The following is a 57,671-nucleotide window of genomic DNA, read 5'->3' on the forward strand; positions in this document are numbered from 1 at the left end:
ACGTGCGGACGGCGGGGCTAGGCGGGGCTAGGCGGCCCCTCGCGCGCGAACACTACCGCTGCAGTCCGGTTTTGCCCAACTGCAGCAGCCATGAGTGGCCCGCCGAGCGCCGCAGTCCGATTTCACCCACTTGCAGCGAGCTTTATGCGGCTACCCGAGTGAAACAACCGCTGCAAGTGGGTTTTTCCGGACTACGGCTGCCCTCATCGCCAAATCCGCTGCTGCAAGCCGGCAAAATCGGACTAGCGCAAAAAGTCCGCCTCGGACACGTGCGGACGGCGGGGCTAGGCGGGGCTAGGCGGCCCCTCGCGCGCGAACACTACCGCTGCAGTCCGGTTTTGCCCAACTGCAGCAGCCATGAGCGGCCCGCCGAGCGCCGCAGTCCGATTCCACCCACTTGCAGCGAGCTTTATGCGGCTACCCGAGCGAAACAACTGCTGCAAGTGGGTTTTTCCGGACTACGGCTGCCCTCATCGCCAAATCCGCCGCTGCAAGCCGGCAAATCGGACTAAAGCCCAACAGGCTGCCCCGTGACATCCGACGATGTCCCCAGGGCGGCCTGTTGGGCGTCAGATCGTGATGGCTGCGGTCACACTGGATATATCAACCTAGCAAGCTGCCCTTCAAAATCACTAGGCTGTTTCCGAATGATATAGGTAGACCGAATTGGATTCCCGTACCCTGAATATCGAAGGAGACACAAGCATGATTTCACGACAACTCATCAAGTCCAGCGCCGCCCTGCTGCTTGCGGCGTCGATGATGACCGGCGGCACACCGGCTTCGGCAGCATACTCCCCGTCCGTGAGCGCTGCAACCAAGCTGGTTTATGCGCAAGGCAAAAACTTCAATGTCAACGTTGTCACGGTTGATCTCACGGATCCCACGCTGGAGCTCGCCCCTGCTGTTGCAGACGGCGGCATCGGCCATGACGCGCCACTTCCGTCAATCATCGATCGCGAACACGCTGTTGCCGCCATTAACGGCACTTTTTTTAATGCATACGAGTCCGATCCTTACAGCCGTTATCCGAACGGGGCCTTGCTGAGCTCAGGGGAAGCCATGTACTCGGGGGAAAATCAGACCTTTTTCCTGAACAAGGACAAGGTGCCGGACATTCAGTCCGTGACCCTCAACATCGCGCTTCAAGTGAGTGAAGGCGGCGGTACGTATCCGATTCAACCGTGGGGCATCAATAAATATTACGGGGAAAGCAGCACCGACCAAATCGTCTGGTACACGCCGGCTTTTGGCCGCTGGATCGGCTTCCCGAACGGGACGAAAGTCGTTATCGAAGATGACCGAATTACCCGCATCACGGAAGATTCCGTGCAGGTGCCTGCGGACGGCTATGTGCTGTTCGTCGGCAACAGCGCCAACAACCGGCAGCATGTCCTGCCGAATCTCGACGTAGGCGATCGCGTTACGAAAGCGCTGCAAGCGCAAGGCGAAGGGGGCAGCCAGCTGGATGCCCCAACCTGGCTCGCCGCAATCGGCGTCGGGCCAAAGCTGGTGACTGGCGGCGCAGTCGATCTCGATACGGCGCGCGACGGCTTCTCCGACCCGAAAGTGACGCAAGCGTCCGCTGCCCGAAGCTTCATCGGCATCGATAGCGCAGATCGGCTTGTGATGGGTACCGTACCGAACGCTACCCTGTCCCAGCTGGCGGCAATCGCCGCAACGCTGCAATTGAAGGAAGCGATGAATATGGATGGCGGCTCAAGCTCGGGGCTATACGCCAACGGCACGATGATGACTGCGCCAGGACGTGAGCTGAGCAACGCGCTCGTGGTGCGGAAGCTGGAGAAGCCTAAAGTACAGCTCGCGATTAATGGAAACTATGTGAAGGATTACACAGGTACGATTGTTCAAGATACGACCGTGGTCCCCATCCGCCCGTTCATTGCCGCGCTGAACGCAGGCTTCCAATGGGATGCGGGTACGCGGACGGCGACGATTACGAGCGCCGGCGTCACGCTGAAGCTGCAGGATGGAAGCTCCGTCGCAACGGTTAACGGCAAATCCGTTACGGTCCCCGTTCCGCTGCAAATTATGGCGGACAGCCGGATGTACGTACCGCTGCGCTTCGTAGCGGAAGCGCTCCACAGCAAAGTCGACTGGGACAGTCGCTTATACCGCGCTTCTGTGCAGCTCCCCTAACACAAAGACCTGAGGCAAGTTACATCGCCTCAGGTCTTTGTTCACTTAGGGCCGCTCCCCTGCCCCGTTTTTGCAGCAAAAATGCCGCCATGCCCATAAAACCGCACAATGCCGCCGCCAGCAGCAGCATGTTAATCGGCACATAGCTCGTTAAGCCCGTGCTGATTAACGGGGCGAACGAACCGCGAATGCCGAACAGCATCAGATGCAAGCCGAAAACGACCGCCTCCCGGCCGGGCACCACCTTGAACACATAAGCCAGAATGCCGATATCCCAAATGGCATCGCCAATCCCTTGAACGCCGCTGCCGATCAGCACCGCCGGATAATTACCGAATACACCGTACAGCAGCGGCACCACGGAGTACGCGCCTAAGCCGTAAATCAGCGTCTGCTTCGCCGAGAACCGGTCGATCGCCCAGCCGACGATGAAATACGCTGTTAATAAACATACGTAATAGCATATGCGGGCAACGCCAATTTCCATATTGTTTAATTGCAGTTCTTTGACCTGAATAATCTGATATAACGGTATGGCCAAAATGTTGCCGAACCCCGTCAATGTCGTCGCCGTAAAAAAGACAATCAGCTCCCGGTGGTGTCTGACCAGGCCCAGCTGCTCCCTGAAAGACGACTTCCGCGAAGCTGTCGTCCGTGCAGAAGCGATTTCCTTGACTTTAGCTAGAGCAAGGATGGATAATACGCCGGTCACGGCAGCTGCAATCAGCGGACCCGCCGCCCCGGCATAATCCGTCCATAATCCGATGGCATAAGCCAGCGGGATCATCAGCACGCCCATGCCGACCCGTACGTAGCCCATCAGCCTGCCTCGCAGCTCAGGCTGGTACATCCGGGTCACCAGAGCCGCATAGGCCGGGGCCTGAATGCCCATCAGCAATTGAAAGACCAGGGCCGTCGCCACATATACGGCAGGCGTACCGAACCATGCCGGAAAGAGCAGCAGGATTCGGCCAATCAGATTCGGCAAGATGACAAAAGGTTTCGGGCCTGAGCGTGATTGTTCAATCCAACCCGCCCAGATCGGCGAAAACAATAGCCCAATCGCGGGCGCAGCCGCTAATAGGCCGACTTCCAAATTCGTCGCCCCCTGCTGAATCGCCAGGACAACATAGAACTGATTGAACACGACATTAAATACACTGAATAAGAGTGCGGCAGCCAAGTCGCAATTAACGTTGTGTTCGGTTTCTGGACTCATCTGCAAGCCTAATTTGTGAAGCCATCGTTTCGCCGCCATGGCTCTACTTCCCTTCGCTGCCTGCTCTCATGGCATTATCCAGCATTTGGAAGGCTGCGCGAAGCTGATCTTGCGGAATGTTCGCGTACAAATCTCCGATGCTGATTTCATAGTAGCAGCTTGAATCGCTTTCCCTAGCAGGACGCAAATAATGGGTAAATCCGATTCCCGTTTGCTGCGAGATCTGGATGAGCACGGGCTCAACCTGCTCTTTGGGCCAAGCGAAGTGAACATGGAACATGTTGCTGACAGGCACCTGCGGCTTCGTTTCCACCGCGTGGCAGCCGTTGAAATAGCCCGCCAGCTCTACCGCATCTGTGTAATACTGCTCCATTTTATGCGCTCGCTGTTCAAAGTAGTAATCCGCGCTAACGATGTACGGGTATAAGCTGATCAAGTCCCCGCCATGACGTCTTTTCCACACTTTCGAGACTTTCGTGAAAGCTTCGCTGCCGGCAAGAATAGCGCCTGCGACGCCGCCGATTCCTTTGTAGAACGACATATATACGCTGTCAAAAAGGCTGCAAAGCTCTGCGGCCGTTTTTTGATAATAAGGTAAAATTTCCAAAAGTCTGGCACCGTCCAAGTGCAGCTTGATCCCTTGCTTGCGGCAGTGAGCGGAGATCGCCTCCAGATCCTCATAAGGCGGCAACACGCCGCCAATCTCGCGCTGCGGCAGCTCCAACAGCAGGCAAGCGACTTGCTCCTTCATGCCGAGCACATCGTCCAGAACGATCGTCCGGTTCGTATCGGCCAGCAGCACGGATTCGATCTGATGCAGCTCCTTGAGGCCATTTTCCTCGTGGATTTCGAGGTGGCTCAGCGGGTGATAGGCGACTTTCTTGATGCCCGCTTCATCGCACCAGATGCGCAAGGCGATTTGCTGCGCCATCGTGCCGCTTGGGAAAAACACAGCGCTTTCTTTGCCGAGAAACGCCGCCATCTTCTGCTGGAACTCTTCAATCAGCTTGCCTGTTCCATATTGATCGCTCGCCAGATTCCCATCCAGTGGGTCCAGAGCGTCCTTCAGCACTTGCAGGTTCCTTTTGCGGTTGCCGGACAATTGATAGGCGGTTTGGCCAAATGCTTCTAAAAGCAAGTTTTTCTCACTCACGTGTGTTAGCTCCTCTCGGTGGTCCATGATCGATGAATGTCATCCCCAGTCTTTCGGCTTGGATAAGGGAATCTCCTGCATCGGCGGATTGAAATTTATGCCAGATGCGTGCGAAAAAATGTTTGGCATCTACTTACATTCCAATTCTTTCATGTTACTATTTTCATATTACAAAATTTAGGAGGAAGATCTGGGTTGATGAATATTGCGACAGTACCTGAAACGAATGTCATTTGTCCTGCTTGCAGCCATGAGATCTCGGTAGTCAAAGGCTATGTGACTTGGTGTGAAAAGTGTAATTGGAATCTGCAAGCGCCCGAACCTTATCAGCCTGTAAATATATTTGAGAGAATCTATTTAAAAGCCGGCGAAAAATCAAACAAGCAGATTTTGGATTCCCTCCTTCAAAAGGAAGGCTCGCAAACTGTCAAATTTTCTTACTTGAAGCTTTTTACCCTGCTTGCCGCCTCCTTGGTTCATATCGCCAGCTTGGTTTTTTTCATTTTCGGCTGCTTTTTAATCCAAAACGACTTTCCCAACATTCTGTTTATCATTCTCGGCATTTCACTTGTCGTGTTGGCCTGGTTCACGTTCCCTAGACTGGAAAGATTGCGGCAAAAACCGCTTCCCCGGGAATCCTTTCCCCATTTGTATAAACTCGCCGATGAGCTCTCTGACGTCCTTCACGCCGACAAGATCCATGGCATTTTTATTGATGAAAAATACAATGCTTCTTTCTCGCAAGTGGGCTGGAAACAACGCAAAATCCTTTACTTAGGACTGCCATTATTGACGGTTATCAATAAAGAAGAAACGGTCGCGCTCTTCTCCCACGAAATTGCCCATGGCGTCAATGGCGATCTGAATAGAAACCTTTGGTTTGGTTCTGCTGTTAGAACGCTGTCTTGGTGGTACGACATCACGCAGCCTGACAGATCGGGCAAAAGTTCGATTTTCACGATCATCGTCGATCTGCTGTTATATGTCCTATCTAAAATCATTTATTTGTTCCTGTACATCTTGGGCCATTTGAATTGGCGCGACGCTCAGCGTGCCGAGTATTTAGCCGACCAGCTCGCCGCCACCGCCGCAGGGAAACATGCCGTGCAATCGCTTCTGGACAAATTGCATCTCTATAAGACGTTTGAATTTACCATCCTCAAGGCGATGAATACACAACGGGAGGGCCAGCTCTTCGCGGATTTGGCGGAGCAATTTACCAGCATACCGGCCAAAGAGCTTGAACGAATCCAAAGAATCGCACGATTGGAGCATGCAAGACTGGACGGCACCCATCCGCCTACGAGCTTTCGGATCAACTACATCGATGCATTAGCCGATGAGGCCCCTGCGTACACAATGAGTGACGATACCTATGCTTCGGTTAAAAGTGAACTCTCCGTGCTGCATAGAGGCGTGGAGAAACGAATTATGGATCGCTATAAACGTGCTTACAAGCAATAACCGCGTTTGGCGATTTTCATAAGCATTCTTCACCATTGAGTTTTTCATCACTTAACGCTTATAATAAAGCGAGAAAAAGTATAAAAGAAAAGGTGTCATTCAATGAGCATATTAAATGTAGAACGACTGAGCCACGGCTTCGGAGATCGGGCGATCTTCAATGACGTGTCTTTCCGCCTGCTTAAGGGCGAGCACATCGGACTCATCGGCGCCAATGGCGAAGGCAAGTCCACTTTCATGAACATCATTACAGGCAAGCTGCAGCCAGACGACGGGAAAGTCGAATGGTCCAAGCGCATGCGCGTCGGTTATCTCGACCAACACGCTGTGCTGTCCAAAGGCATGACGATCCGTGACGTCCTGAAGGGCGCCTTCCAATACTTGTTCGATATGGAACAAGAGATGAACGACATGTACGGCAAAATGGGCGAAGTGACTCCGGAAGAGCTGGAGCGCCTGCTGGAAGATGTCGGCACGATTCAAGATACGCTGACAAGTCAGGACTTTTACATGATCGATGCCAAAGTCGAAGAGACCGCCCGCGGTCTGGGACTTACTGACATCGGTCTGGAGAAAGACGTCAATGAGCTTAGCGGCGGACAGCGGACCAAAGTGCTGCTGGCCAAGCTGCTGCTCGAAAAACCGGACGTCCTGCTCCTCGACGAGCCGACGAACTATCTCGACGAACAGCATATTGAATGGCTGAAGCGTTACTTGCAAGAGTACGAGAATGCCTTCATTCTGATCTCGCACGACATTCCGTTCCTGAACAGCGTCATCAACTTGATCTACCACATGGAGAATCAAGAGCTGAACCGCTATGTCGGCGATTACGAACATTTCCAGCAAGTATATGAAATGAAGAAACAGCAGCTCGAATCCGCCTATAAGCGCCAGCAGCAGGAAATCGCGGATTTGAAAGACTTCGTCGCCCGCAACAAAGCGAGCGTAGCGACGCGGAATATGGCGATGTCCAGACAGAAGAAGCTCGACAAGATGGAAGTCATCGAGCTGGCCAAAGAGAAGCCGAAGCCGCAATTCAACTTCAAAGAAGGCCGCACGAGCGGCAAGCTGATTTTTGAAACGAAAGATCTGGTCATCGGTTACGATGAGCCGTTATCCAGACCGCTGAGCCTGCGCATGGAGCGCGGTCAGAAGATTGCCCTGGTCGGCGCCAACGGGATCGGTAAAACGACGCTGCTGCGCAGCATTTTGGGCGAGATCAAAGCGCTCTCCGGCTCCGTGCAGCTTGGGGATTTGCTGCAAATCGGCTACTTTGAGCAGGAAGCTAAAGATGCCAACTACAACACATGTATCGAGGAAATTTGGAAGGAATTCCCATCTTTTACGCAATTCGAAGTGCGCGCGGCGCTGGCCAAATGCGGTCTGACGACGAAGCACATCGAAAGTAAGATTCAAGTGCTCAGCGGTGGCGAGAAGGCGAAAGTCCGCCTGTGCAAGCTGATTAACCGCGAGTCGAACTTGCTCGTCTTCGACGAGCCGACCAACCACTTGGATGTCGATGCGAAGGATGAGCTGAAGCGCGCGCTAAAAGCGTACAAAGGCAGCATCCTGCTGATCTCCCACGAACCGGAATTTTACCGTGACGTCGTGACAGAGACATGGAACTGTGAGTCCTGGACGACGAAAGTATTTTAATTACAAAAAGAGGCTGTCCTACAAGTCATCTAAGATGACAGGGGAACAGCCTCTTTGCTTATCCTGCGATTGTGGCGTGATTTTTGCCGAGGGAGTCCCACAAGCCAAAATATTGGCAGAGGGACACCCTCATTTTTTTGTGGCAGGGGCTTTTGTTGCTTCAATTCGAGCCACAAGTTTACTCTAGTTGGATTATGCCCACTTACAGCGGTCATCTCGACAGCCTAGGCTTCTCTAGTCCGAAATTGCCCACTTAAAAACACATTTTCTCCTCGACACTACCTTTCCCTCCGCTCTAATTGGGTAAAATCGAACTGCAGCACGCTCACTACAAGTCAGTCACTCTCCAATTGGGCAAAATCGAACTGCAGCACGCTCACTACAAGTCAGTCACTCTCCAATTGGGCAAAATCGAACTGCAGCACGCTCACTACAAGTCAGTCATTCTCCAATTGGGTAAAATCGAACTGCAGCACGCTCACTACAAGTCAGTCACTCTCCAATTGGGCAAAATCGAACTGCAGCACGCTCACTACAAGTCAGTCACTCTCCAATTGGGCAAAATCGGACTGCAACACGCTCACTACAAGTCAGTCACTCTCCAATTGGGCAAAATCGGACTGCAGCACGCTCACTACAAGTCAGTCACTCTCCAATTGGGCAAATGCGGACTGCAGCACCTTACACGCGCACTACAAGTCAGTCACTCTCCAATTGGGCAAAATCGAACTGCAACACGCTCACTACAAGTCAGTCACTCTCCAATTGGGTAAAATCGAACTGCAGCACGCTCACTACAAGTCAGTCACTCTCCAATTGGGCAAAATCGGACTGCAACACGCTCACTACAACTCAGTCACTCTCCAATTGGGCAAATGCGGACTGCAGCACCTTACACGCGCACTAGCCCATCAAAACTCCCGCAGCGGTCCCGCCCCATTAAACAAGCCGTCCCCCATAAGAGAGGACGGCTTCTGTCATACGTTGTCGCGGTTCGTTCCGAATCGCTGGGCATTGCGCAGACGGGCACGTTCCTGCTCGACTTCGCGGTTACGCGGCTCGGCATTCGTGACGAGCGAGTCCAGCAGCTGCCGGGCCGCGGCAGCCACTTCATCGACGGCAAGCTGGAATGCGGCTTCGTTCGCTTTGGACGGGGCGTTGAAGCCGGAGAGCTTGCGCACGAATTGGAGCGCAGCCGCCCGCACTTCATCGTTCGTAGCCGGGGGCTCGAAGTTATGGAGCGTTTTAATATTTCGGCACATAAGGATCTCCTTGGTTAGGGGTCAATTTCCATGCAATATCCCTATTTTACTATACTTTAGGCGCTTTCCAAATGGATGTCTCTACCTGCCCCAACTAACACTTGCAAACCATCAACACGTTGCCGTCAGGATCTTTAAAATTGATCCAATGATTGTGTTCAATCCCCGTTACCAGCTCCACCTGCTTCTCTTGCAGCCATTGATATGCCGCCTCTATATCAGCTGTATTAAAATGGAAGGCCGGCGCTTTAAATAAATGATCCGGCGCAAAAATTTTGCTGTCCAGGACAACGCTCGTTCCGTTCATCGGCAGCACATACAGATGTCCGAAAAAAATCTCCCCGTCGTTCGGTAAGCCCAGCAGGTTGCAATACCAGTCTCTCGCCTTCTCCACATCGCGCACCGGAATGAACACAGTGCCAATTTGATTCGTAATCGGATTCATGGATGATCCTCCTAAATCGATAATGAGGTTTTGGCCAAAATATGATGAATGATTTCTTCCGTCGTCATAGCATCTGTCACTATTTTTTCTTCGAACCGGCTGCTTTCAAACGCTCGCACGCACGTCTCTACCCGCTGAAAGGACCACCCGCCAATCGCATCGCCGCGTTGTGTTAATCGTTTGTATAGCGTTTCTGCTGAGGCTGTTAGACAAAAGTGGTAACAATCTGGATCAATCGCTTTAAAGCCATAACAAATATAATCAAAATTAAGCTGCTTATAGATCGTCATCGGAACGATCAGATGTTTATTGTAATGCTGCTTCAGCTCAGCTGCGATTTGGACAGTGACAATGCGCCATAAAGCCAAATCTTGGAAATCGTCCGTTCGTTCTTCCACTGCCCTGACTTCCTCAGGGATCAACTTACGAAGCATGCAGCCTATTTCCTCTGGGTCGAAGATCATACTGTCAGGGAGGGATCGATGCAGCCGCTCTGCGGTCGTTGTCTTCCCTGCGCCAAAAGCGCCATTAAGCATAATAATCATGACGTCCACTCCTGCCTATATCACTCTCTCATTCATTCTACCATAATCAGGAAGATTATCCATCACCGCCGTTAACGCTCCCCCCGTACTAGGCATATGATGATATAACCGATTAGCGAAAGGAATCGTTATATGAACCCTAATGAGCAAGAAGCTAAACCCGCTTTGGCCCCCTCTGCCTCCTGGCCTTACTTCTATCCCGCCACAATGGGCATGCGCTGGGACTACTACAGCTACCCACCGTATGCACAGCAAGCGGGTTACTTTCCTGGTGCGGCGCCTTGGTCTGCCGCTTTCGCCAACGACCCGCGCGCGAAGCAGCCGCCGCTTACCTTCGTGCTCGTTCACGGGTCCTGGGCCGATACATCCTTCTGGGACGGCGTGGCGGCTGAATTACGCAAAAAGGGGCATACGGTCTATGTCCCCGAATACCCCGGGCATGGCCCTGATCCGAACAAGGCCGTTACGCACGCCATGATTAGCAAGTCCGTCGCGGACTACATCACTTCGCACAACCTGCACGGCATCATACTCGTTGGCCACAGCTTCGGTGGAAGCGTCGTGCAGAAGGTTGCCGAGCTGGTACCGGAACGCATCAAGCGGCTCGTCTTCTGGGACGCCTTCGTGCTGCCGGACGGTCAGAGCCTCGCCGATCAATTCCCGCCTGCCATGCGCCAAGGGTTTGAGCAATTACGTGCCGCCTCGAAGGATGACACAATCATGCTGCCGTTCCCTGCGTTCCGCGACACCTTTGTTAATTTGGCTCCTTTGGACTTGGCGCAGCGCTTATACAACCAAGTATCGCCGGAACCGGCGAAGCCCTTATTCGAGAAGCTCGATCTCAAACGATTTTACAATCTGGAGCTGCCCAAAAGTTATGTTTACTTCACGGATGACAACGCCGTACCGCAGGCTGAGGGCTATGGCTGGCATCCCCATATGTCCAGCCGCTTAGGCACGTACCGCCTCATCACCGGGCATGGCGATCACTTTTCCACGGCGAAGACGAATCCGGCCATGCTGGCGCAAAAAATATACGAAGCCGCCAGAGATTAAGGCGTCGGATAGGTGCAGCTCCCGCCCGCGCAAAAAAGCTGAGCGTCCCCCATGCGGCGGGCTGCGCTCAGCTTTTGCATTACTTTGGAGCCAGGATCAGGTATAGTAGAACCAACTGCATTACAAAGGAAGTGGATAAGCCGTGTCGTACATGAATATTCCATACGAGATCAAGGAACAGCCGACTGTTTCGCCTTGCCGGTTCGGATCCATCTGGAAAGTACAGGCTAATGACGCTTATCAGGTCAACAAAGCCGAGGGTTTTCAAGCCCCGGGCCTGTTTCTGACTTATGAAGGCCAAGGCGCGCTAACGCTGGCAGGCAAACGGTACGAGCTGTCTGCAGGCACATTTATTATCGTGTCCGATGCGGTGCCCAGCACCTACCACTGCTTGGAAAATAATTGGAAGTTTTACTTCCTCGATTTCAGCAGCCTGGCGATGATCCAGCACTTGCAGCTGCCGGTTGGTACGGTCGCGGCCTCCGGTAAAATGACGGAAGCGATCCAACTTTGCGAGCGCTTGATCGACAACTTGATCGTGCAGCCCGCAGGGTATGCCTATTCCGCCGACATTTTGTTGCAAGAGCTGCTGCTTGTCTTCGCCCGTGAGCAATCAACTGCGGCGCTCACCCGCTATCCGGAGCTGGACGTTGTTCTATTTTACATGCACAAAAACATTGGAAAGCCCATCAGAGTCGAAGATATGCTGCAGATGTGCGGGTTGTCGCGGACGGCCTTTTTTGCGCGATTTCGCGCCATGACAGGGCTCTCCCCGAGCGCTTACATGCTCCGCTTAAAGCTGGAGTCGGCCAAGGCGTCGCTGGAGATGACCCGCTTATCCGTGAAGGAAATTGCGGCTGCCCTGCATTTTTATGATGAATTTCATTTCTCCCGATTGTTCAAAAAGCATAGCAGTCTATCCCCGAAGGAATACCGCCGCTCCAGGAGCAGCGCCCCGTCGACCGACTAGGAGAACCGACCGCTCTATCGAAAATGGCCCCGCGGCTTCTTCCCGCTCCATCTCTCATCCACCTGCTCATTGGCCGATTGATACCTCGCATCCACGCTGAGCCGGTACTGATTCGTCGTATTTTCCAGCGAGCAATGCATCAGGAACATGCCAAAAATCAGCACATCCCCGGCTTCAAACGTTGTCGTTGCCCACTGCCCGCCGAATTTCTCGGTGATGACCAGCGGGTCATCCGTATAGTGACCGATGCCGTCGCGGTCCGAATCTTTGGAGCCGTAGGAGCGTTTCAGCTCTTCAAAACGGTGCGACCCAAGGCAGATCGCCAACCCGCCCATTTCATAAGATATATCTCCGAGCGGCGACCACACCGTATAGACATGATGCGTCCCCCTGCCCATATAAACGATGTCATAGTGGGCCCCGGTAAAATCCCCTTTGCCGACCGCACGCAGCCATTTGTAATGATACGTCAAGGACGGTTCGTCCAGCAGCTCATCGAATAAGCCCATAATATGCCCGCCGTTCAATACATTCAGCAGCGCAGGCAGATCCTCATTGGTGCCGCCCATGAAAATGCTTTTGCTGCCGTCAGCCATGACGCCTTCCTCCAGCAAAGTATCCCGGTCCAGCTTGCCCATCCGGTCCATCTTCTCAAGAATGCTCCTGCGCGCCTCCAGCACCTGCGCCCGGTCATGGAATCCGCGAAGGAGCAGATATCCGTCCTCCTGCAACCTTTCGCGCAGCGCCTGCACATCATGCTTGATATCGTTCGAGCTTCTCAGCTCCGTCAGGTGTTCTCCGCCCAGCTCCAATTCACGGCTTCCCACTTTGATCATCATGTTCCTGCACGCCCCCATTCTCATTGTCCATTCGGAAAATCCTTACTGCATCTAAGTCCAGTGTAGGCTAAAAATATCGAATGCGACATAGATGGTCGTGCGCAATCCATGTATTTTCGTACAAATGAATAAAAAAAACAGCCGCAACCCAGACTTGGTACGTCCGGAGCTGGCAGCTGCTTTGTCAGTAAGATAGGCTTAATCTTTATAAGGATCAATCGTTTGAATAGTACCGTCTTCATTGTAGAAAAGTTCCGCGTATTTAACAGAGCGCTTGTGATTTACGCCATTGGACAGCGAACAGTCATGATAGAATAAATACCATTTATTCTCAAACTCAACGATGGAATGGTGCGTCGTCCAGCCGATCACCGGTGTCAAAATCGTTCCTTGGAAAACGAACGGGCCTTGCGGATTTTTGCTAGTGGCGTAAACCAGGCAATGTGTCGTACCCGTGGAGTAGGACAGGTAGTAGGTATCCTTGTATTTATGTACCCAAGGACCTTCAAAATATCTGCGGTCCTCATCGCCGGCCAGAATCGGATTCCCCTCTTTATCGATGATCGAAATTTCTTGAGGCGTATCTTTGAATGTCAGCATATCGTCCGACAATTCGGCAACACGCGGTCCAAGCGCTGGCGCTGTTAATGCCGGCCCCTCTGCATCCGGGACGAAAGAGCCCGTCTGCCATTTCTCTAATTGACCGCCCCACAGGCCGCCGAAATACATGTAGGACTTGCCGTCCTCATCGACGAATACCGCAGGGTCAATGCTGAAACTGCCGGGAATATAGCTCTCTTCCGGTGTGAAAGGACCGGATGGCGAAGAGCTTGTCGCTACGCCAATGCGGAAAATAAGATCTTTATCCCGCGCTGGGAAGAACAGATAGTATTTGTTATTTTTATAGGCTGCGTCCGGAGCCCACAATTGCTGACTAGCCCAAGGGATATTTCGCAGATGCAGTGCTTCGCCGTGATCCACGCAAGGAGAATTAAAGTTGTCGAGAGACAGGACATGATAATCTTCCATGGCGTATTGGTCGCCGTTATCATTGGAAGGTGCATCATGATCAAGGTCGTGCGACGGATAAATGTAGATTTTTCCTTCAAAAACATGTGCGGATGGGTCTGCGGTATAGATGTGCGTGACTAATGGCTGTTTAGGCTGAATCGGTTTATCCATATCATATTCTCCTTCGAAATGAGCTAGTTAGTTTATTTATTAAACTTACAAACTTGATTATAGCAATGCTTCCCCCTTACAATCAAGTAGGTGATGATAAAAAAGGCTGCCGAAACGAGTTCGGCAGCCTGATTTTTTTGGTGAAACGTGCTCATCTATGGCAGCACGTTGCCCGCAGCACGGTAGATTTCATACCATTCTTGGCGAGTCAGGTAGATGTCGCCGGCTTTGATGCAATCTTGCAAACGCTCGATATTCATCGTGCCTGTTACCGGTTGCATGCGCGCAGGGTGGCGAAGCAGCCAGGCAATCGCGATCGTCGTATTGCTGACTTCGTATTTGGCCGCAATTTCATTGATCTTCTCATTCAATACCGGGAACTTGTCGTTATCTAGGAAAACGCCTTCAAAGAAGCCGTATTGGAAAGGCGACCAAGGCTGAACGGTAATATCATGCAGTCTGCAGAAATCCAAAATGCTGCCATCACGGTTAACGGCCGATTCATTTTCCATGTTAACGTTGATGCCATTGGAAATCATGTTCGCATTTGTGATGCTAAGCTGCAGCTGGTTGGCCACAATCGGCTGCTTCACGTATTTCTTCAACAGCTGAATCTGCATCGGATTCTGGTTGGAAACGCCGAAATGCCGAACTTTGCCGGTGCTCTCCAACAGATCGAACGCCTCAGCCACCTCTTCAGGCTCGACCAGCGCATCCGGACGATGCAGCAATAGAATGTCCAAATAATCGGTTTTTAACCGTTTTAAAATATTGTCAACTGACTCCAAAATATGCTCTTTGGAAAAATCGAACATGCCTTTGCGGATGCCGCATTTGGATTGCAGAATGATTTTCTCGCGAATGTCATCGTTCATATGGATGGCGTCAGCGAAAATTTCCTCACATTTCCCCCCGCCGTAAATATCTGCGTGGTCAAAAAAATTAGCTCCCAGCTCCAGCGACGTTTGCACGAATTGCTCCGCCTGTTTGCTGTCGAGCGAGTTGATGCGCATGCAGCCTACTGCAATGACAGGGACCTCTAATGAGCTGGTGCCCAGCTTAATCGTTTTCATCTTCGTTTCCATCCTCCCTCATCAACTTCCACATATGCTATGGAAAATTGTGCTTCTGTCCCATTGTCCCATACAAACCCGGTTCTTTTCAAGGATTGTCTGAAAATTAAGGTACTTATAAAGAATGATTATAGTAAAAAATTATCTAGCTTCCAGAGCCATCGCCTGATTACTGTTGAATCATGATGATGTAGGATGGGAGAAACGCTCAATGGATAGAAATGATTTGCAGGCGGATTGCAGCAGCTGCTTTGGGTTATGCTGCGTCGCACTGCCTTTTGCGGCCTCGTCCGATTTTGCCGCCGATAAGGAGGCCGGTAAGCCCTGCCACCATCTGCAAGCGGATTTCCGCTGCGGCATTCACACGGGGCTCCGGCAACAAGGATACCGTGGATGCACGGTTTACGATTGTTTTGGGGCAGGGCAAAAAGTCTCGCAGCTTACGTTCGGGGGACGCAATTGGGCGGAAGCGCCGGAGACGGCCCGGCTGATGTACGAGGTCTTCCCCATCATGCGGCAGCTGCAGGAGCTGCTGTGGTATATTCGTGAAGCGCTGACGCTGCAGCCAGCGCGTCCGATTCATGAGGCGCTTCGCACCAAGCTGGAGGAGACGGAACGTCTGACCCAGCTCGACGCGGAAGCGCTCAGGGAACTGGACGCAGCCGAGCAGCGGGCGCAAGTGAATGAACTGCTGCTGCGGGCCAGTGAGTTGGTCCGCAAGGATGCCCGCCGCCGGGGCGAGGGCGCTCGTGGGCGGCAGCAGCGGGCGCTGCGCCGGGGCGCCGACCTCATCGGAGCGAAGCTGGCGGGCGCCGACCTGCGCTGCGCTAACTTGCGCGGCGCTTATTTGATTGCGGCGGACCTGCGGGGCGCCGACTTGCGGGCCGCCGATCTGATCGGCGCCGACCTGCGGGATGCCGACCTGCGCGGGGCCGATCTGCGCGGGAGCTTGTTTCTCACGCCGTTCGCGCTCAATGCGGCGAAGGGCGATGCGCAGACGAAGCTGCCGCAGGCGCTCACTCGCCCTGCACACTGGGCGGGGGCGTAGGGGGGCGCCTGGCGGGGCTGCCTGCGCGGGAGCGCTTTTGCAGGTTAACTGCGCAACAGGCTCATTATCGCTGCATCTCCGGCGCAAATTGCAGGATGGAGGCGTGCTGCTATGTGTCGCTATGCGTCCCCTGCAAAACCTGTATCCTCAGCGACGGATAATTCGCAATCAACTGGGCTGCATGTTGCTTCACGATATGCGGATCAAAGCCGGAGCGGAAAATTTCCGGATCCAGCAACAACGTAATGCTCGTTCCCGTCTCCTCCGTTGTCCCGATGACAAGCAGCTCGGTTTGCGGGATGCCATGCTTATAGTCTTGGCGGAACATTTTGCCATTACGGCGAATTTCAACGGAGAGCTGCTGCGAGAGTGCGTTGACGACAGGCATGTTGATGCCTTTCAAGCCAGCTGAAGCCGTAACTGAAGCGCTCGGGTTCCGCGGCAGCGCAGTGAGGACGGCTTGAACCGGCGTTTTGTCCGAACCTGGAAGCGCTGATGTCGGAATCCCCCGGCCGTTATCGGACACGGTAATTCTACGCTCGCTATGCAGGATGAGATTGATCTCCGAGCAAAATCCAGCCTGGTGCTCCATGATCGAGTACTCAATAACCGACCAGAGGAGCTGATGAGCATCATATTCGCCATTTTTTTCCGCCAAATAAGCCCCTGCCTCATTTCTGGCATCCGCCAGTTCCATATAATCGCTGGCATCCAACAGGTCCGAACCTGCGGCGAGCAGCAGCAAAAAGGGCAGCGAACGATGCGGAGGCAAGGAATACTTGCCGCCACGCTCTTCCTGGACGAGTAAATCAGCGCTGACCAGCGCTTTCGTATGATGATAGAGCTGCCCGGTCGTCCCCATGTTTAACCGCTCCACGATTTCAGCTCCCGTCAAAGGCTCCCGCATGACCGCCATTAAAATATCCAACCGCTGCTTATGAGCCAGCGCTGCCAGTACTTTGGCAACTTTGTCGCTGTCAAGATTCAACAATTGTTCCACGCTGCGCTGCTGCGGGTCCCATCTAAAACGATTTTGCCCGTGATAGTGACCGGAGTAAAAAAGGCTGCCCAGCGCACCGTTCTCTCTCTCCAGCTCGTCGCTACGCACTTGCGCTCCATTCGGTATTTCCATTTTCCCTGAAGCGGGTGCGCCCACAAGTTGAGTAACAAGTCGTCTAAGCTCGTTCATTTGGGAAGTTAACGCGTCCAGCTCTGCACCGTAATCCCTCGGCTGTGAAGTTGTCATTGCTGTTCTCGCACCTCTTTTTATCAATTTACGTAACTACATAATTACGTATTAAAATTATAGTACCGCAAGCTTTCCTCTATGTAAATAAAATTCAGTAAAAAAACGACAATTGCCGGTCTCTTGATGCAAATGGGCATTTCCATACTGCAGCACGCTTCGCTAAAGGCCTATCTGCAACAAAAAAGCCCGAGCCGCCTATCAGGCACACTCGGACTTTTCACATCCACCCCCTACTGTGGATTCGTGTTCACCTCAAAAATCCACACATTGCCCTGCCGGTCAATGCCAAAATCATAACCGAGCAGCCCGATCCCCGGATACCGGGCTTCAAGCAGCATCGTCGAGGTACGGGCCACGCCCACCATCGTGTCAATTTTGGATTTGACCAGCGATGCCGGAAACGTACGCCGCAGTGCTTGTCTGCCTCCCAGCAGCGTGCCGCCTTGATGCAGGTTGGTCACGAATAGCCCTGGGCGCGCCAGCCGGCCGACGACGGCCCGGATGACCCAGGATTTCCCGACTCGCTCCAACTTCACGCGATAGTCCACAGGTCTTCCACTTATGGTCGTCAGATGGATCCCTTGCTGGAGCATAAAAGGGCGCCCCTGGCGGATCCGGTTCATATGGCCAAGCAGCTCACGCCAACTGCCAAGCGTTCGTCTCGTTCCGGATTCATGCAGCAAGTATCCGTTTTTTTGCTTTTGAATTTTGACTACACGATGGCCGCCTGTTCCGATAATTGGTTTCGCAACGACAAAAGAAAACTGGTTCAGCATTGCTTGCAGATTGGCCTCACTGAACCTGCGCATGGCAGGGATATGCTTCGCGACGCCGGAATGTTTTAACAGGACTTCGAATTTGGTCCATTTACTCGCTATCTTCCGCATCATAAGTTCCTCCTCCGTACACGCCTTCCTCCCTGCTACTGTATTCGGCGAGGTGCTGCAGAGCCACGGACAATCTCCTACAGCTGAGTACATTTTCGTCTGCGGCTGATCTGGCGTATACTTGGAGTTGTTGTATAAAACCGTGCCCGGAAGGAGGTCCATCTATGAAAGAGATCATACTCGGCGAGGTGAAACAATTCGCCCAATTCCCGGCCGAGATCCTCGTCGATAACAAACCCTATTTCCTGATGAAAGAGGATGACAGCTACACACTGATGTCACGCAGATGTCCGCACGCTGGCGACACGGTTGAGCTCGAAGATGGGGAACTGGTGTGCCCGATGCACGGCTGGACGTTCGAAGTCCATACCGGACGCTGCCATAACGTCCCGAGTGCAAGGCTGGCGTGCCTGGATGTCAGCATGAAGGATGGGAATCTTGTCGTTGTCATGCCCTAAAAGACGCCGAGTGAGCCTGGGAGCAATCCCCGGCTCTTTCCACATGCACGTCTAATCATCAACATATGTGTTATACTAGTTTAAGAGAAACGCCGCAAGGAGATGATGGACATGAAGCTGGTTTCCTGGAATGTCAACGGGCTCAGAGCCTGTGTGAATAAAGGATTCAACGACTATTTTGCGCAAATGGATGCCGATATGTTTTGCCTTCAAGAGACGAAGCTGCAAGATGGGCAAATTACGATGGAGATTGACAGCACCTATGAGCAGTACTGGAATTATGCCGAGAAAAAGGGGTACTCCGGTACCGCTGTTTTTACGAGAATAAAACCACTGACAGTACGTTACGGCTTGGAGGAAGATCACGAGCCTGAAGGCCGGATCATTACGCTGGAGTTTGACAAGTTCTATCTGGTCACAGTCTACACGCCGAACGCCAAGCGCGATCTGTCGAGGCTCGATTACCGATTGGATTGGGAGGAGCGCTTTCGCAGCTATTTGCAGCAACTGGATGCGCTTAAGCCTGTCGTCGTCTGCGGAGATCTGAACGTAGCTCACCAGGAGATCGATCTCAAGAATGCCAAAGGGAACAAAACCAACTCCGGCTTCACGCCGGAAGAACGCGACAAGATGACCCGGCTGCTGGATGCCGGATTCCTGGACACATTCCGTCACTTCTATCCTGACCAGACCGATGCGTATACGTGGTGGTCGAACATGCCCAAAGTGCGGGAACGGAACGTCGGATGGCGCATCGACTACTTCCTTGCGTCGGCCCGCCTCGCCCCGTCCCTTGTAGACGCCCGGATCGACGCGGCCATTCTCGGCAGCGACCACTGCCCGATTGTGTTGGAGCTGGACGAGAAGAAGCTTGCTGAGTCTTCCGATTCAGGCTTAATTAACCAATGATCAAATCACCCAGTCACAAAATCAATCACAAAATAAGTGCCTAAGATACAGGGCAAATCCAACCAAAGCTCCTAGCCAAAAACCAGCAATTTTATTTGCTGGTTTTTTTAGCCGTTTTTGTATCTCCCTACTAGTCGAGACGCTTGGTCTATTGTATGATGTTGGTGGTTGGAAGTTTTTACAAATCGTTTACAAGTTAGATTGAGAGGAGATCGTTCATGAAAAAGAAATGGCTGAACACCATCACGACCGTTACCATTGCGGTAACCGCCTTATCTACACCGTTTATTCCTCTTAACGCAGCACCTGTACTCGCAGCGGCTGACCCTGCTGCAGCGAAGCCGAACTACACCTCTAGAGCCGACATCCCTGCCCAGTATAAATGGAAAACCGAAGACATTTACGCCACGAAAGAGGCTTGGGATGCCGATTTAAAAAAAGTCCGTGACCTGACGGCCACTTTCACCGCCAAGCATCAAGGCAAGCTCGGCACGTCGGCTTCGGAACTGAAAACAGCGCTGGAAGATTTCTCCGAGTTAAATCGGATTTTGGATAAAACATACGTGTACGCTCACCTCAATCTGGACGCCAACAACGGTAACGCCGATATGCAAACGCTCGCTGATGGCGCCGACGCCCTTAACGCCGACATCGGCTCCAAACTGGCCTGGTTCGTCGTCGAATTGAACGCCATTCCTGACGATCAGCTGAAGACACTGCTCCGTGCGCCGGAGTTAGCACCCTACAAAAACTTCGTCGAAGACAAAGTCCGCACGAAATCTCATACGCTTTCCAAGGAGATGGAGGAAGCGCTTGCCAAAACATCGCCTCTGTCCAGCAATCCGGAAGAAACGTTCAATATGCTGACCAAAGATATTAAATTTCCCATGATCAAGGATGAGGAAGGTAAAGAGGTCCAACTGACCCGCTCGAACTTCATCACCTACATGGAAAGCAAAAATCGCGATGTGCGCAAAGCGGCATTCGAAGCCTATTACGGCACGTTAGCCAAATTCCAGGATACCTTCTCCAAGACACTTGGCGGCGAAGTACAAGCCAATAACATTAATGCCGATTTGCATAAATACAGCTCCGCTCTGGAAGGGGCTTTAACCCCGAACAACGTACCTACTAAAGTGTACGACGAGCTGGTCGATACAGTGGATAAAAACCTCCCGCTTCTGCATCGCTACATGGATGTGAAGAAGAAGCTGCTCGGTGTGGATGAACTGCATATGTATGACATCTATACGCCGGTTGTGAATTACCAAGAGCGCTACATCCCTTATGAAGAAGGAAAGCAGCTCGTGCTGAACGGCCTCAAACCGATGGGCGAAGCTTACGTCAACGTATTGAAAGGCGCGTTCGACAAGGGCTGGATCGATGTCTATCCGACGGATGACAAAACAGGCGGCGGCTACCAATGGGGAACTTTTGATACCCATCCGTACATCCTGTTGAACTATGAGGGGACGTTTGATTCTGTAAGCACGATCGGCCATGAGTTAGGACATGCGATGCAATCCTACTATACGAACAACAAGCAAGATTATCTTAACTCGAATTATCCGATTTTCACAGCGGAAGTCGCCTCCACGATGAATGAGACTTTGATGTTCAAGTCGTTTTATGCCAATGCAAAAACAAAACAAGAAAAGCTGTACTTGCTGAACCAGTACCTGGAAAATTTCCGCACGACCATGTTCCGTCAGACGCAATTTGCCGAATTTGAGCGCGCGATTCATGAAGCAGCGCAGAAAGGCGAGTCGCTAAATGCCGAAACGCTGAAGAAGCTGTACCTCGAAATCAATAAAAAATACTACGGCCCGACGATGGTATCCGATGATCAAATCGCGATGGAGTGGGCGCGCATTCCGCATTTCTACTATGGCTATTATGTTTACCAGTACGCCACTTCCTTTGCAGCTTCCACGGCACTGGCTGATCAAGTGCTGACAGAGGGGCAACCGGCCGTCGACCGGATCCGGGACAACTTCCTGGCGGCAGGCAACTCTGCAGCGCCAATCGATGTGTTGAAAGCAGCAGGCGTGGACATGTCGACAGCCAAACCGATCGAAGAAGCGATGAAAGTTTTTGAAGATACATTAAACGAATTCGAGAAATTGGTAGCTGAAGTTCAAAATGAAAGCACGGCCTCGATCCATGTTGCCATTGACGGTAAAGTTCAAGATTTCGAGCAGCCGCCGGTTAATATCAACGGCAGCGTGCTGGTGCCGGCACGAAGCATTTTTGAAACGCTTGGCGCTAAGGTGACTTGGAACGAAGGCGACCAATCCCAATCCGTCACTGTGACCAAAGGCGATACGACGATCGTTCTTACTTTGGGCTCGGATCAAGCGACTGTGAACGGGAAGTCTGTCACTTTAGAGCAAGCCGCACAACGGGTGAAAGATTTCACTATGATCCCTGCCCGTTTCATCGCCGAAGCGCTCGGCGCGAAAGTGAGCTGGGACGGGGATAGCGATACTGTGGTCATTGCCCAATAAATGAAAAAGGTTGAGGACATGTGCCTCAACCTTTTTTAGGTTAGCGCAAATATAGCATCAATGGCTTCAGCTTTAGCTCTTTGAGCCCTTCATAAACGAGTCTGGCCACCTCAATCCCTCCCTGCTGCTGAAAATGCGTATTGTCCTCCGTGCCATCGGGAAAATTCATAAACTCTCCTGGCGCCAGCCACATGAAGAGCGCCTTCGTCCCCTCCGGTCCCCACTGCTCGAACAGCGTCTTGCTTGTTGCAGCCAGATCGATCAGGGGCACGCCGGTCTCCTCCGCCAGCTCGCGCACAGCCGTCAAATAATCGCCGTGTGTATCGCGCAGCGTCCCGTCCGCTTCAAAGAACCGGCGCTGTACGGACGTCACAAGAATCGGAACAGCCTTCCGCTCCCGGGCCCCGTCAATATAAACCTTCAACGTTTCCTTATATGTAGTGAAAGGCTCTGTATACCGATCTTCGCCGTATTTTTGGTCATTGTGGCCGAATTGGATAAGCAAGTAATCGTACGGCTTGATTTTGCTCCAAATAGTATCAAGAACGCCTTCGCGTATGAAGCTTAGCGAACTGCGCCCGGAGAGCGCATAGTTGGCGACAGCAGCGTCCGCTTTGACGAACATCGGCAGCATCTGCCCCCAACCGGCATAAGGATAGCCATCCGCAGGCTGATCCGTCACTGTGGAGTCGCCAGCGAGGAAAATGGTGCATGCTTGCGGGACCGGATCGATTTCCAGCGCATTGATGCGTGGCGCCATCCCGCTGAACGTCAGCTTCAAACGGCTGTCCGTGACCCACACGGAGAAGCTCGTGCGCACAAAATGCCCTGGCTGTGTCCGCTGTTTGTGCACCATTAGCCGACCTTCTCCGGCTTTGATGGTCGTGTCGGTGTCGGCAATTTCGTCCCCGAGCAGTACGGACACTTTGTAGGTGCCGTCAGGCACATCGACCTGGAACGCGGTATCAAGCGGAATACAAAAATCCCGGCGCAGCGCGCCCGGTTCCACCCGATCCTTCGCGTTGACGCGTTCCGTACGCGTGAAGCCGCAGCCGGTCGAGGCCTCGTATGCGTGTTTGGGCGTTATTTTGGTATATCCTTCCACAGGCGGGCATGTTTCCGTTCCAAAATCAAATCGATAGTGCTGCAACATTGCGTATCCCTCTCTTTTGTGTAGACTTTTTTGTTGCGGGCAGTCGCCTGCGCCGCCTCGGGCGCGATGGATCTGTAGAGCAAATTTTCCGCTCTACAGCCGCCGCCTAGACGCGCCGGGCCTGCTACAGTGTGACCTCGCCGCCAGGGTACAGCGTGGAGCTGGACAGCCGTTTCGGCTGTGGCAGCGGGATGCCCGATGGCTTCAGGTCATGCGGCTTACTGCTGTAGATGGCCGCTTGCTCCTGATTAAAGACGATAACCTGCTCGCTCCCGCTGCCGAACAAGTCCGCATGCACGGCATAGCCTTCCAGCGGAAACGTCACGACCGCGTTCATCTCGCCGTCATAGAGCGCAGGCAAGACACCGCCACCCCGGCGGTAAGCCAAAATATAATCCGCAGCGCCTTGTTCCCAACCGCGCAAAGGCTCAATGATCGTCAGCCAGCCTGCCGTTTGGCGGTCTTCTTTCCAAATCTCCCGCCCTTCACTGTCCAATAGAAACAGCGCGTCCTTTCCTTTCAAGCCTTTGCCGTTATCCTCACGCACAAGGCGGTCCAAACCGGCGATCTGCAGCCCCGGCAGGTCGCTGCGAAACCGACCAAGCGCGATATGCTGCGACTCTATCGAGCCTTCGTAGCGCCAGAGCTCCCGGCCATGGCGGTCATACATGACCGTGACACTACCGCCGATCACCAGCTCCGGCTCGCCGTCGCCATTCACGTCGCCGACCCAGATGCAGTCCGCATGATCGTCCAAATCCCGGCAGCTCCACAACAGACTGCCGTCATGGTCGAGCATGTCGTAACCGGCCATCACCTCATCCAACCCATCGCCGTCAACATCATACACCCAAGGAAAATGACCGGGGTTACCCTTATGCTGCCATAAAAGATTAAATTCACAATCAAGCGCCCACATATTGTGGTAGCGATCTTTCAAAATAATATCTCCCGCCGATGCCCCGCCGGTCAAATTAGCAACAATGATGCAATCATGCGCGTGCTCGCCAGGCAGATCATATGCGGCTTTGACACTGCCAGTTTGACCGTCCAGGATCCAGAAACGATCCTCCATGACGCACAGCACTTCCAAACGGCCGTCGCCGTCAATATCGGCGATTTGCGCCGGGTAATCCGAACCTTGGCCGCCTGCGCCCGGGTCCGTCTTGCCCGTTTGCCAAAGCAAGTTCCCCTCCAAATCAAAAGCAGTCAGACACTGCACTTGATGGGGAATGTACCGCACGTCCTGACGGTTATCCGGGTGCACCATCACGATTTCCATCCGACCGTCGCCGTTCAGATCGCCGAGCAGCATTTTGCAGCGGGGGCCCGCAGCTTGAATATCGATGGTACCAATCAGATAAGGTTCTTTTTGCGTCGTCTGTTGCATGCATCATCCCTCCATTCAGCTTTGCATGTTGTTGCAGCCCTGTAACTTTCTTGCTGTCCACATTACGTAAGAAAACCCGATGCCAAGGCTCGGGTCCTTTCCTGTATGTAATCTACAATGGCTTTTGCTCTCCGCTCTTCACTTCCACCGCCTGGCCATCAACTGCTAGCCAGACGCTGAGCGCAGTGGGGTTATACACAAAATCCAAAGCCGCCGAAAACTTCAGCTGCTCAAAAGCTTTTGTATAGTCAACGATCTCGATGTTCGTTGCATACCAAATGTCCGGCCTGCCGCCGGCATAAGCGCAAAACCGCTCGATAACCTCCCAGTTGTTATCCTGGTCAAATTCGTAGCTGTGCCCCCATACGTACATCAGGTACAAATACTGCGTTTTATGCAGGCTGATAAACGTCTCCGCTTTGTTCATCAGGTCATGATTATGGTGGCATGTCGCCTGCCATTCGTGCCAATCTTCAGGCATACCAAAATGGCCGTGGCTGGGCACGACGCGCGCATATTCAATGCCAAGCTGGGGAAGCAGCGCTTTGATCCGGCGATTGTAGGAGCCGTTCGGATACGACATCCCCCGCACGGTATATCCGACCGTTCGTTCCAGATTTTTGCGGTCTTCCATGATCTCATGCACGAGGAGCTCTTGCGGACATCTGGCAATCGTCGGATGGGTCAGCGTATGCGCCGAAACTTCATGCCCGGCATAAAGCGAGCGCACCTCTTCCTCTGTCACCCGATCCGGTGTGCCGAATAGTCCGGAATTGATATGAAAGCTACCCTTGATGCCATTGCGGTTAAAAATATCCACCAGCCGCTTGTCCGCATTCCGACCGTCATCGTAGCTCATGGTCAGCGCTTTGTGGCGCCCTTCGGGAAAGCACATGACGACTCTTTTCATAAATGTTACCTCCTCATGGTTGCAAATCCTGACGGCGCATATATGTGCAAGTTGGCGTATTCGGCGATTAATGGCGCCATTTGGCGGAACCCGATTTTGCCTTCCTTGAGCAGTGGACCGTATGTAGAACCGTCGTCCTCCCAGCGGAACAAGGTCAAGCCATTGACGGCAAAAGATACGGAAGAGCCCATTTTCACGATTAGCATCCGGTAAGGGCCCGCAGCATCGGTAACGCCTGGAATCGGGTCTGCGCCTTGGGCGACCAGATGGAAGCCGTAGCTTTTGCGCAGATTGCACGTATGAAGCTGTCGTTCTTCCATGTAGCGCCGGCGAAAGTACGAGATATGAAATGCGTTCATATCCCCGTGATGATATTGATCATAAATGCCGCAGCGCGAAGCCAGCGCAGGATCGAACAAATCCTCGCCCCCCGTGCCCTGCGCGTTGAAAAACAGGATGGCCAGCCCCGGCTCCCGCACCGGCCAAAAATCCCACGCGATCGCCAAATCGGCGGGAAAATCGTCCGGACACCAGTAGACGAGGTTCGCCAGTTGGCCTTCCGCCGGGTCGCGTGTGCTCTCCAGCCGCATCCGCCCCTGAGGAAAGGAGACGGCGCCGTCCCCTTCCATGCGAAAAGCTTGCGTATCCGCAGGCGATTCCAGCGGATTGTAGTAGATGCTTTTCCACCCGGCCGGAATGAGCGAACGGTTCATCTCCTCCATCATCACTGTGCCTCCGGAAGTGCATCGGGAATGAATTCCAGCGCGAGGATCGTATTCAAAGACCATTGCGACGCCTCATTCGTATTTATCCAGTCAATCTCATCCAGCTCAGCGATGTGCAGGACTTTGACGGCATCATTTTGCAGATCGACTTGGGCAAACGGATTACCCAGAAGAATCGACCAGCACTTGCGCGCTGTCTCTGCGTCTTGCTTGTAATAAGCGCCAAAAGCAACAATCGCACAGCTCAGCACAGGATGCTCAAAACGCTTCGTGCTGATATTGCCATGGGTGATCAGGTCTTTTTCTTCCTGCGACTTATTATAGTAAACGCCGAAATCGGCAAGCATTTCTTCCCACTTCGGATCCTTCAGCATGCCTGCCAGCTCGAACCATATTTGCGGACCGCCCATGCAAATCGCCAGATGGCGTCCCCAGTTATCATCGCCAAGCGGCGTCAGCACGCCGGTCTTCGGATCATAACCGTACGTCGGGCCGGAGATCAGGCCGTAGTTCGCGCCTTTGATGCACTCGATGCCGACAGCAATTTTATCCCGATACGACGTATCTTCAAAGCGCTCCCAGCGGGTCATCCAGTTGGAGCTGAACGCCGCCCAATCCGGGCCGACCCGAATGTGCGTCGGATGTTCATCCTTCGGAAAGTAGGCGCGCATCGGATCCAAATTCACCGTCGTGAAATCCGAATCCTTCACTTCGTCCATAATATCCCCGATTCGCTCGTCAGCGGTCAAATAATAGAAGTAGCGGTGCAGCCCCGCCATCGCGATGCGGGCTTCTTTGCAGCCGCAGCCCCAATGAACGACGTTATGGCGCGAGCCTAGCCCCGCGTATTCGCCGAAATGGTACACGTCCACCTCGCTCGTGTGCCGGGTCATCGCCTCGGCCATACGGAAAATATCGCCCCGACCCGAGCGCAAAAACATGATCCACAGCCACATATTCGGCGCCAGCTCCGTATTTTGCCAAGCACAGCCGCCGAGATCGTAGTTCCAGACGTGCCGAACCGGGTCATAGCTGTGCATATAATCACCAAAGTCCCAGAAGCCATACCATTTGCGCTGTTCCACTTCTTTTTGATAAAAGGCGATAATGCCGTCCAGGCGCTCCTCCAGCGCTGTTGCAGCAGCCGTACTCCGGTTAGGCAGGCTCCAGTAGCCAAAAGCGCGCGTGCGATGATAGTGCTCCGGCTCGCAGACGAGCATAGACGGATCTTGGATCTCCGCCTGCATACTGTCCAGCAGCCCGGAATCCGGCGCTGCCGGCAGGCACCAGAGCATTATTTCGCTCGTGTTGGCGATGCCGTACGGGGTAGCCCGCAGCTCTTCTGCGCCCTCGTAGGACGACTCCACGTGTGTTTCCGTATCGTAGTGGCGCAAATCCATCGGCGCGCCGTCAGGCGACCACAGCCACACAGTCAGAGCTGCCTCAGCTCCCGCTGTGCCCTGCACGTCCAAGCCGGAGGGGTGCTTCTCCCAAAAATGGCGCAAGCCTGCCGCCAAACCGCCGCCTTCGCCGCCAACGTAGCCAAGCCCGCCAGCCCGGCTGCCGTCTGTCACCTTCACCCAACTGCAGCCTGCCTTCGTCCGTTTCCAAATTCTGTAATGGTCCGATGAATCCTGCACCAGCTTAAAGCTGTCCCAAGTGGCCGAATCATCCAGCAAACTGAGAAAGTAAGCGTCTTCACTTGGGTCGAAAACAACGCTTTCACCCCGCGTCTGCTGTTCGAACAGCTCCCGGTATTTCCCCTGCGTACGGCGCGTATGCAGCGTCTTCGGCGATTCGCTGAAATACCCGCTGTCACCCGCAAAGCGGATATGCCTATTGTATTGGGCGCCTCGCATCGGCACTGCGAAACGGAGGCCGAGCCCTTTGATGTAATCCTCGTTGGGATTGCCGTCATAGTGAAACGTATGGACAATCCGAATCGATTCCAAACCTGCATAGACGTACAACCGCAGCGAAAAAGGCAGCCATTCCCGCGAGCCGTTCACAGCCCGATGCCTGCCGGTAAGCTTCACCACCGCACGGATAGGCCCGCTCTGCTCCACCACAGCCTGGTGGATGCGGCTCTCGAACGGCTCTTCCTTCAACATTCGCGCTCCAGATACTTCAGTGCGTGATTCTTTCAGGCAGACCAGTGTCGCTCCGCTGCACACTTCGGCTCCTTGGCGAACGATGCTGCGCAGCCACTGTGAGCCCGTTTTGCCCACGGTGCAGACCATCACACCTGTGTCTAGCGTAATCGTGTCGCCGGTTTCACGGACGACAACGCTTTGATCCGGCGCCGGCGATTCCCCCTTCGTCAGGGTGAAGGCCTCCGTCTGATTCGGCGAGACAGCCGCCGCATGAGCGGACCATTTCACACTGCCATCCGGCCAGTAGGCCGTCGCCCAGCTTTGCAGCGGGATGTTCCCTTCACCGCCCGCGTCCGTTAAGCGCAGCGACTCCTCCCGCTGCAGCTCGCCTTCCTCCCATGGTATGCCCCAAGTCATGCCAACCGGCATGAACGAATGATTCTCCTTAGTTAACCGGCGCAATTGCACTTTCAACTCTGTTGCCAAACGTCTTCCTCTCCCTTCCCCATCTAGCAGGAAACCCGAAGGGCTCGCATTACGCCTCCGGGCTCTCTTCCCGTCCAATTGTAGAACTCCGCTGCCTTGCCTACAATTAGACATTATTGTCAGGGCCGCCCGGGCTGTTTGCACTTTTTTAACGGAATATCACATTATTGTTGGGCGATTTACGTACTTCGGCTCAGCTCCCGGTAACGAGTCGGCGTCATGCCCTCCAGCTTTTTAAAAATCCGGTTAAAATAGCTGTGCTGGTAGCCGACTTGATCGGCGACATCATTGATTTTGATCTCGGACTCGCGCAGCAGTTCCTTCGCTTTTTCCATCCGCAGCTCTGTCAAGTAGTCGATGAAATTTTTGCCGGTGACCTGTTTGAACGTTTTGCTCAAGAAGAACGGATTCGTGCCGGTATGATCCGCACAATGATCAAGGGAAATGTCATTCATATAATTTTGCTGCAAATAAATCATCGCCTGCTCGATCATGCGCTTGACTTGGGCATCGGAGCGTCCTGCCAGCTCTTTTTGGAACGGGTAAATCACCTTCTCCTGGAACCATTCAAGAATACGCTGCGGTTCGCGGATTTGCGAAAGCTGCTCGTATAAATTCGCACCTTTGAACAACCGGTTAGGGTTGATGCCCGACACCATGATGGCATGCTGAACGCTGCCGAGCACATGCAGCATGCCCTGCTGCACATCGATCTCTTTGGCCCCTTTGCAAGAGAGCGCCTCAAGAAATGCCGACAGCATCGCATGCGCATCATCTTCCCGCCCGGTGCGAAGCGCCTGAATCAGCTCTCTCTCCAGGGTGAACGGGTATTGCGGCTCTGAGGCCGGGTCCCCTTCGGGAACATGCTTCTCCATCTCGATAATTTGGTTGACATTTTCAACATTGCGGTAGCTCACTGCCTGCTTCGCTCTGTCAAAAGCAAGCGGAACATCGGTAATTTGCGAGGCCGTTCGGCTGATTGCGATCGTTACGCGCATTTTGAGAATGCGGTTGATGGACTGCGTGAATTCCTCACAGAACGTTGCTGTATCGAGCGGATGCTCCGGTGTGATCAGCAGCAAGCCCACTGTTAAATCATGGAAGTTAAGCGTATCACTCTGCTCAAAATGCTGCTCAGCTAGCTCTGCGATCATGTTGACCGCCGCAAAAGTTACAAGCCCCTCGTCACCATGACGAAACGTTCCTTCTCTGACTTCTCTGCTCGCCATCCCGACGAGTTGAACATACAGCACGGTAAAATACCGGTTTCTTACTTCCCATTTAAAACGCTCCATGCGGTGCAGCAATTCTTCCTCAGAATAGTCGTTTAAGTACCCCTGAAGCAGTTGGTGCAAAAAGCTGTCCCGCACATGCGGCAGCTGCTCCGCCAGCTTGGTGTTCATCTCCAAGCTTTCCTTATGCAGGGTGTGCCACTGCTGTTCCAGCAGCGTGAATTCGTCTGCCTGCCCCGCCGAGGCGGTAGAACTGCCCAGCAGCGTGACGAGCCGCTTAACCGGCAAATAAATGCGGCTTGACGCCAGCCAGGACAACAGAGCCGCCAGCAGAAGCGCGATTAGACTCACTGTAATGATAAGTTTGGAGATAAACACGACCGGAGAAATGATGCTCGTAATCGGTGAGGCCGACACGTACGTCCAGTCGTCGGCAATGCGCGACAAGCTGCCGTAGGAAACTGTATAGGTCGCTCCTTGGTAATCTAAAAAAAACGAGCCTTTTGGCGAGCCGAGTGAAGCGATTTTTTCCCGAAGCGCCATGACGAACGGTGAGTTGGAAGCGTTTCCGCTTGCAGATACATAAAGCTCGCCCGAATTTTGCAGCACGAACGTTTCGCCGTCATCGTAGGGCATCATCGTTTTTAACAAGTTAGCGATTTTCTCGTTGTCAAAACGGAACACAAGGACGCCAAAAGGGTGCAAGCTGCCGCCGGGGATATGGTGGACAAGCGTCAAATCTTTCGTTTGCGGGTTGTTCCTATCAAAAGACCACTGCGTCCAGTAGGTCATGTTTTTGCCTTGAATCAGCTGATCGTAGACGCCGGATGCACTGCTGTTCTCCAGAGCGGTGTATTCCGGGTTAAAAAGAACCGAGCTTGAGCCGCCAATATACAGCTCCGCTTTCTTCACCAGCGCATTTGAGCCTTGCATGGCAACAAGTGTGCGCGTGATGTCTAGCGTCCGTTCGAAATTTCTCACGAAATCGAAGCCGTTCAAGCTATAATCGAACTTGTTGTCAAACGCCCAGTGCGAAAGCAGCAGCTCCAGGTTGCTCAACTGGTCGTCAATATTTTGCGAGCGCTGCTCGATTTGCCGGTAATGCAGCTGCAGCAGCTCACTCTCCACACGCCCGCCGGCCATCCAATACACCAGCGCACCTACAATAAGTCCCGGGATGCCGGAGACGATAAAAATCATAATCAGGCTTTTTCTAAAAAAACGGCCTTTGCCGCCTTCTGTCCGGCCCTGCTTTTTACCGAATCTTGCTTTTACGGTGCTAAGGCGCATGCTTTCACCAACCCTTTCGTCAGTTTCGCTTCAAGCATAGACATTATAACTTTCAGCTTATTATGTAAATGTAGCGGGTGGAAGTTAAATTTCCGAGATTTTGCCTCACTTTTCCGACTTTTTCGCGAGTCGCTGGCGATGCTATGGCGGGCAAGTGGGTGGAGCTTTCGGGGAAAGTTAGCGTTGTAAAACAAAGTTAACTTGGACGGTTGCTTGGAAACTAGTGGCGGACTGGGAGTTAGCGTTGTTCTTCGACGTTAAGTCGGGCATGTGCGGCTTTCGGGGGAAGTTAGCGTTGTATAACGACGTTAACTTGGACGGTTGCTTGGAAACTAGTGGCGGACTGGGAGTTAGCGTTTTTTGCGACGTTAAGTCGGGCATGTGGAACTTTCGGGGGAAATTAGCGTTGTGCAACGACGTCAACTCGTTAGAGTGCTGGGGAACTAATCTGGTTGTATGTGTGCTGTAAGTAGAGAGAGTGCTCGTTTGCAAGGGGCTGGGTTAATTGTTGGAGCGAACTACTTTTCAAGCGGCAGTGATTGCGGTATGAGCGTGAATAGAATCAATTTCATACGCAGGTAAACGGCTACTTTCAAAGAAGCTTACTTTGCTTTCTGAGCCGAGGGGATAGTGGTAAGATAAAACACCCAAGCTCCCCTAATTAGGGAAACTTGGGTGTCAAGCTCTAGATAGTTTAGGCGTTTTGACGCTTAGGGTCTTAAAGTCTTAAAGTCTTAGGCTCTGGGGCTCTTAGGCACTTAGGCTCTCGGGCTCTGGGGCTCTGGGGCTCTTGAGCTCTTAGTCCTCAGGTGCTTTCGACTCTTGATCCCCTGAGCCCTTGGGTCCGATCCTTCGGCATCTAAGCTCCCGGGCTTTCCGCCTTGGAGCACTTGACGTCCAAGCCCTACGGCTCCGATCCGGGGTCCCGTGCCCGGATTCTCACCCCTTATTTTTTCACGGTTGCATAAAGGTCGTTCATCTCTTTCACAAGGTCGTCCCCGCCCGATTTTTTCCAAGTCTCGAACGCCGCTTTAAGGCCGGCCTCATCCGTTTGACCGACGATGAATTTGATGCGCGCATCATTAATGATGTTGTCGAGCTGCTGCCCTTTTTGCGAATAAACTTGCGAAATGAAAGGCTCAGCCGGGTTAGCGACAATATATTGCTCAGCCTCTTTTTGAATCTTCGCTGTTTGCAGGCGCAGCGGTGTTTGTTTGACTTTCAAACCGCGATCTTCCGGAATGAATGGCAGCATTTGGTTCAAGCCTTCCACTTCGGATTCCAGCAAAGCTGAATCTTTGCTTGGCACGACGGCGTCGCCATCCTTCGTATAGTGCTTACCTTCCAAACCGTAACCGGCAATCGTAGTCAGCTCCGGCGTGTTCATTTGATCTAGGAAGGTCAGCACCCGCTTCAGATCGTCTTCCGATTTCACGGACGACTTCGGAATCGCCAGCAAGCCGGCAAAACCGGAGGTCGGCAGCGCTTTGAGGCCATTTTTTCCAGTAACACCGATCATATTGTCAATGTAGTGAATGTTCGGGTTGTCTTTACCGTCTTTGGCTAGCGTCAGATGAATCTTGTCATCCAAACGCGCCGCATTATCTGTAACGTCAACGATGACACCGGCTTGATTGTTCACGACAGGGTCGTTCCATTTCGCTGAATCAAATACGGCAAAATCCTGGTTGATCAGCTTTTCGTCATATAGCTTCTTCATAAATTTGAGCGCTTCCAAATATTCCGGCGTTTGATGTTCCGGTACGAGCTTGCCATCAACGACTCCCCATTTGTTCGGGGCGCCGAACCATAGCTTCATAATGTCGAAGCTGCTTGCCCATTGACCGGTCCATTTCACCATGACCATGCCGTACGTGTCGTCCTTGCCATTTTTGTCCGGATCTTTTTCCTTGAACGCCTTGAGCATGTTGTAGAAATCATCAATCGTTTTTGGCGGTTGCAGACCGACAGCATCCAGCCAGTCTTTGCGGTAGTTGATCCCGTTGCGGCCCAGTGCGCGCCCACGATAAACGCCGTAGTTTTTGCCATCTATGGAGGAGTTGTTCATAATGACGGAGTTCGCCTGACTAAGCGTCGGATAGTCTTTCAAGTATTTTCCAACTTCCCAAAAAGCACCGGATTTCGCCGCATTGACGAAGCTTGGATTTTTGACATCAGGCACATAAATAATATTAGGAAGCTTGCCGGAAGCTAGCGTGATATTGAATTTATCCGTGTAGGAGGCGTTCGGCACCCACTCCAGGTGAATGTTCGTGTTCGTTCTTTTCTCGATTTCCGTGACCACCGGACCGTCGTCCTTAGGGAAGTTGGTTTTGAAAATGGGCAGCATAATGCTGAGATCCAGCGGTTTGGACTGTTGCACAGCCGTTGCTGCTGCGGACGGTGCTGCCGTAGACGCAGTTGAAGGTGATGAAGCAGCTTCCTTGCCTCCGCTGCTGCAGCCCACAATCGATGTCATAGCGACTGTACTGACGGCTGCTACGGTAATCCATTTTTTCGAATTCTTTTTCATATAAGCGCTCCTCCTTAAATTTGAATTGCTATCGGAATCCGTTTACCCTTTGACCGATCCGATCAGGACCCCCTTGGCAAAATGTTTTTGCAGGAACGGATAGACGAGCAAAATAGGGATGGTACCAACAACGATAACCGCCATCTTAATGGACTGCTCCTGCTGCTTCACGAACTGCGGATCAACTTGGCTCATATCGCCGGCAGCCATTTGCGACAGCAGAACGATCTGCCTCAACATAACCTGCAGCGGCCACTTGGCCGGATCGTTTAGGTACAGCAAGGCGGAGAAGAAGTTGTTCCAATGGCCGACCGCGTAAAACAGCGTGAAGGTGGCCAACACTGGCATCGATAACGGCAGCACAATGCGCCAGAGGAGACCAATCTCCGTGCAGCCGTCGATTTTGGCCGCTTCCTCAAGCTCTTGCGGGAGCTCCTGAAAAAAGTTTTTAACGATGATCAAGTTGAAAGCGCTGATCGCGCCGGGAATAATCAAAGCCCAGTACGTGTCCAGCATATGCAGCTCACGGACAACGATATAGGTCGGAATCAGCCCGCCTCCAAAAAGCATCGAGAACACAATCATATTGAGGAACGTATTGCGGCCCATCAGATTTTTTTTCGATAGCGCATACGCCATAGTGACTGTAAAAAACAAGTTGACGAGCGTACCGACAATAGTGACATAAAGCGATACCCAAATGCTTTTCAATATCGTATCCGTTGAGAAAATAAATTCATAGGCCGATAAGGTGAACGTCTTTGGAATGAGGAAGACGGCGCGCTGCGTCAGCTCGGCATCCGAGGCGAAGGAACCAGCCACCACATAGATGAAAGGCAGCACAGCCACGATTCCGACAATACTCAGAAATATATAGTTGCTTACATCGAACAAAGTGCCTGCGAAGCTTCTGTATGTTTTGTACAAATGAGTCTCCTCCCTCCCCCTAGTAAATGCCGGCTTGACCGAAACGCTTCGCCAGCCAGTTCGTTCCAAGCACGAGAACAACCCCGACGACCGCTTTAAACAAGCCAACTGCGGTACTGTAACTGAACGCGCCCTGGGTAATCCCCATCATGTACACATACGTATCAAAAACTTCCGCCACTTCCCGGTTGAGCGGGTTGAGCATCAGGAAAATTTGCTCAAAGCCGTTATCCAGCACCTGTCCCATCCGCAAAATGAGGAGAATAATGATTGTACTGCGAATCGATGGCAGCGTAATATGCCACATCTGTCTGAACCGGTTGGCACCGTCCATAATGGCAGCTTCGTATTGTTCAACGTCCACGCCGGCCAAGGCCGCCAGGAAGATGATCGTGCCGAAACCGGTTTCCTTCCAGATCGTTTGGATAATTATCATCGGTCGGAACCAGTTGGGGCTGGCCAGAAAATCGATTTTGGTCCCGATATGCTGCTGCAGCATCTCATTCACTACCCCGCCTTGCGTGGTCAAGAACACATAGGTCAAGCTGGCCACGATGACGAGCGAGATAAAATGCGGCACATAAATGAGCGTTTGAATCGTTCGTTTGAAAAAGGCCCTGCGGACTTCATTTAGGAGCAGCGCCAGCACAATCGGAGCCGGAAAGAAGAACACCAGATTGTAAAAGGAAAGCAGCAGCGTGTTGCGCAGCAGCATGATAAATTCGGGGTTCGTGAAGAAGACACGGAAGTGTTCAAAGCCGATCCAGTCGCTTTTCCAAAACCCAAGAAAAGGCTGATAATTTTGAAAGGCAAGCAGTACGCCCCACATCGGAACATATTTGAATATGATGAAATATAGCAAGCCCGGTGTTAAGAGCACGTACAGCCATTTGTCTTTTAGCAATCGGGCTATGACGCCGGTACGACGCTCCGCCCTACTTCGGGCAGCCGTCTGCGCAATTTCAAGCGAATTTTCCGGTGCAGCCGCCTGTTTCATCCTCTTCACCTCCAAGTAGTTGTCGCCTCGCGAGCGGTGTAATTTCAGTATGCCGCTTCCGCGATTTTCCGCCAATCGGACATTTTTGAAAGCCCTCCCAACACAGGTAATCCACCAAAATCAAAAAAATGCAAATCCGGTAAAACAGGAGAAACCCTTTCTCCCCGCTGTGCAAAGCGCTCAAAAAAGTATGATTGTTCATAAAGCGATTTCATCTTATAGTAGAATCTATACTTCATAGGAATAGGGTGAATGGAATGGGCAAGAAGCTTTACCACGGAGCCGCTTGGTACCCCGAGCTGTGGGAGGAAAACGTTCTCAAGCAGGATATCGCGTTTATGCAGCAAGCGGGCATTAACGTTGCCAGGATCGGCGAGTTCGCTTGGTCGAACATGGAACCGCACGAAGGGCAAATTGATCTTAGCTTTTTTGTTAAAATCATAGGCTGGCTTCACGAAGCCGGCATCGATACGGTGATGTGCACACCAACCCCAACGCCTCCGATCTGGTTCACGCACGGCCATCCTGAACGGATGTACGTGAATGAGCAGCTGCAAGTTATGGGCCATGGCTCCAGGCAGCACGCCTGCACGAACCATCCTTATTTTCGCGAAAAAGCGGCGATCATCACGGAGCATATCGCGCGCGCGATCGGACCTTTGCCAGGGGTTATCGGCTGGCAGCTAGACAACGAGTTCAAAGCGCACGTTGCCGAATGTATGTGCGACACGTGCCTAACGCAGTGGCACGAATGGCTGCAAGAGCGTTACGGCACGATCGAGCAGCTCAATGATGCTTGGGGGACGCAAATTTGGAGCGAATATTATCACTGCTTCGAGCAAGTCCCGCAGCCCGGTCCTGCGCCATTTCTGCATAACTCATCACTGAAGACGAATTATCAGCTGTTCTCGATGGAAAAAATTGCCCAGTTCGCGGACGAGCAGGCGAACATCATCCGTAAATACTCTGATGCTCCTATTACGCACAACAGCAGCGTCGCTTTCAGCGTTGACAATGAACGGCTGTTCCGCAATCTGGATTTTGCTTCGTTCGATACCTATGCGACATTTGACAACGTGCCGGGCTACCTGATCAATAACGATCTGTGGCGCAATTTCAAGCGCGGACGTGATTACTGGATCATGGAAACGAGCCCGTCCTATGCAGCATCGCTGGAAAGCTATGCCAAGCCCCACCCGAACGGGTACCTCAAAGCGGAAGCGGTAGCCGCTTACGCGCTCGGCGCCGAAGGGTTCTGCTACTGGCTGTGGCGCCAGCAGCGCGCGGGCTGCGAGCAGCCGCACGGCTCGGTCATCAGCGCCTGGGGAAAACCGACGGTCGGTTACAACAGCGTGCTGGAGGTGGAGCAAGCGCGCCTTGCGATCGAACCGACAATTGTGTCGACCAGACCGGTGCAGGCCGAAGTGGCGTTGACCTATTCCGATAGGGCAAAAGCGTTTCTGCGCACAGAACCGCACCAGAAGCTGAATCATCGCGGACTCATGACGGACTTCTACGCGCAGCTGCTGGACAGCGGCCTGCATCGCGATGTCGTGCCGGAAGGCGCTCCGCTGGATGGCTACAAGCTGCTGTTCACGCCATTCCTGCCTTACGTCTCCGCCGAATACACAGAGCAGGCGCTGCAGCTTGTCGAGCGTGGCGGTGTATGGGTGATCGGCCCGCTGACAGGCGGCCGGACGGTCGAGCACACCGTCCATACAGATAGCGCGCTGGGCGCCCTTGACCGCTTGGCCGGCGTGGAAACGCTGTACACGTTTCCGATGGACGGCAGCGGCTCCGTAGGCAGCGCTTTTGGCGTAGACGCTCCACTCTCCCTCTGGAGCGCGGTCTTCGCGCCGCAGGATGCGTCGGCTGTCGGCGTCGTCGCTGAAGGCGGGCTCACGCCGGGCCTCGCCTTCATTACAGAGAAGCAGCATGGCAAAGGCAAGATCGTCATGCTGGGTTCCATGCCAGCAGGCGAAGAGGGCCAACTGCTGCTAAATCGCCTTATCGTTCGCTATGCAGAGGAAGCCGATGTCACCATCCGTTCCGACGTCACGAAAGGAACGATCGTCGCTCCGCGCCGGGGAGACGATCACGAGGTGTGGGTCGTCGTGAATATGGACGGCGCCGGCGGCAGCGTCACGCTGCCTCGCGCAGGCATCGATCCGACGACACAAGAGCCGGTTCCAGCGGGCAAGCTGGAGATTGGCCGGTACGAGCACAAGGTTATTCGTTTTTGAGCCCGAGGGAGATAGAAAAATGGCGGTGTAGGGAAGTTGTCCCTGCACCGCCATTTGTTTGTTTGTGGGCTATAAAGAATGACTAAGCATATCGCGATGCAAGTGGCGCTAGCCATCAGACGAAACTGACAGCAGCCCGTATTTCACCCGGATGCGCTCCAATTTCTCGATCATCGGCCCCGAGATGACGAACAGGAAGAACACCGTCGCCGACGCGTGCACCAGATCGAACCAGAACCCTGACATATACACGGCGATCAAGCCTTTCCAAGTGAAATTCGGGGTCACCATGAGGAGCGTTGACAGGTTCATAATCCCGCCATACACCACTAAGGTCGACAATCCGCCAAAAATGCACAGCGAAAGCTTGCTTCTTTTTAGCAGCCCATACTGGAATAAAATCCCAGCCAGAAATCCAATGATGCCGAACCCGAACATTTGCCACGGCGTCCACGGACCTTGACCGAAAAAGAAATTAGAAACGAAGCCGGCTGTTGTGCCCACCAAAAAGCCCGCTTCCGCGCCAAGACAAACCGCTGCGATGATCACGACCGCGACCACTGGCTTGAACTGCGGCAGCATGAAAAATGCGCTGCGTCCCGCAACCGCTATAGCTGCCATGACAGCGATCACGATGAGCTCCCTGGCCTGCGGCTTGCGCCGTTCGAATACAAAGGCAAAAGGAATGATCGTGTACAACACGATCAGCAAGCTGATGAAATAGTACTTTCGGTCATCCAACACATAAATACCAGCCAATATCGTAGCTGGGATAACAATCAGAATAAGCAGCGCCGCCAGAAGCGTTCGCCGGCTCATCCGTTGATAGGCTGCAGACTTTGCTGACATCGCTCGATCACATCCTCTACAGTAACGGCTTCTCGCCAAATATGACGTGCCATGCGATTCGCAGCTGTCGTATAGAAGCTGTTGCCTGCGAAAAACCGCTTAGCCGGAGCCGTAGTCATCATACTTCCATCAAAGAACAGCGCACAATCCACGCCATATTTGGCACAAAACTCAATGTCATGCGAAACCATGACAATCGTCGCGCCCTGCGCATGGATCTTTTTTAACCATAAACCGAGCTTGTCTTTGAAAAAGCTGTCCAGCCCTTTGGTCGGTTCGTCCAACAGCCAAATTCGCGGTTCCAGCAAAAACACCTTGGCCAGCGCCGCCCGCTGCTGCTCGCCGCCGCTAAGGTCGTACGGATGCATCGCAAGCAGCGGCTCAAGCTCCATAAGCTCGACAGCAGCCTCCACTTTGCGCTGCCGCTCTGCCTTGCTTAACGGTGAAGCCGCAAGCATCTCGTACAAGTCGGCCTCCACCGTTTTCATGACGAATAGGCTGGACGGATTTTGCGGCAGAACGCCGAGCTGATTGACGAAGAGCTGTTTCGTAGTCATTCTGGCAGGATTCTGACCGTTAATCAGCACTTTGCCCCGGTAAGGCTGCTGGATGCCGCTGATCAGCGACAAAGCCGTCGTCTTGCCGGTCCCGTTGCCCCCGACCAAGCAGATGAACTGGCCCTCACGGATGTCACCATTCAAGTCTTTCAGCACATCCGGGCCATTGCGCTCATATTTAAACCAGACATCCTTGAATTGTATGGCAACTTGGCCATTCGTCTTCATGCTGCCATTGTCATGGGGGGCGCCTGCAGCTGGTGCCGCAGGTGCAAGTGCATCAGTCCTCCATTGCATGCATGCGCTCAGCCATTGCCGCCCTTCTTTCACCGTCAGCGGCGGCGTCTGGCGCACTTGTGCGCACGAGGCGGGCTGCGAAGCGCCTGCATAAATCTGCAGCGGCGACGGCATCGCCACAAACATCGGATGCTGCTGCAGCCGCAAAGCTTCGCCTGCGTCTCGCGGGCTCCCATCCGCGATTACGGCACCTTGATCGAGCACAATGAGCCGATCAGCCAGAGGCAAAACCTCTTCAAGCCGGTGCTCCGTCATGATGATGGTCGTGCCCAGCTCGCGGTTGATTTTGCTGACCGTCTCCAAGAAATCCGCTGCGGCGATCGGGTCCAGCTGTGAAGTCGGCTCGTCGAGAATGAGTACGGAAGGCTGCATAGCCATAATGGCAGCCAGATTGAGCAGCTGCTTCTGTCCGCCGGACAGCTCCGTCACTCGCTTATGAAACCACGCATGGATGCCGAAAAAGCTGGCCATCTCCGCCACACGCAGCCGGATCGCCGATTGATCGCAGCCCAAGCTCTCCAGGCCGAAGGCCAGCTCGTGCCACACCTTGTCCGTCACAATCTGATTATCCGGGCTTTGCAGCACGAACCCGATCTCGGCAGCTTGTACGCGTTGATCAATGTCTTGCAGCGGCTGACCTTGAAAATAGATTTGCCCCGAGCGGCTGCCGTGCGGAGTCAGCACGGACTTCAAATGCCGGAGCAGCGTGCTTTTGCCGCAGCCGGACTGGCCACAGATGGCCACAAACTCCCCGCTTTGAATACGCAGGTTCATGCTGGCCAGTGCAGCGGTTTCTTTTTGCGGAAAAGTAAAACTCAAATCTTCGATACGATAAATCTCCATTTGATTTCCTCCACGAGATGAATAACCGACGGCAGCAAACATAATGCGCCGTAAGCGATGTACACAGACACGCCGAACGGGGTTACCGGCTGAACGTGAATTGAGGGGAAGTAGCGAATCGTATCCTGCCCCATCCAGGCACCGGCTAGGACCATTAGGATCAGAACGGCCAGAACGAGTCCGACGATCCGATCCCGGCGATCAAACCGGTACATGGAAAAGCTCGTGCGTCCCGGCAAGCCGTACCCTCGCGATTTCATCGAGTCTGCCGTTTCAATCGCATTTTCCAGCGCCCATGTTGTCAGCATGGAAAGAATGCGCAGCCCGTTGCGCGCCCGGCTTACGACGCCTCCTTGGGTAACATCTCTGCCAATACATTTCTGGGCGGTAGAAATGACCTTAAGCTGCTCCATATATCTAGGTACAAAACGCAGTGTCATCGAGAGAAGCAAGGAGAGCGCCGGCAGTATTTTGCCGAACAAATAAATCCATTTATCCGAAGTCATCACCACGTGATAACAGGAAAACCATACGATGACCGTAATGTACATACAAGCGGCTGCAACGCCATACAAGATCGACTCCAGCGTAATTGGGTTGCCATTGCGCAAATAAAACAAAATCGTAATCCCCGCATGATTAAACATCGGATTGACGATCGCTGTAAGCAGGAGCAGTGGCAGCAAATAAATGAGATTAAACCTCGCTGCCTGCTTCCCTTTTAGCGTGATGGCATATATCGTTGCGCCGAGCAGCGCGATGATTTGAAAAACAGGATGCATGAAGACCATGCTGCACGCGAGAACAGCAACAAAATAAACGAGTACAATCACCGGGTGAAACGTAGAAAAGGAATCCCTCATGAGCGATTCCCTCCTGACTGCTCAGCACCGACATCACGGCCTAAATCACACGTGTAGACCCATTCGATGACATCGCCGTCTTTGAGCATATATCTGCTGCTCCCATAATTTGGGAACCAACCGTTCACTTTGTACATCCACCCGCTTAACTCACCACAGTCGAACTCGTATATGTTGTTGATGCCCTCAATATAATTGCTGTTATACATAGGGGTCATGGAAAATTCCATATGAATTTTGCTGCTCTTCATTTCCCGCAGCAGGACGTCAAACACCGATTCGCCTTCATAAAAGGTAACTTGTCGCGCCTTATAGATAACTCCGTCTGCCGGTAAAACTTCGCGTTTATCCTTATTGAATTTATCCATATGGTCCAAAATCGTTGTACTGACGACGGATAAAGTAGCCGTTAATTTTTTATCCTTTTGGACTTTGACATCTTGCCACTCGACGGGCTGCGGTTTGCCGCTCGGGACAGGCTCCGTCTGGTACTTATCTTTGCCACCCTCCAGCGGCTTCGCGGTGGCAGCCGGCTGGCCAGCGTCTGGCGAAGCTGGCGGCTGCACCGCAGTTGGCGCAGCGGAAGCCGGCGCTGGCGGCACGGCCTGCTTCGCCGGCGCTGTAGCGGCTGTGGCCGCAGCAGCGGAGGGGGCCGCCTTGTCGGCGCCCGTCGGGGATGCCGGCTGCTGGCTGGCCGGCGCCGGAGCAGCCCCAGGCTGCGGAGTAGCGCCCGGCTGCGTGCCGCCGAGCGGCGACGCGACGCCCTGCGCCAGCTCGCCTTCCGCCGCTAACGGCGCGCCGTCCGACGCCTGCGGCTGGCCGGACGCTTGCGCACCGGCACCGCCTGCCGCTGACACAGCTTGCAATGCCGCCGCATCGCTGCTCGCCGGCGGTTTCGCGCGCTGCGGACTATCGCCGCCCCTGAAGTAAGCGATGGCTAACAGCCCGACGATCCCTAGGGCGATCAGCCATTTTTTCATCGACATGTACGTTTCACACCTTTAATGAAGAAGCAAGGGCGTACCTCACGCCCCTGCTTATCCGTTTCGTATTATTTAACATCTGTCATATCATATAAGCGATTGTGGCCTTTTAGAAGCCGATCGTAGGCAACGAGCGCATACATCGCCTGATCGGTGGCCATCGGGTCCACTTCCCCCGGTTTGCCTCCGCCATTGCTGACGCCGCCCGCTTTCACATGGTAAAAGCCCCCGTCCGCAGCCGCATAACCGACTAATGCGTCAACCGCCGAGCTGCCGTTTTTGACAAATCTTGCATCTGTCTGCGGGTTGATCCCCATCCCTGTCAAGGCAACGATAACCTGGGCAATGCTCTCGGCATTCGCGGATCCCCCGCTGGCGAAGCCGCCGTCAGCCGCCTGTGCCTGGGATAACCAGGCAAGCCCGCGATCTACTGCAGCGCGCACTTGCGCGTTTGTGGCATAATACGGCGTTAATCCTTGGATAGCCATCGCCGTGATATCCGCATCCGGCGCCTCCGGATTTTCGCCTAACGCCCAGCCTCCGCCAGCCACTTCTCTTTTCAAAATAAAGTCAATCAACAGCTCTCTTGTTGTCTGTGTTTTCCCCGCTTGCACATTTGGAATATCGTAGCCTTTGCTGTCCAAAGCAATCAGCGCGAAAATCGGACCATTAATGCCCTGCTTAATCAACGTATCGTAATCGGCAAGCCACGCTCTCAAGTTATAACCGGCGACCTGATCGACACTGCGGCCAATCGCGGTTAAGCCGAGAATCACCCGATCATACTCCGTATATTTGACGGCGTGCAGCTTGCCTGATTTTTCCTTTAAAATCTTTTCAACATTCGCGTAATACTTGTTGTAGTAGGCATCAGGAACCGGCACGCCGGAGCGCGCGAGTCCCAATACCGTCCAATCTCCGCCCAGCGTATCGACAACCGGATCGGTCACGGTTTGCTGCAGGTAGGCCGCAGTCTGATTGATCAGCTTCTCCACGGATGTCTGCTGCGCGGAATCCGGCTGAACGACTGCTGATGTTGAATCCTTCTTCGTGTGATACGCCCGTATCGCCACGACGACGGCCATCTCCCTGCTAACCTCGCCGCTAGGCTGGAAGCGATTGTCCCAACCGGACATCACGTTATGGGCAACGAGCGTCTGTACAGCCGTTTGCGCCCAATCCGATACCTCGCCCAAATCCTCAAACGTCGGCGCAGCGCCGCTTGCTGTGAGGCCGAGCGCATGAGCGACGATGACCGCCATCTGCTCGCGAGTGAGCTTGTCGTTCGGCTGGAAGTGCTCGCTGTCATAGCCGGAGACGATGCCCACTGCATAAGCGGCGTTCACATAAGGATAGAACCAATCCGTTTGCGCGACATCCTTGAAGCTGATCGCCGGCGCTGACTTTGTATCCAAGCCGAGCACGCCTGCCAGCATCTTCGTAAACTCGGCACGGGAAACTGCCGTTTGCGGATGGAACTGATCATCGCTGCCTTCAACCCAAGCTTGCTGTGTTGCTTCGCGGACCGCATCCGCTGCCCAAGCCGAAATCGCATTCGCATCCGTATATGGCAGGTTCGCAACGTTTTGCGGCTGACTCAGCGCATAGGTCACAAAACTCGTAAAATGGTTCGTTCGAATGATCAGATCATTGTCTTTGACATAAGCAAAAGTGATCTTATCCTGGCCTTTTGTTGCTTCGATGCCCTCTGCTTCGGAAGCGTAAGTCTTGATCGGCGTAAAAGTATTTCCTTCCATATATCCGGCGAGCTGATCTTTACCGCCTTGAATCGTAAACGTCACTGGCTTATCGAAGATCACGGATTGTCCCGAGTTCCCCATGACGAACGCATGACTCAGCTTCATTGTTTTAGCTTGTTCAGCATCCAAGCCGCTCTTCACGAGCTTTAGAAGCTCCGCATCTTCCAAATTCAAGAAACCTAGCAATTCAATCTTGCTGTCTCCCGACTTCAAGACGGTCCCCTTGGCGACCTCAAGTGTGATGTCGCCTCTGACAGCCCGGATCATCGGCGTGTTATCCTTCACGTCTTGCAAATTCAAGAACACCTTCGGTGTCACATTTGGGATATTGATCGTAATCAGGTCTTTATCTTTCATGCCCTTGGTCATATTGACCAAATAATCTTGCGAGATGTTCGCTGGGACCTCGATAACTTGTTTCTTATCGGAGGGAGCTCCACCACCACCTACAGGTGCCCCTGTAACTGGTGTGGTCGCTGGCGGCCATTGGCTGCTATCCTGCCCTAAATCCTCGCCCAGATTGGTCGTATACCGCCAGCGGACCGTATCACCATTTTGCAGCTCATATTTGCCTGCCCCATACCCCGGATAAGTCCCGTTAACACTGTACATCCAGCCGCTGCCGGTGCCGTGATCGAACTCACCGTCCCCGGCAATCGATTGTACGTAAACACTGCCATAGCTCGCCGAATACGTGTAGTTATAGCTGATGCTGCGACTGTCCAGCACCCGTTTCAGCACGCTCCACGCGGTATCGCCGCTCACGAGCTGTACGCTGGTTGCCGTTACTACGTCCCCTTTGCCGATCGTTTGCTTGTCGACAGATAGCGTGATTTGACTTGTCGCTGGAGGCTGCGTAGGTGTTCCACCACCGCCGCCCGGCGTCTCAACAACGCTGGCAGCATAAGCAATGTAATCCGTAAAATGCTTCGTTTTGACGATCAGATCTTTGCCGCTATCGAACGCATACTCAGCGCTGCCGCTGGTGCTGCCATCCAGATCGCTGCTCACTTTCTGAATGGCATGCGGCTCACCGTTTTCGATAAAGACTGCTTGCTTCCCTTGGAGGCCGGCAAATGTGATCGAAACATACTGATCAAAGACGACCCGGGTGCTGCCGCCGCCAACTGTAATGGCTTGACTCACCGCATCCAGCTTGTAGCTGCCTGTAAGAATGGAGCCGACTTTCTCTTGTAATGCCGCATCATTGGTGTTCAATGAAGTGAGCAGCTGCAGGCCGGATGACTCACCGCTGGTGATTTTCGTGCCGGAAGGGATTGTCAGGGAGACACTCCCTTTGACTGCTGTGACTTGCGGCAAGCTGCTGCCAGAAGGCAAATTCATTTTCACTGTAGATGAACTGTCGCTTGGAATCTGTACAGTGATCTGTTTATCTTTATCCGCATCTGAGACAGGAATAACATAGTCGTGATTGTCTGCCGGGATCGCAACCTGAGGCTGGACTCCGCTTGGCAACGGAAGTACGAGCGGAATCTTGTCAAGGTTGGTGAAATCATACAAACGCTCGCCATGACCTTCTTGGAAAAGCTTAAAGGCAGCTATTGCTTGAAATGCTTGTTCTGTCGCAAAGCCATTGGCGGACAGCTTCGTCGTATGCGAGAACGTACCCGAGCCATCTGTTAATCGAAACTGGAATAGCCTTCCAATGAGATTGATGCCATTCTTCGTAAATTGTGGTCCCGTCGGATCGATCCCGTTCGCAGTTAAAGCGATGATCGTTTGCGACACACTTTCACTGTTGTCTACGTTATACGAAGCAAGTCCTCCATTGGGCAGTTGCTTCTGCGACAGCCAATTCACTGCTTTCGTAATGGCATCAGCTTGGATGACGGCTGGATTCGCCTTGTAAGGCGCAAGCGCATTGATCGTCATCGCTGTGATATCCGGGTCACTCGCTCCCGTACCTAAAGTGAAGCCGCCATCCGCATTTTGTTTGGCGATAATCGCCGAAACGAGCTTATCTCTTGTCCATAAAGCATCAGCCGGAACCTGGTACTGTTTGGCATCCAGTGCTAGCAAGGCGTACACGAGTCCGTTAATGCCTTGCGTGGTCATTTTACTGTGCGAGTACAATTTCTCGATCAAATTGTAACCGGCCACATCCGCTGCATTCCCGCCAGTCACTGTAAGCCCCAGAATGGTTCGCTCCAAATCTGTAACAAGACTGAACGTACCCTGATTGTTATTGACTTTGCTGAGCAGATCGTTCGCGTACGACTCCGGAAGCTTATGGCCGGTTCTTGCCAACCCGATCGCACTCCAGTCTGAGACTCGGCTTGAGTTGGCATTGTAATATGCGGCTGTTACTTCAATCGCTGCGTTGATCTCGGCCTTCGTCGGCAGGAAGACGGGCTTCGTGACCAAATGCTGAAGTGCATCGGTTAAGCTCGCCAATGCGCTGTCCGCATGGTACTGGATCGCGTAGCCGTTGGCTGCAACGGCTTTGGCCAACGTCAGGCTGGTTTGCAGCGCTTGCCAGCTCTCATCTGTATAATTTGCCTGCTGCAGCAGGTTGGCTTCAGCAATCTTGGCATTTAGCGCCGTTTTATTGGCAACCGAAGTAATATCTTGTTCGTAATCGTCGGTGTAGACGAGCGTAATCGTATCATTGCTCTTTAACTGGTAATCGGCAATACCGACATCAGCAAGCTGGCCATTCACCAGATACATCCAGCCGCTTTTCGGCCCTCCGTCTGAATCCGCCAGACCACCGATACTTTTGATGTAATTTCCGCTTGGATTCAGGAACGGAATGCCTTTCTCGTTCAGCACTTGCTCAATGAGGTAGGCAGCCGTTTTGCCGGTCTCAACGTTTAACGTAGTAGATGGCAGCGTGACCGTTTTGCCGGCTTTTGCACTGTAACCGTTCAAGACCACGGAAGCCGGAATTGTCTGTACAACCGGTTCTGCGACCAAACTCGCCAATGCAGCAGTGAGTCGGGCCAGCGCCTCATCAGCATGATATTGAATCGCATAGCTGTTCGCTGCAACCGCTTTGGCCAGCGTCAGGCTCGCTTGCATTGCTTGCCAGCTCTCAGCCGTGTAATTCGCCTGCTGCAGCAGGTTTGCTTCAGCGATCTTGGCGTTTAGCGCCGTTTTATCGGCGACCACTGTAATATCTTGAAAATAATCGTCCGTATAGACGAGCGTAATCAGATCCGAGTTGTGTAAGGTGTACTCCCCTACACCGACTGGTGCAAATTGGCCATTGACCAGGTACATCCAGCCGCTTCTTTCCCCCCCGTCTTTCTCAGCCAGTCCATCAATGCTTGTGATGTAGGCGCCATAGGTGCTATCTTTATAAACGGCTCGATTGCCGAGCACTTGGTTGATGGCATCAGCCGCAGTTTTCCCATCTTCAACCACCGTATTGGTGGCAGGGACATATACGGATTTACCTACTGTTGCGCTATAGCCGCTAACGACGACTGCAACACTGATTGTTTGCGCAGTAGACTGATCACTTTGGCTGCTTGCGGCCAGCGCCTGGCTGCTTGAAACGAACAGCGTCCCCATCGAAGCGAACAACAGCATAATAGACATGAAAATAGCAAAAAACGATTTTAACCCCTGACGACGAATCATTTCTTCAATCCCCTCTTCCTCTCGAATCCGTGCAAACACACAAAAAAGCCACCCCTCAGGGTGGCTGGAATATTTGTGCACAATCAAATTGGACACAGCTCAAATGACAGATCGCGAGCCGCATCTCCTTGTGTTTCTCCTCCTCACCCCCAAAAGAATTGAAACATACCATAAATAAAGGCAGGTCTCCTGGCTTATGCGTCATCGCTTCTCCCCGTCTTCCCATCTTGAACAACCAAACAGTGACATATGAGGAGTTACTCAGCAAATACAGTGGTTGGGACCGCGCCGGCTTGTACCGGACTTCCCTATTAAGCAAGCATCTTCTAACAGAAAATGCCTACACCTTTATTTAGACCGTATGAAATTATTAAGCTAATGTTATCTTCTTTATATCGATTTGTCTACCTAAATATATGAAAAGGCTGCCCACGTCATCGGTAATGACTTGTGAGCAGCCCCTTCTAGCTATAGCTTATCTTCTAACCGTAAAGCCGATGAAAGTTTGCGTTTTCGAATCAAATACCGCTGTCAACGGTCCGAGCAACTCATCTTTATCCGTATTGTACGTTACGGTTACCAGTGTGCCGTTCGCCGCTTGGATGTCCGCGAGCAATTTCTTTTGCTCGTCAGTTGAAGCCATTACGGCTACGTCATTCGCAGCGACGATCTGAACCATAGCTTCGTCCTGCTTTGTCGTAATGTGCGCAGCTTGTTCGGACACTTTTGCCCAAGCCAAGTCACGGTACGCCTGCGCCGCTTCCGGCGTCATTTTGCCTGCTGGCGCTTGCGTCTGGGCATCGCTCAGCACAACAAGATAGAAGAGCGGGCTTTGCGGTGGAATGCTCTTCGTTTCAATGGGTCCGTAATAAGCGCGGACTTTCGTACCGGCCTTCAGATCTTCCCACTTGACCGGCTCACCCTGCGCCGTCAAGACGCTTGTTTCTTTGCCTGCGTTCAGCGTCAACGTCGGTACAGCAGCGCCATCCTTCGTTTCACCGAATTGCACTTGCCAGCCATCATCCGTATGTTTAACGGATTGGATCGCGTCTTCTTTCACCAGGCGCTGCGCATCGACAGTAATTTTGTTAGCGTGAGATTGACCAGGGAAGCTCATCGCCATCACCGGACCGTATTCCGCCGTAATTTGTGTGCCTGCCTTCAGCTCACTCGCCGCTACAGTTTGACCCGCTCCGTCAGTAATAACCGTCTTCTCGTCAGCGAAAAGAATCACCCAAGCGTTCGTGCCTTTGCCCAGTAGCTCAATGCGGTACTGGCCGTTGTCAGTCGGCTTTACATCAACGATCACACCGGTTCCGCGTATCGCTTCAACCACATCTTCGTGTGTGCTGAGCTCAATTTCTTTATTGGCATCGTCATAGCTGACATTGTAGCCCAATTTGGCCGCAGCATCGCGAACAGGGATGTAAGCTTTGCCATCAATATAAACAGGTGTCAATGTGGAATCTTGTCCATCCACAAGCACTTTGACATCTTTATGTAAGATACCTGTAACTTTTTCAAAAACATCCTCCGCACCCACGGCCGCTGTCGTACCTAGCAATCCTGCTAATGTTAAAATAACTGTCAATTTCTTTTTCACCTTATTTGTCTCCTTCCGAATCCTCCGAATGTATGTGCCAATTTCTCACTGACAAACTCACAGACGAGCCTTCGCGCGAAAAGGTTGCACCTCCAGCCGAAAATCGACGTTGCCCGCCCGGCTCCCCTTTCTATTTGCTTGAATTTCTTTTATTCTATAAGAAATATAACAATTAGGGGACAAGCGATGAGCACGGAAAAAACAGAAGATAAACGCCACTTGCGGTCCGTGAAAACGCGCCAAAAGCTTTTGGACGCTGCAAAAAATGTGTTTCTGGTGGAAGGTTTTCAGAAAGCAACGATTTCGCAAATGATTAAACAAGCCGAGACTGGGTACGGCACAGCCTATGTGCACTTTCAAGGGAAAGAGGATCTCCTGAGCGTCTTAATGGAAAATGTGATGGAGCAATTTTATGAAATTGCGACTATTTCCTTTTTGCCCGAAAGCAAAGAGGAAGCCGTTCGAACCATTCGGCAGCAATGCTTGGCGTTCTTGAAATTGGCAGAGGCCGAGCGCAGCATGATGCAGGTGTTTGAACAAGCCATCGGCATCTCTTCGGTCATTTCCGATAAATGGAAAGCGATCCGTGAGAAATTTATCCAGCGCATCTCGATGGACATCGCCTATTCCCAGAAGCATGGACTGGCCCGAACGGATTTGAGCCCTGAAATTACCGCCCGCGGCTGGTTTTATATGAACGAAATGTATCTCTGGGAAATTGTCCGCCATGAACATCGACAACCCGTGGAGGAGATTGCGGATACGATTACGGCCCTTTATACAACAGGCCTATATAAATGAAAAAGAGTGCGCCTCGACGAAAAGTCTGAAGCTGCACTCTTTTTTCTAATTGGCAATATCAGCCAGCTGGGCCTCTGAAGCCACAACCAAATCGTCGCCGCGCAAAAAAATTTGCAGACCGCGGCGGCCGCCGCTGATACTGACAAGCTCCATCCCTTGGATGCTGCCATGCAAATAAAAAGGATATTTCTTTTTCATGCCCAAGGGAGAAACGCCGCCTCGGATGTAGCCTGTCAGAGCTTGGATTTCTTTGACTGCCACCATCTCAACTTTCTTATTGCCGCTAACGGCTGCCAAACTTTTCAGGTTCAGCTCCAGATCGCCAGGGATACAAGCGGCTAAGACGCCTGTTTTATCCCCTCTGAGCACGAGCGTTTTGAATAGCTGGCTGGGCATAAGGCCTACTTTATCGGCAACGGACGCCACATCCAGATGCTCTTCATCCCACTCATATTCGTGCAGCGTATAGGATATGCGGAGCGAATCCAGCTTGCGGCAGGCATTCGTTTTGATTGACATGGATGCACCTCTTTCATGTGTTGGCGGTAATGCGGCGCGGGTGAGGCGGCGCGGGCTGCAAAGCGGTGAGCCTGCAAAGCGACTTTTCGCTTTGCAGCTCCTCCTGCGCGGGCAAGGCGAGACCTCAAAGCGGCTTTTTCGCTTTGCAGCTCCTCCTGCGCGGCCTGCCCGCTTCCGCTTTATCGACCGCGCATGAAGTCCGCCATCACTTCATCGATGGCGCGCTTCGAGATTCCGGCCAGAACCGGATTCGTATGTTTGTAATACGCATAGGCGATCAGGCCGAACGACAGCGCCCAGCCGCTGCCCCGCACCCAGGTCGCGTCATCGACCGGCAGCGCGGCGCGGAAGCTAACGCGAGCATCGGCGTCAAGCAGCGTCCAGCCGGCCATGACGTCGCATGCAGGGTCGCCTACGCCCAGTGTGCCGAAGTCGATGACCGCGCTGAGCCGGCCATGTTCGACCAGCACGTTGCCGGGGTGGAGGTCACCGTGCAGCCAGACCGGCGCACCACTCCACACGGGCGCGTACAGGGCCGCTTCCCATGCCGCGCCAACCGCATCGGCATCGAGCTCCTCACGCAGCGCGGCTATAGCTTCGCGCACGGCATTATCCCGCGCCGCCAGTTCCACGCCGCGATTGGAATTGTGCGGCCCCGGCGGCGGTCCGCCAGCCGCGTCGATCCGCTGCAGGGCGCTGATGAAATCAGCGAGCACCGTTGCAGCATGATGCAGATCTGCGACAGGTTCTATGGTCGCATTCTCGCCTTCCAGCCATGGGTAGACGGACCATGGCCATGGAAAAACAGCCGCAGGCGCCCCCATCGCGAGCGGAACAGGGATGGGAACCGGTAAGGCTGGAGCAAGCAGCGGCAGCCATCGCTGCTCCTTCTCCACCTGGCCTAGCGCCCAGTCGACGCGGGGCAGCCGGACGGCCAACTCAGCACCAAGCCGATAGATCGCATTGTCCGTTCCGGCTGAATCGACGTGCTCAAGAGGCAGGTCCATCCATTGCGGAAACTGCTCATCGATTAAACGGCGCACAAGCGCAGCGTCAATATCCACCCTGCTGACAGGTTCCATATCGCTTCTGCCTCCATTCATTTTCTCGGATAGCTACTATTCTACCTAATGTTACGCCAGCCAACCGATAAAAAACAATTATAAACCATCTTTACGTCCACCACCGCATACGTGTGATTTCTGCGTGTCGGACGTGACGCACATGTATCCCGTCAATCATCCCTCCTAACATACATGCATAAAAAAACCGCCGATTCGCTCCGAATCGGCAGTCTATCCTTGCGTGGATTTGTTCATTTTATCAACCAGTTCTCGAAGAAGTCTGTTCCTCTCTCTCATCACCTTCAAATAACTAATAGCCATCCATACGATAAAAACCGGTCCCCCGATAGCCAGCAAGAAGTAATAGACCATGGTTAACCAGGAAAATAGAAAAAATGAATGCGACATGGACACGTTGTCAACTCCTCCGCACTAATTTGTCACTGTTCCTCGCTTGGCACAACCTTATTTGTAATAAACGCAAATTCGATCGGTTTATAGTCCCAGTGCTCGACACTCACATTGAGGTACTGCGCGCTTTCGTATTTCTGTCCATGGATATGACCATGTATATTAACCAGCGGCATATGTTTATTCATATACATCGGTTCGTGTGAGAGAATGAAGAAGTTTTGGTAAATAATTGGGAATTCACTCACTTCATCAAAGCCGGCATCCAGCCACCAGCTTCGCGTCCGGCCACGGTCATGATTGCCCATGATTAAATATTTATATCCATGCAGCTGTTCAACGATTCGCTTCGTCTTCTCCTTGTTCAAAAATGAGAAATCCCCCAAGTGAAACACTTTATCCTGGGGACCGACCACAGCGTTCCATTTCTCAATCATATACGCGTCCATCTCGTCAACATCAGCGAACGGTCTGGATTCAAAGTCGATAATGTGACGATGACCAAAATGATGGTCGGAAATAAAAAATACGTTTGACAAAACAAATCACTCCTGACGAACTCTGATTTCTATACAAATCTAACGGGATGTCCGTTCTACCCGAACGGTTCCGAACATCATCGCTGCTGCTGCAAGTAAATTTAGAATCGGAATCGTGATCAGCATTCCGACACCTCCGAGCCCCGGTTCCCATACAAAAATCAATGGAACGGTTAGCAGGATGCTTACGTACATAAACATCGACTTGTGCGTGATGGAAGCGATGATCGAAAGCAGAAACGCAGGAATTAACAGCACAGGAAGTCCGCCGATGTCTGATGCATGATGCGATTTAATGAAAATAAACAAGACTAACGTCGTTAGTGCGGCAACGTATCCCAGATATGAGCCGGCTCTGCTCATCGTTGATCTACTCATTAATTGTCTCTCCTTTAATCTGTGAAAACTGAGAAGCAATCATAACTGGATGAACGGATGCATACCTCCCTTACTTACAAAATGTCTCGCTATTTCAATAACACAAACAAATACGAATAGAGTTCGAAACTACATCACAATTATACCACAATTTGGTATTTTATGTAACAGGAATTAACAATTTTAGCTGCTATATGATAAGTGCTTCAGGATACATTTTAACGCTTGACATGATACAATATGTATCATATAGTTAAGGAAAATAGCAATAATTATACGAATTCCGTCAATTGGAGGCATGAATTTGTAGAGTTTTGTAATGATGTCTAGGAGGAGGTTAAACAGTGACAATAAACAGGGCTAATTCTGTTCTCATCTTGATGGCGCTTGTGGGGTTCATTATTTGGTTTCAATTTTCTCTTCTGTTGCTTCATGAAATTTTCAACTATCATCTCCTTGTGAGTGCATTTAATTACGGTTCCATTCCATTAATAAGTCACAATTCAAAGTTGTACTCTATTTTATCGATATGCATGAATATTTTCATTATATATAGTATTGTTTTGTTACTTTGGCGCATAGCCGTTAATTGCATGAAAGCTATTCGCTGGAATCAATTCCTTAAGTTCCATAAGCAAAGTATTTGGAGCTATCATTTAATGTCGAAGTATGCGGATTTGCAAACACCTATAATCGTTATTCCAGTTAATGAAACGATTGCTTTTTCAACTGGATTTTTAAGACCAAAAATTATACTTTCCACAGGGATCCTGGATAAATTAAATGAAAGTGATCTTCGCACTGTCATCCTAAATCAGTATAACCATTGTAAAAATTATAGTCCGCTGCGTTCTTATATAGCGTGGTTAATTCAAGAGAGCCTGCCGTTTATCCCCATTCAACGCGGTTTGTTTCATTACTTTCGTATCTGGCTGGAAGTACCTGCTGATCCGAGCACTTCAGAGACACCAGCACATAAAACTCGCATTCCCTACTTATCTATGAGTTCATTAGTCATTTCTATTATCGTTATCGTTGTATTAGGTGTCTCTGTACTAAGCATAGGATCTTAACTAAATGAGAAGCTGCCCAAATTATTCTTGGACAGCTTTTTTTTCGTAACTAACGGACGACTGTTCCATTTCTAAACTTCATATTTGGAAAGCTGCCGCCGGCAATTTCATGTTCAGGAATAGCGGCTTCAATTCTTCGTTGTCAACGCATCCGTGACGGCGCAAAAAAATAGCGCATGAATGAGTATGCTCATTCACACGCTTTTATATCATGATTAGCAGCCGTTGCCGAAAAGATTTTTCCGAGCGTTCAGCACCTCGGATAAAAAGACCAGCGTCAAGCCTTGGCCCCAGCCTTGGATGCGCTTGTCCGGCACGCGTTTGTACCCGTCGGCATCGTCCATGACCGCCGTCCCGGCCGACACGCCCGTGACGGTGCCATCCGCTGTGATGCGGCTGAGGATCCCGTCGATGGACATCTGCGTGTACTTGTTGTACAAGCGTCCACGCGTGAGCAGCGCCGTCGCAATGCCCGCCGAACCGGAAGTCTCCAGCGGTGACGTCGGGTCATTCGTAATCGTGTGCCACAGGCCCGATTCATCCTGCAAGCGAACTAGCGCGCTAAGCTGATCGCGCAGGGAACCGTCGATAATCATGAACGACGGATGTGTGACAGGCACGAGATTGAGCGCACGCGCCATCGTCAGCGCCGCCCACGAGTTGCCACGCGCCCAATAGATGGATGACAAATTGGTTTGCACGATGTTATCCCAACCGTGGTAGTACAGGTTCGTCACTTGATCCTGCAGCAAATTCTCATGTCCGTGATATTGGCGCAGACCGTCTTCAAAATAATCGTTACGGCCGAGCAGCACACCGACGCGCAGCAGGAAATAACCGGCCATGAACATCGTATCGACCCAAGCTTGCTCCGGAAAATTGTAAGTTTCGGAGTTTACGGTATGCTGGAGAATCCCGTCCCCGAAGCGCTCCGCCTCATGGGTCAGGAATTCCGCCATTGCTTTGATCGTCTCAAGGTATTTCTCTTCCTTCGTCACGTCATACAAGGTGAGCAGCGAATGTCCGATCGAGACCGCGTTGACCGAAAGCTTCGGCAGGCCGTCCTCAATATTTTCATCCACCCACGCTTTGAGCTTCTGCAAATACGCCTCATTGCCTGTGGCTGCATACGCTTCGGAAACGCCGTAAAAGGCGACGCCACCCGGCCAATCCCAACTGAAATCCATGCGAAACGTGCGGTCGACGACACGATCGATCACGGATCGGATTTGTTCATCGTCAAAAACTAATTTTGGCATCTCTATGCATTCCTCTCTCATGTCAGTTATCCTTTCAAACCGCTGGTGCTAATTCCTTCTACGATATAACGTTGGAAAATAAAGAATACGATAAAGATCGGTACGAGCGACGTTGTCGCCATCGCGAACATTCCGCCCCAGTTATTCAGCGACTCGCCGTCCTGGAACAGCTTCAGCGCTAAGGATACCGGGTAAAGCTCCGGCTTGTTCAAGTAGAGCAGAGGGTTGATGAAATCCTCCCATCTCCAATAGAACGAGAAAATCGTCGCTGTAATCAACGCAGGCACGATAAGCGGCACAATCACCCGGAAAAAGATGGTGTACTTACTGCAGCCGTCCATTTTCGCTGCCTCATCCAGCTCCATCGGAATCGTCCTTATGAACTGCATGATCAGGAAGATGAAGAACGGGATGGCAAAAAATTGCGGCACGATCACCGGTTTAAACGTCGACAGCCAGCCCATTTTGGCAAACATGACGTATTGCGGGATGATCGTCACATCATGCGGCAGCATCATGGTCATCATCATGCAAGTGAACCACAGGCCTTTACCGGCAAAAGGAATCCGAGCAAACGCATAGGCGACAAGCGCTGAACTGGCGACCGCTCCGATCGTGGAAATCACGACGATGATGAACGAATTTTTGTAAAACGTTGTAAACGAATTGCCGGCAAAACCTCTCCAGCCCGATACATAATTTTCCCATGCAATGTGGCTTGGAATCAAGCTGTATGTCGTTGTAAAAATCTCATCGTTCGGTTTGAGCGAGCTCATCATGAGCCAAATAATCGGATAGATCATAATCAGTGCCAGAACGCTAAGCAGCAGATGGTAGCCGATTCGTTTATTCGTGCGGTTAAATGCATGTGTCCCCATGTAATTACTCCCCTTTCGCCTCGTAATGGACCCAATACTTCGATGTTTGGAAAAGGATGAAGGCAATGGCGCCGATTAGCAGCAGCATGACCCAAGCCATGGCGGAAGCGTAGCCCATTTCGTAGAACTGGAACGCTCTGCGGTACAGATACAACGAATACAGCAGCGTATTATCGAGCGGCCCGCCTTCTCCATTGGAGATAATGTAGGCTGGTGTAAATGTCATGAAAGCGGAAATCATCTGCATGATCAAGTTAAACAGGATGATCGGGCTCAATAGTGGCAAGGTGATGTTGAAAAACTGGCGAACTCTGCCAGCGCCGTCCACACTGGCGGCTTCATAATACGATTGCGGGATGTTCTTCAGACCGGCCAGGAAGATCAGCATCGACGAACCGAACTGCCATACCGACAAGGCGATGAGCGTCCAGAGCGCTGTGCCCGGGCTGCCGATCCAGGAGGTCTCTGTATGAACGCCGATCAACGCGAGGAACGAATTCAGCAGGCCTTTATCGCCGAACACCTGCGTCCACATGATGGAGACAGCCACGCTACCGCCGATCAATGATGGCAAATAGAAGGAGGAGCGGTACAGTCCGATGCCTGTGATCGCTTTGTTCAGCAGCATCGCTACGCCGAGCGCGAAGGCGAGGCGGAATGGGACGCTGACAAACACATACGTGAAAGTAACTTGGAGCGATTTCCAATATTTATCGTCAGCCGTAAACATCTTCTCATAATTGGCGAAGCCGATCACTCTCGGCGTTTCAAACAGGTTGTAATCCGTGAACGAATAATAGAGCGATGAAAAAATCGGAAACAACGTAAAAATGAGAAAGCCAAGTATGAATGGCGAAGCAAACACATACCCGACGAGGTGATCGTTATGCCGCAGCTTGTTCATGGTTGTTCATCCCCTATACACAATAGTTGTTGGAATAGAAACGAGGTTCGATTCCGTTCATATTCTCATTATAGGGTTCTTTCTGTCCGGTCTGAAGGCAAAAAACCGTTGAGTTTGTTTAATTAGCCGAGGTTCCGATGACTGTTTTTCAGGCTTTGCGGGAACGCTGCCATCCATGCAAAAAAGACGCTGCACCCGTAAAGGGGCAACGCCTATTTCAGCCTTATTTCTTATTCTTCGCCAGAATGGCATTTGCATCTTTGCGGAATTTGGCTGCGCCTTCTTCCACAGTCAGCTTTTTGTACAAAATTTGCTCAGCGGTATCTTTCAGCAACTTGTCGACTTCAACGGCGCCGACAGGGTTCGGCGGATCCATTTGCGAGCTATTTTTCTCCGCCCATGCCACATATTCAAACACTT

47 protein-coding genes and 1 riboswitch (1 of these 48 running past the window's edge) are annotated in these 57,671 nt (G+C 52.4%); of the genes, 13 read left to right on the top strand and 34 right to left on the bottom strand.

The genetic code is table 11. The features are described 5' to 3' along the window. Both O9139_RS06575 and O9139_RS06580 read left to right on the top strand, forming a co-directional pair. A partial coding sequence (locus O9139_RS06575; RefSeq protein WP_270878664.1) for a hypothetical protein occupies window positions 1-512 on the top strand: 512 nt, incomplete at its 5' end. A 193-nt stretch (window positions 513-705) separates the two neighbouring features. Further along, a complete protein-coding gene (locus O9139_RS06580; RefSeq protein WP_270878665.1) occupies window positions 706-2,160 on the top strand; it encodes a stalk domain-containing protein in 1,455 nt (484 codons plus the stop codon). 19 nt (window positions 2,161-2,179) lie between these two features. Here the strand turns inward: O9139_RS06580 and O9139_RS06585 are convergent, their stop codons facing one another. Together O9139_RS06585 and O9139_RS06590 are read right to left on the bottom strand one after the other, a co-directional pair. After that, complete coding sequence (locus O9139_RS06585) at window positions 2,180-3,418, bottom strand: MFS transporter (RefSeq protein WP_270878666.1); 1,239 nt, start codon at window positions 3,416-3,418, stop codon at window positions 2,180-2,182. A 4-nt stretch (window positions 3,419-3,422) separates the two neighbouring features. Continuing rightward, complete coding sequence (locus O9139_RS06590) at window positions 3,423-4,532, bottom strand: threonine aldolase family protein (RefSeq protein ID WP_270878667.1); 1,110 nt, start codon at window positions 4,530-4,532, stop codon at window positions 3,423-3,425. Between the two features lie 198 nt (window positions 4,533-4,730). Here O9139_RS06590 and O9139_RS06595 point away from each other — a divergent pair, with 198 nt between their 5' ends. Together O9139_RS06595 and O9139_RS06600 are read left to right on the top strand one after the other, a co-directional pair. Beyond that, window positions 4,731-5,996 (top strand): M48 family metallopeptidase, encoded by a 1,266-nt coding sequence (locus O9139_RS06595; protein WP_270878668.1) that lies wholly within the window; start codon window positions 4,731-4,733, stop codon window positions 5,994-5,996. A gap of 102 nt (window positions 5,997-6,098) precedes the next feature. After that, window positions 6,099-7,655, top strand: coding sequence for an ABC-F family ATP-binding cassette domain-containing protein (locus O9139_RS06600; protein WP_270878669.1), 1,557 nt, complete (start codon window positions 6,099-6,101; stop codon window positions 7,653-7,655). A gap of 977 nt (window positions 7,656-8,632) precedes the next feature. Here the strand turns inward: O9139_RS06600 and O9139_RS06605 are convergent. From O9139_RS06605 to O9139_RS06615, 3 genes are all read right to left on the bottom strand, one after another. Further along, window positions 8,633-8,917, bottom strand: a complete 285-nt coding sequence (locus O9139_RS06605; protein ID WP_270878670.1) for a DUF2277 domain-containing protein — start codon at window positions 8,915-8,917, stop codon at window positions 8,633-8,635. Window positions 8,918-9,011: 94 nt separating this feature from the next. Beyond that, window positions 9,012-9,362, bottom strand: coding sequence for a VOC family protein (locus O9139_RS06610; protein WP_270878671.1), 351 nt, complete (start codon window positions 9,360-9,362; stop codon window positions 9,012-9,014). Window positions 9,363-9,373: 11 nt separating this feature from the next. Then, the gene (locus tag O9139_RS06615) at window positions 9,374-9,907 is read right to left on the bottom strand and encodes an AAA family ATPase (RefSeq protein WP_270878672.1); all 534 of its coding nucleotides are present in this window, start codon (window positions 9,905-9,907) and stop codon (window positions 9,374-9,376) included. A 132-nt stretch (window positions 9,908-10,039) separates the two neighbouring features. Between O9139_RS06615 and O9139_RS06620 the strand changes: the two genes are divergently transcribed. Together O9139_RS06620 and O9139_RS06625 are read left to right on the top strand one after the other, a co-directional pair. Further along, complete coding sequence (locus O9139_RS06620; protein WP_270878673.1) at window positions 10,040-10,963, top strand: alpha/beta fold hydrolase; 924 nt, start codon at window positions 10,040-10,042, stop codon at window positions 10,961-10,963. A gap of 151 nt (window positions 10,964-11,114) precedes the next feature. Then, window positions 11,115-11,933 (top strand): AraC family transcriptional regulator, encoded by an 819-nt coding sequence (locus tag O9139_RS06625; RefSeq protein WP_270878799.1) that lies wholly within the window; start codon window positions 11,115-11,117, stop codon window positions 11,931-11,933. A gap of 14 nt (window positions 11,934-11,947) precedes the next feature. Here O9139_RS06625 and O9139_RS06630 read toward each other — a convergent pair whose 3' ends face one another. From O9139_RS06630 to O9139_RS06640, 3 genes are all read right to left on the bottom strand, one after another. Further along, window positions 11,948-12,772, bottom strand: a complete 825-nt coding sequence (locus O9139_RS06630) for a phytanoyl-CoA dioxygenase family protein (protein ID WP_270878674.1) — start codon at window positions 12,770-12,772, stop codon at window positions 11,948-11,950. 198 nt (window positions 12,773-12,970) lie between these two features. Continuing rightward, window positions 12,971-13,954, bottom strand: a complete 984-nt coding sequence (locus tag O9139_RS06635; RefSeq protein WP_270878675.1) for a glycoside hydrolase family 43 protein — start codon at window positions 13,952-13,954, stop codon at window positions 12,971-12,973. Between the two features lie 155 nt (window positions 13,955-14,109). Then, on the bottom strand, window positions 14,110-15,027 hold the full coding sequence (locus tag O9139_RS06640) for an aldo/keto reductase (RefSeq protein ID WP_270878676.1): 918 nt from the start codon (window positions 15,025-15,027) through the stop codon (window positions 14,110-14,112). A gap of 211 nt (window positions 15,028-15,238) precedes the next feature. Between O9139_RS06640 and O9139_RS06645 the strand changes: the two genes are divergently transcribed. Beyond that, on the top strand, window positions 15,239-16,075 hold the full coding sequence (locus tag O9139_RS06645) for a pentapeptide repeat-containing protein (protein WP_270878677.1): 837 nt from the start codon (window positions 15,239-15,241) through the stop codon (window positions 16,073-16,075). Between the two features lie 109 nt (window positions 16,076-16,184). Here the strand turns inward: O9139_RS06645 and O9139_RS06650 are convergent, their stop codons facing one another. Together O9139_RS06650 and O9139_RS06655 are read right to left on the bottom strand one after the other, a co-directional pair. Then, a complete protein-coding gene (locus tag O9139_RS06650; RefSeq protein WP_270878678.1) occupies window positions 16,185-17,321 on the bottom strand; it encodes an ATP-binding protein in 1,137 nt (378 codons plus the stop codon). A 233-nt stretch (window positions 17,322-17,554) separates the two neighbouring features. Beyond that, a complete protein-coding gene (locus O9139_RS06655; protein ID WP_270878679.1) occupies window positions 17,555-18,214 on the bottom strand; it encodes a YheC/YheD family protein in 660 nt (219 codons plus the stop codon). A 161-nt stretch (window positions 18,215-18,375) separates the two neighbouring features. Here O9139_RS06655 and O9139_RS06660 point away from each other — a divergent pair, with 161 nt between their 5' ends. The 3 genes from O9139_RS06660 (at window position 18,376) to pepF (ending at window position 22,085) form a co-directional block, all read left to right on the top strand. Then, complete coding sequence (locus O9139_RS06660) at window positions 18,376-18,669, top strand: Rieske (2Fe-2S) protein (protein WP_270878680.1); 294 nt, start codon at window positions 18,376-18,378, stop codon at window positions 18,667-18,669. 111 nt (window positions 18,670-18,780) lie between these two features. Next, window positions 18,781-19,578 carry an exodeoxyribonuclease III gene (locus tag O9139_RS06665; RefSeq protein ID WP_270878681.1) on the top strand — a complete coding sequence of 266 codons (798 nt, stop codon included), beginning with the start codon at window positions 18,781-18,783 and terminating at the stop codon, window positions 19,576-19,578. Window positions 19,579-19,796: 218 nt separating this feature from the next. Further along, the gene (gene pepF / locus O9139_RS06670; protein WP_270878682.1) at window positions 19,797-22,085 is read left to right on the top strand and encodes an oligoendopeptidase F; all 2,289 of its coding nucleotides are present in this window, start codon (window positions 19,797-19,799) and stop codon (window positions 22,083-22,085) included. 40 nt (window positions 22,086-22,125) lie between these two features. On the opposite strand, the gene O9139_RS06675 is transcribed toward pepF, so the two are convergent. From O9139_RS06675 to O9139_RS06715, 9 genes are all read right to left on the bottom strand, one after another. Further along, window positions 22,126-23,238 (bottom strand): rhamnogalacturonan acetylesterase, encoded by a 1,113-nt coding sequence (locus tag O9139_RS06675; RefSeq protein ID WP_270878683.1) that lies wholly within the window; start codon window positions 23,236-23,238, stop codon window positions 22,126-22,128. 124 nt (window positions 23,239-23,362) lie between these two features. After that, window positions 23,363-24,628: an FG-GAP-like repeat-containing protein gene (locus tag O9139_RS06680; RefSeq protein WP_270878684.1), complete on the bottom strand. Its 1,266-nt coding sequence runs from the start codon at window positions 24,626-24,628 to the stop codon at window positions 23,363-23,365. 112 nt (window positions 24,629-24,740) lie between these two features. After that, window positions 24,741-25,538: a polysaccharide deacetylase family protein gene (locus O9139_RS06685; protein ID WP_270878685.1), complete on the bottom strand. Its 798-nt coding sequence runs from the start codon at window positions 25,536-25,538 to the stop codon at window positions 24,741-24,743. A gap of 5 nt (window positions 25,539-25,543) precedes the next feature. Further along, on the bottom strand, window positions 25,544-26,263 hold the full coding sequence (locus tag O9139_RS06690) for a DUF1961 family protein (protein ID WP_270878686.1): 720 nt from the start codon (window positions 26,261-26,263) through the stop codon (window positions 25,544-25,546). Next, a complete protein-coding gene (locus tag O9139_RS06695) occupies window positions 26,263-28,842 on the bottom strand; it encodes an exo-rhamnogalacturonan lyase family protein (RefSeq protein WP_377524415.1) in 2,580 nt (859 codons plus the stop codon). The genes O9139_RS06690 and O9139_RS06695 overlap by 1 nt, the downstream gene beginning before the upstream one ends. A 179-nt stretch (window positions 28,843-29,021) precedes the next feature. Continuing rightward, the gene (locus O9139_RS06700) at window positions 29,022-31,364 is read right to left on the bottom strand and encodes a helix-turn-helix domain-containing protein (protein WP_270878687.1); all 2,343 of its coding nucleotides are present in this window, start codon (window positions 31,362-31,364) and stop codon (window positions 29,022-29,024) included. 946 nt (window positions 31,365-32,310) lie between these two features. Further along, window positions 32,311-33,897, bottom strand: a complete 1,587-nt coding sequence (locus O9139_RS06705; protein ID WP_270878688.1) for an extracellular solute-binding protein — start codon at window positions 33,895-33,897, stop codon at window positions 32,311-32,313. A gap of 42 nt (window positions 33,898-33,939) precedes the next feature. Continuing rightward, window positions 33,940-34,824: a carbohydrate ABC transporter permease gene (locus O9139_RS06710; RefSeq protein WP_270878689.1), complete on the bottom strand. Its 885-nt coding sequence runs from the start codon at window positions 34,822-34,824 to the stop codon at window positions 33,940-33,942. A 19-nt stretch (window positions 34,825-34,843) separates the two neighbouring features. After that, complete coding sequence (locus tag O9139_RS06715; protein ID WP_270878690.1) at window positions 34,844-35,821, bottom strand: ABC transporter permease; 978 nt, start codon at window positions 35,819-35,821, stop codon at window positions 34,844-34,846. Window positions 35,822-36,078: 257 nt separating this feature from the next. On the opposite strand from O9139_RS06715, the gene O9139_RS06720 reads away from it, so the two are divergent. Then, the gene (locus O9139_RS06720) at window positions 36,079-38,064 is read left to right on the top strand and encodes a beta-galactosidase (RefSeq protein ID WP_270878691.1); all 1,986 of its coding nucleotides are present in this window, start codon (window positions 36,079-36,081) and stop codon (window positions 38,062-38,064) included. A 108-nt stretch (window positions 38,065-38,172) separates the two neighbouring features. On the opposite strand, the gene O9139_RS06725 is transcribed toward O9139_RS06720, so the two are convergent. From O9139_RS06725 to O9139_RS06750, 6 genes are all read right to left on the bottom strand, one after another. Beyond that, window positions 38,173-38,913: an ECF transporter S component gene (locus O9139_RS06725; RefSeq protein ID WP_270878692.1), complete on the bottom strand. Its 741-nt coding sequence runs from the start codon at window positions 38,911-38,913 to the stop codon at window positions 38,173-38,175. Further along, window positions 38,880-40,610, bottom strand: coding sequence for an ABC transporter ATP-binding protein (locus O9139_RS06730; RefSeq protein ID WP_270878693.1), 1,731 nt, complete (start codon window positions 40,608-40,610; stop codon window positions 38,880-38,882). Before O9139_RS06730 ends, O9139_RS06725 begins: the two co-directional genes overlap by 34 nt. Beyond that, entirely contained in the window at window positions 40,583-41,473 is an 891-nt protein-coding gene (locus O9139_RS06735) for an energy-coupling factor transporter transmembrane component T (protein ID WP_270878694.1), read from the bottom strand. Before O9139_RS06735 ends, O9139_RS06730 begins: the two co-directional genes overlap by 28 nt. After that, the gene (locus tag O9139_RS06740; RefSeq protein ID WP_270878695.1) at window positions 41,470-42,459 is read right to left on the bottom strand and encodes a DUF4430 domain-containing protein; all 990 of its coding nucleotides are present in this window, start codon (window positions 42,457-42,459) and stop codon (window positions 41,470-41,472) included. Before O9139_RS06740 ends, O9139_RS06735 begins: the two co-directional genes overlap by 4 nt. Before the next feature lie 65 nt (window positions 42,460-42,524). After that, window positions 42,525-47,861 (bottom strand): DUF4430 domain-containing protein, encoded by a 5,337-nt coding sequence (locus O9139_RS06745; RefSeq protein WP_270878696.1) that lies wholly within the window; start codon window positions 47,859-47,861, stop codon window positions 42,525-42,527. A gap of 123 nt (window positions 47,862-47,984) precedes the next feature. Next, window positions 47,985-48,187: riboswitch (cobalamin riboswitch) on the bottom strand. A 110-nt stretch (window positions 48,188-48,297) separates the two neighbouring features. Continuing rightward, entirely contained in the window at window positions 48,298-49,425 is a 1,128-nt protein-coding gene (locus O9139_RS06750) for a stalk domain-containing protein (RefSeq protein WP_270878697.1), read from the bottom strand. Between the two features lie 186 nt (window positions 49,426-49,611). Between O9139_RS06750 and O9139_RS06755 the strand changes: the two genes are divergently transcribed. Beyond that, window positions 49,612-50,226 carry a TetR/AcrR family transcriptional regulator gene (locus O9139_RS06755; protein WP_270878698.1) on the top strand — a complete coding sequence of 205 codons (615 nt, stop codon included), beginning with the start codon at window positions 49,612-49,614 and terminating at the stop codon, window positions 50,224-50,226. Between the two features lie 45 nt (window positions 50,227-50,271). Here O9139_RS06755 and ybaK read toward each other — a convergent pair whose 3' ends face one another. The 5 genes from ybaK to O9139_RS06780 all read right to left on the bottom strand — a co-directional run bounded on the left by ybaK (window position 50,272) and on the right by O9139_RS06780 (window position 53,137). Then, window positions 50,272-50,745 carry a Cys-tRNA(Pro) deacylase gene (ybaK, locus tag O9139_RS06760; protein WP_270878699.1) on the bottom strand — a complete coding sequence of 158 codons (474 nt, stop codon included), beginning with the start codon at window positions 50,743-50,745 and terminating at the stop codon, window positions 50,272-50,274. 179 nt (window positions 50,746-50,924) lie between these two features. Then, window positions 50,925-51,827, bottom strand: a complete 903-nt coding sequence (locus O9139_RS06765) for an aminoglycoside phosphotransferase family protein (protein ID WP_270878700.1) — start codon at window positions 51,825-51,827, stop codon at window positions 50,925-50,927. A 213-nt stretch (window positions 51,828-52,040) separates the two neighbouring features. After that, a complete protein-coding gene (locus tag O9139_RS06770; RefSeq protein ID WP_270878701.1) occupies window positions 52,041-52,223 on the bottom strand; it encodes a hypothetical protein in 183 nt (60 codons plus the stop codon). A 26-nt stretch (window positions 52,224-52,249) separates the two neighbouring features. Next, window positions 52,250-52,759: a metallophosphoesterase gene (locus O9139_RS06775; RefSeq protein WP_270878702.1), complete on the bottom strand. Its 510-nt coding sequence runs from the start codon at window positions 52,757-52,759 to the stop codon at window positions 52,250-52,252. Between the two features lie 39 nt (window positions 52,760-52,798). Continuing rightward, window positions 52,799-53,137 carry a hypothetical protein gene (locus O9139_RS06780; protein WP_270878703.1) on the bottom strand — a complete coding sequence of 113 codons (339 nt, stop codon included), beginning with the start codon at window positions 53,135-53,137 and terminating at the stop codon, window positions 52,799-52,801. A gap of 659 nt (window positions 53,138-53,796) precedes the next feature. Here O9139_RS06780 and O9139_RS06785 point away from each other — a divergent pair. Beyond that, on the top strand, window positions 53,797-54,210 hold the full coding sequence (locus O9139_RS06785; RefSeq protein WP_270878704.1) for a M48 family metalloprotease: 414 nt from the start codon (window positions 53,797-53,799) through the stop codon (window positions 54,208-54,210). A gap of 215 nt (window positions 54,211-54,425) precedes the next feature. Here the strand turns inward: O9139_RS06785 and O9139_RS06790 are convergent, their stop codons facing one another. The 4 genes from O9139_RS06790 to O9139_RS06805 all read right to left on the bottom strand — a co-directional run. Further along, window positions 54,426-55,469: a glycoside hydrolase family 88/105 protein gene (locus O9139_RS06790; RefSeq protein ID WP_270878705.1), complete on the bottom strand. Its 1,044-nt coding sequence runs from the start codon at window positions 55,467-55,469 to the stop codon at window positions 54,426-54,428. Between the two features lie 26 nt (window positions 55,470-55,495). Continuing rightward, entirely contained in the window at window positions 55,496-56,347 is an 852-nt protein-coding gene (locus O9139_RS06795; protein ID WP_270878706.1) for a carbohydrate ABC transporter permease, read from the bottom strand. A gap of 4 nt (window positions 56,348-56,351) precedes the next feature. Next, complete coding sequence (locus tag O9139_RS06800; RefSeq protein WP_270878707.1) at window positions 56,352-57,251, bottom strand: carbohydrate ABC transporter permease; 900 nt, start codon at window positions 57,249-57,251, stop codon at window positions 56,352-56,354. 223 nt (window positions 57,252-57,474) lie between these two features. Beyond that, a protein-coding gene (locus O9139_RS06805; protein WP_270878708.1) for an ABC transporter substrate-binding protein crosses the window boundary here: on the bottom strand, window positions 57,475-57,671 show its end. 1,144 nt of this gene lie beyond the right edge of the window; 197 of the gene's 1,341 nt are visible here — the last part of the coding sequence; its start codon lies beyond the right edge, outside the window — the gene reads right to left on this strand; its stop codon occupies window positions 57,475-57,477.

Source organism: Paenibacillus aestuarii (assembly GCF_027789125.1).
GTDB classification, from domain to species: domain Bacteria; phylum Bacillota; class Bacilli; order Paenibacillales; family NBRC-103111; genus Paenibacillus_E; species Paenibacillus_E aestuarii.

What these genes read in the sequence shown, in the direction of transcription:
- ybaK (WP_270878699.1), bottom strand. Translation starts at nt 50,745, where the DNA reads ATGTCAATCAAAACGAATGCCTGCCGCAAGCTGGATTCGCTCCGCATA.
- O9139_RS06685 (WP_270878685.1), bottom strand. Translation starts at nt 25,538, where the DNA reads ATGAAAAGAGTCGTCATGTGCTTTCCCGAAGGGCGCCACAAAGCGCTG.
- O9139_RS06700 (WP_270878687.1), bottom strand. Translation starts at nt 31,364, where the DNA reads ATGCGCCTTAGCACCGTAAAAGCAAGATTCGGTAAAAAGCAGGGCCGG.
- O9139_RS06705 (WP_270878688.1), bottom strand. Translation starts at nt 33,897, where the DNA reads ATGAAAAAGAATTCGAAAAAATGGATTACCGTAGCAGCCGTCAGTACA.
- O9139_RS06655 (WP_270878679.1), bottom strand. Translation starts at nt 18,214, where the DNA reads ATGATGCGGAAGATAGCGAGTAAATGGACCAAATTCGAAGTCCTGTTA.
- O9139_RS06800 (WP_270878707.1), bottom strand. Translation starts at nt 57,251, where the DNA reads ATGAACAAGCTGCGGCATAACGATCACCTCGTCGGGTATGTGTTTGCT.
- O9139_RS06625 (WP_270878799.1), top strand. Translation starts at nt 11,115, where the DNA reads ATGAATATTCCATACGAGATCAAGGAACAGCCGACTGTTTCGCCTTGC.
- O9139_RS06715 (WP_270878690.1), bottom strand. Translation starts at nt 35,821, where the DNA reads ATGAAACAGGCGGCTGCACCGGAAAATTCGCTTGAAATTGCGCAGACG.
- O9139_RS06665 (WP_270878681.1), top strand. Translation starts at nt 18,781, where the DNA reads ATGAAGCTGGTTTCCTGGAATGTCAACGGGCTCAGAGCCTGTGTGAAT.
- O9139_RS06680 (WP_270878684.1), bottom strand. Translation starts at nt 24,628, where the DNA reads ATGCAACAGACGACGCAAAAAGAACCTTATCTGATTGGTACCATCGAT.
- O9139_RS06650 (WP_270878678.1), bottom strand. Translation starts at nt 17,321, where the DNA reads ATGACAACTTCACAGCCGAGGGATTACGGTGCAGAGCTGGACGCGTTA.
- O9139_RS06795 (WP_270878706.1), bottom strand. Translation starts at nt 56,347, where the DNA reads ATGGGGACACATGCATTTAACCGCACGAATAAACGAATCGGCTACCAT.
- O9139_RS06585 (WP_270878666.1), bottom strand. Translation starts at nt 3,418, where the DNA reads ATGGCGGCGAAACGATGGCTTCACAAATTAGGCTTGCAGATGAGTCCA.
- O9139_RS06785 (WP_270878704.1), top strand. Translation starts at nt 53,797, where the DNA reads ATGTCGAAGTATGCGGATTTGCAAACACCTATAATCGTTATTCCAGTT.
- pepF (WP_270878682.1), top strand. Translation starts at nt 19,797, where the DNA reads ATGAAAAAGAAATGGCTGAACACCATCACGACCGTTACCATTGCGGTA.
- O9139_RS06790 (WP_270878705.1), bottom strand. Translation starts at nt 55,469, where the DNA reads ATGCCAAAATTAGTTTTTGACGATGAACAAATCCGATCCGTGATCGAT.
- O9139_RS06730 (WP_270878693.1), bottom strand. Translation starts at nt 40,610, where the DNA reads ATGGAGATTTATCGTATCGAAGATTTGAGTTTTACTTTTCCGCAAAAA.
- O9139_RS06675 (WP_270878683.1), bottom strand. Translation starts at nt 23,238, where the DNA reads ATGTTGCAGCACTATCGATTTGATTTTGGAACGGAAACATGCCCGCCT.
- O9139_RS06720 (WP_270878691.1), top strand. Translation starts at nt 36,079, where the DNA reads ATGGGCAAGAAGCTTTACCACGGAGCCGCTTGGTACCCCGAGCTGTGG.
- O9139_RS06630 (WP_270878674.1), bottom strand. Translation starts at nt 12,772, where the DNA reads ATGATGATCAAAGTGGGAAGCCGTGAATTGGAGCTGGGCGGAGAACAC.
- O9139_RS06765 (WP_270878700.1), bottom strand. Translation starts at nt 51,827, where the DNA reads ATGGAACCTGTCAGCAGGGTGGATATTGACGCTGCGCTTGTGCGCCGT.
- O9139_RS06620 (WP_270878673.1), top strand. Translation starts at nt 10,040, where the DNA reads ATGAACCCTAATGAGCAAGAAGCTAAACCCGCTTTGGCCCCCTCTGCC.
- O9139_RS06600 (WP_270878669.1), top strand. Translation starts at nt 6,099, where the DNA reads ATGAGCATATTAAATGTAGAACGACTGAGCCACGGCTTCGGAGATCGG.
- O9139_RS06660 (WP_270878680.1), top strand. Translation starts at nt 18,376, where the DNA reads ATGAAAGAGATCATACTCGGCGAGGTGAAACAATTCGCCCAATTCCCG.
- O9139_RS06780 (WP_270878703.1), bottom strand. Translation starts at nt 53,137, where the DNA reads ATGAGTAGATCAACGATGAGCAGAGCCGGCTCATATCTGGGATACGTT.
- O9139_RS06690 (WP_270878686.1), bottom strand. Translation starts at nt 26,263, where the DNA reads ATGATGGAGGAGATGAACCGTTCGCTCATTCCGGCCGGGTGGAAAAGC.
- O9139_RS06580 (WP_270878665.1), top strand. Translation starts at nt 706, where the DNA reads ATGATTTCACGACAACTCATCAAGTCCAGCGCCGCCCTGCTGCTTGCG.
- O9139_RS06635 (WP_270878675.1), bottom strand. Translation starts at nt 13,954, where the DNA reads ATGGATAAACCGATTCAGCCTAAACAGCCATTAGTCACGCACATCTAT.
- O9139_RS06640 (WP_270878676.1), bottom strand. Translation starts at nt 15,027, where the DNA reads ATGAAAACGATTAAGCTGGGCACCAGCTCATTAGAGGTCCCTGTCATT.
- O9139_RS06605 (WP_270878670.1), bottom strand. Translation starts at nt 8,917, where the DNA reads ATGTGCCGAAATATTAAAACGCTCCATAACTTCGAGCCCCCGGCTACG.
- O9139_RS06595 (WP_270878668.1), top strand. Translation starts at nt 4,731, where the DNA reads ATGAATATTGCGACAGTACCTGAAACGAATGTCATTTGTCCTGCTTGC.
- O9139_RS06645 (WP_270878677.1), top strand. Translation starts at nt 15,239, where the DNA reads ATGGATAGAAATGATTTGCAGGCGGATTGCAGCAGCTGCTTTGGGTTA.
- O9139_RS06740 (WP_270878695.1), bottom strand. Translation starts at nt 42,459, where the DNA reads ATGTCGATGAAAAAATGGCTGATCGCCCTAGGGATCGTCGGGCTGTTA.
- O9139_RS06755 (WP_270878698.1), top strand. Translation starts at nt 49,612, where the DNA reads ATGAGCACGGAAAAAACAGAAGATAAACGCCACTTGCGGTCCGTGAAA.
- O9139_RS06615 (WP_270878672.1), bottom strand. Translation starts at nt 9,907, where the DNA reads ATGATTATTATGCTTAATGGCGCTTTTGGCGCAGGGAAGACAACGACC.
- O9139_RS06735 (WP_270878694.1), bottom strand. Translation starts at nt 41,473, where the DNA reads ATGAGGGATTCCTTTTCTACGTTTCACCCGGTGATTGTACTCGTTTAT.
- O9139_RS06610 (WP_270878671.1), bottom strand. Translation starts at nt 9,362, where the DNA reads ATGAATCCGATTACGAATCAAATTGGCACTGTGTTCATTCCGGTGCGC.
- O9139_RS06725 (WP_270878692.1), bottom strand. Translation starts at nt 38,913, where the DNA reads ATGTCAGCAAAGTCTGCAGCCTATCAACGGATGAGCCGGCGAACGCTT.